At 53.6% G+C, this 51,458-nt stretch carries 56 protein-coding genes and 1 pseudogene; 14 read left to right on the forward strand and 43 right to left on the reverse strand.

The window, feature by feature from the left end; genetic code table 11:
* The 7 genes from HMPREF1141_RS00800 to pyrH form a co-directional block, all read right to left on the reverse strand.
* Positions 1-360 (reverse strand): flavodoxin-dependent (E)-4-hydroxy-3-methylbut-2-enyl-diphosphate synthase (locus tag HMPREF1141_RS00800; protein WP_009059999.1); only part of this gene is annotated, 360 nt, incomplete at its 3' end.
* Complete coding sequence (locus HMPREF1141_RS00805; RefSeq protein ID WP_009059972.1) at positions 357-1,430, reverse strand: site-2 protease family protein; 1,074 nt, start codon at positions 1,428-1,430, stop codon at positions 357-359. The genes HMPREF1141_RS00800 and HMPREF1141_RS00805, both read right to left, overlap by 4 nt.
* 124 nt (positions 1,431-1,554) lie before the next feature.
* Positions 1,555-2,703, reverse strand: a complete 1,149-nt coding sequence (locus HMPREF1141_RS00810; RefSeq protein WP_009059987.1) for a 1-deoxy-D-xylulose-5-phosphate reductoisomerase — start codon at positions 2,701-2,703, stop codon at positions 1,555-1,557.
* Positions 2,704-2,862: 159 nt separating this feature from the next.
* Positions 2,863-3,687: a phosphatidate cytidylyltransferase gene (locus HMPREF1141_RS00815; protein WP_155863434.1), complete on the reverse strand. Its 825-nt coding sequence runs from the start codon at positions 3,685-3,687 to the stop codon at positions 2,863-2,865.
* A gap of 2 nt (positions 3,688-3,689) precedes the next feature.
* Positions 3,690-4,415, reverse strand: a complete 726-nt coding sequence (locus HMPREF1141_RS00820) for an isoprenyl transferase (RefSeq protein WP_009059992.1) — start codon at positions 4,413-4,415, stop codon at positions 3,690-3,692.
* A gap of 9 nt (positions 4,416-4,424) precedes the next feature.
* Positions 4,425-4,979, reverse strand: coding sequence for a ribosome recycling factor (gene frr, locus HMPREF1141_RS00825; protein WP_009059989.1), 555 nt, complete (start codon positions 4,977-4,979; stop codon positions 4,425-4,427).
* A 39-nt stretch (positions 4,980-5,018) separates the two neighbouring features.
* Complete coding sequence (gene pyrH / locus HMPREF1141_RS00830; protein ID WP_187119620.1) at positions 5,019-5,738, reverse strand: UMP kinase; 720 nt, start codon at positions 5,736-5,738, stop codon at positions 5,019-5,021.
* Positions 5,739-6,094: 356 nt separating this feature from the next.
* Between pyrH and HMPREF1141_RS00835 the strand changes: the two genes are divergently transcribed.
* The gene (locus HMPREF1141_RS00835; protein ID WP_155863435.1) at positions 6,095-6,349 is read left to right on the forward strand and encodes a hypothetical protein; all 255 of its coding nucleotides are present in this window, start codon (positions 6,095-6,097) and stop codon (positions 6,347-6,349) included.
* A gap of 60 nt (positions 6,350-6,409) precedes the next feature.
* On the opposite strand, the gene tsf is transcribed toward HMPREF1141_RS00835, so the two are convergent.
* From tsf to sigG, 4 genes are all read right to left on the reverse strand, one after another.
* On the reverse strand, positions 6,410-7,324 hold the full coding sequence (tsf, locus tag HMPREF1141_RS00840) for a translation elongation factor Ts (RefSeq protein WP_009059975.1): 915 nt from the start codon (positions 7,322-7,324) through the stop codon (positions 6,410-6,412).
* A 259-nt stretch (positions 7,325-7,583) separates the two neighbouring features.
* On the reverse strand, positions 7,584-8,315 hold the full coding sequence (rpsB, locus tag HMPREF1141_RS00845) for a 30S ribosomal protein S2 (protein ID WP_009059985.1): 732 nt from the start codon (positions 8,313-8,315) through the stop codon (positions 7,584-7,586).
* A 162-nt stretch (positions 8,316-8,477) separates the two neighbouring features.
* Positions 8,478-8,765, reverse strand: coding sequence for a YlmC/YmxH family sporulation protein (locus tag HMPREF1141_RS00850; protein WP_009060029.1), 288 nt, complete (start codon positions 8,763-8,765; stop codon positions 8,478-8,480).
* Between the two features lie 206 nt (positions 8,766-8,971).
* Positions 8,972-9,754 (reverse strand): RNA polymerase sporulation sigma factor SigG, encoded by a 783-nt coding sequence (gene sigG, locus HMPREF1141_RS00855; protein WP_009060007.1) that lies wholly within the window; start codon positions 9,752-9,754, stop codon positions 8,972-8,974.
* 437 nt (positions 9,755-10,191) lie between these two features.
* Here sigG and sufC point away from each other — a divergent pair, with 437 nt between their 5' ends.
* The 5 genes from sufC to sufU are packed head-to-tail and all read left to right on the forward strand — an operon-like array spanning position 10,192 to position 15,141.
* The gene (sufC, locus tag HMPREF1141_RS00860) at positions 10,192-10,947 is read left to right on the forward strand and encodes a Fe-S cluster assembly ATPase SufC (RefSeq protein WP_009060017.1); all 756 of its coding nucleotides are present in this window, start codon (positions 10,192-10,194) and stop codon (positions 10,945-10,947) included.
* Positions 10,944-12,362: a Fe-S cluster assembly protein SufB gene (sufB, locus tag HMPREF1141_RS00865; protein WP_009059978.1), complete on the forward strand. Its 1,419-nt coding sequence runs from the start codon at positions 10,944-10,946 to the stop codon at positions 12,360-12,362. The genes sufC and sufB overlap by 4 nt, the downstream gene beginning before the upstream one ends.
* A gap of 16 nt (positions 12,363-12,378) precedes the next feature.
* Positions 12,379-13,455: a SufD family Fe-S cluster assembly protein gene (locus tag HMPREF1141_RS00870; protein ID WP_009059983.1), complete on the forward strand. Its 1,077-nt coding sequence runs from the start codon at positions 12,379-12,381 to the stop codon at positions 13,453-13,455.
* Entirely contained in the window at positions 13,452-14,678 is a 1,227-nt protein-coding gene (locus HMPREF1141_RS00875; protein WP_009059996.1) for a SufS family cysteine desulfurase, read from the forward strand. Before HMPREF1141_RS00870 ends, HMPREF1141_RS00875 begins: the two co-directional genes overlap by 4 nt.
* On the forward strand, positions 14,668-15,141 hold the full coding sequence (gene sufU / locus HMPREF1141_RS00880; protein WP_009059969.1) for a Fe-S cluster assembly sulfur transfer protein SufU: 474 nt from the start codon (positions 14,668-14,670) through the stop codon (positions 15,139-15,141). Before HMPREF1141_RS00875 ends, sufU begins: the two co-directional genes overlap by 11 nt.
* Positions 15,142-15,226: 85 nt before the next feature.
* On the opposite strand, the gene HMPREF1141_RS00885 is transcribed toward sufU, so the two are convergent.
* From HMPREF1141_RS00885 to eda, 6 genes are all read right to left on the reverse strand, one after another.
* Positions 15,227-15,973, reverse strand: coding sequence for a hypothetical protein (locus tag HMPREF1141_RS00885; protein ID WP_009060004.1), 747 nt, complete (start codon positions 15,971-15,973; stop codon positions 15,227-15,229).
* 197 nt (positions 15,974-16,170) lie between these two features.
* Positions 16,171-16,902 (reverse strand): AAA family ATPase, encoded by a 732-nt coding sequence (locus HMPREF1141_RS00890; protein ID WP_242824537.1) that lies wholly within the window; start codon positions 16,900-16,902, stop codon positions 16,171-16,173.
* 46 nt (positions 16,903-16,948) lie between these two features.
* Complete coding sequence (locus HMPREF1141_RS00895) at positions 16,949-17,725, reverse strand: AIM24 family protein (RefSeq protein WP_035316340.1); 777 nt, start codon at positions 17,723-17,725, stop codon at positions 16,949-16,951.
* Between the two features lie 261 nt (positions 17,726-17,986).
* Entirely contained in the window at positions 17,987-19,012 is a 1,026-nt protein-coding gene (locus HMPREF1141_RS00905) for a sugar kinase (RefSeq protein WP_035316342.1), read from the reverse strand.
* A gap of 240 nt (positions 19,013-19,252) precedes the next feature.
* Entirely contained in the window at positions 19,253-20,272 is a 1,020-nt protein-coding gene (locus HMPREF1141_RS00910; RefSeq protein ID WP_009060001.1) for a sugar kinase, read from the reverse strand.
* A gap of 114 nt (positions 20,273-20,386) precedes the next feature.
* A complete protein-coding gene (eda, locus tag HMPREF1141_RS00915; RefSeq protein ID WP_009060015.1) occupies positions 20,387-21,352 on the reverse strand; it encodes a bifunctional 4-hydroxy-2-oxoglutarate aldolase/2-dehydro-3-deoxy-phosphogluconate aldolase in 966 nt (321 codons plus the stop codon).
* A gap of 262 nt (positions 21,353-21,614) precedes the next feature.
* On the opposite strand from eda, the gene HMPREF1141_RS00920 reads away from it, so the two are divergent.
* The 6 genes from HMPREF1141_RS00920 to HMPREF1141_RS00945 all read left to right on the forward strand — a co-directional run bounded on the left by HMPREF1141_RS00920 (position 21,615) and on the right by HMPREF1141_RS00945 (position 28,089).
* Positions 21,615-22,385 (forward strand): IclR family transcriptional regulator, encoded by a 771-nt coding sequence (locus tag HMPREF1141_RS00920; RefSeq protein ID WP_009060056.1) that lies wholly within the window; start codon positions 21,615-21,617, stop codon positions 22,383-22,385.
* A gap of 322 nt (positions 22,386-22,707) precedes the next feature.
* Positions 22,708-24,456: an aspartate--tRNA ligase gene (gene aspS / locus HMPREF1141_RS00925; RefSeq protein WP_009060030.1), complete on the forward strand. Its 1,749-nt coding sequence runs from the start codon at positions 22,708-22,710 to the stop codon at positions 24,454-24,456.
* Between the two features lie 26 nt (positions 24,457-24,482).
* Positions 24,483-24,761, forward strand: coding sequence for an Asp-tRNA(Asn)/Glu-tRNA(Gln) amidotransferase subunit GatC (gene gatC / locus HMPREF1141_RS00930; protein ID WP_009060038.1), 279 nt, complete (start codon positions 24,483-24,485; stop codon positions 24,759-24,761).
* 14 nt (positions 24,762-24,775) lie between these two features.
* Entirely contained in the window at positions 24,776-26,239 is a 1,464-nt protein-coding gene (gatA, locus tag HMPREF1141_RS00935; protein ID WP_009059980.1) for an Asp-tRNA(Asn)/Glu-tRNA(Gln) amidotransferase subunit GatA, read from the forward strand.
* Positions 26,239-27,657: an Asp-tRNA(Asn)/Glu-tRNA(Gln) amidotransferase subunit GatB gene (gene gatB, locus HMPREF1141_RS00940; protein WP_009059965.1), complete on the forward strand. Its 1,419-nt coding sequence runs from the start codon at positions 26,239-26,241 to the stop codon at positions 27,655-27,657. The genes gatA and gatB overlap by 1 nt, the downstream gene beginning before the upstream one ends.
* A gap of 42 nt (positions 27,658-27,699) precedes the next feature.
* Positions 27,700-28,089, forward strand: a complete 390-nt coding sequence (locus HMPREF1141_RS00945) for a GNAT family N-acetyltransferase (protein ID WP_347475655.1) — start codon at positions 27,700-27,702, stop codon at positions 28,087-28,089.
* Positions 28,090-28,409: 320 nt separating this feature from the next.
* Here HMPREF1141_RS00945 and HMPREF1141_RS17640 read toward each other — a convergent pair whose 3' ends face one another.
* The 3 genes and pseudogenes from HMPREF1141_RS17640 to HMPREF1141_RS00955 all read right to left on the reverse strand — a co-directional run bounded on the left by HMPREF1141_RS17640 (position 28,410) and on the right by HMPREF1141_RS00955 (position 29,974).
* Positions 28,410-29,036 (reverse strand): hypothetical protein, encoded by a 627-nt coding sequence (locus HMPREF1141_RS17640; protein WP_242824539.1) that lies wholly within the window; start codon positions 29,034-29,036, stop codon positions 28,410-28,412.
* A 39-nt stretch (positions 29,037-29,075) separates the two neighbouring features.
* A pseudogene (locus HMPREF1141_RS17645) lies at positions 29,076-29,375 on the reverse strand (2-dehydropantoate 2-reductase N-terminal domain-containing protein); the annotation flags it as partial.
* Positions 29,372-29,974, reverse strand: coding sequence for a TetR/AcrR family transcriptional regulator (locus tag HMPREF1141_RS00955; RefSeq protein WP_009060023.1), 603 nt, complete (start codon positions 29,972-29,974; stop codon positions 29,372-29,374). The pseudogene HMPREF1141_RS17645 and the gene HMPREF1141_RS00955, both read right to left, overlap by 4 nt.
* 197 nt (positions 29,975-30,171) lie before the next feature.
* On the opposite strand from HMPREF1141_RS00955, the gene HMPREF1141_RS00960 reads away from it, so the two are divergent.
* Complete coding sequence (locus HMPREF1141_RS00960) at positions 30,172-30,492, forward strand: putative heavy metal-binding protein (protein ID WP_009060052.1); 321 nt, start codon at positions 30,172-30,174, stop codon at positions 30,490-30,492.
* Between the two features lie 98 nt (positions 30,493-30,590).
* On the opposite strand, the gene HMPREF1141_RS00965 is transcribed toward HMPREF1141_RS00960, so the two are convergent.
* From HMPREF1141_RS00965 to HMPREF1141_RS01070, 23 genes are all read right to left on the reverse strand, one after another.
* Positions 30,591-31,601, reverse strand: coding sequence for a LysR family transcriptional regulator (locus HMPREF1141_RS00965; protein ID WP_009060000.1), 1,011 nt, complete (start codon positions 31,599-31,601; stop codon positions 30,591-30,593).
* Positions 31,602-31,977: 376 nt separating this feature from the next.
* Positions 31,978-32,442 carry an ATPase gene (locus tag HMPREF1141_RS00970; RefSeq protein WP_009059961.1) on the reverse strand — a complete coding sequence of 155 codons (465 nt, stop codon included), beginning with the start codon at positions 32,440-32,442 and terminating at the stop codon, positions 31,978-31,980.
* On the reverse strand, positions 32,439-32,933 hold the full coding sequence (gene coaD, locus HMPREF1141_RS00975; protein ID WP_009060041.1) for a pantetheine-phosphate adenylyltransferase: 495 nt from the start codon (positions 32,931-32,933) through the stop codon (positions 32,439-32,441). Before coaD ends, HMPREF1141_RS00970 begins: the two co-directional genes overlap by 4 nt.
* Positions 32,930-33,481 carry a 16S rRNA (guanine(966)-N(2))-methyltransferase RsmD gene (gene rsmD, locus HMPREF1141_RS00980; protein WP_009060034.1) on the reverse strand — a complete coding sequence of 184 codons (552 nt, stop codon included), beginning with the start codon at positions 33,479-33,481 and terminating at the stop codon, positions 32,930-32,932. Before rsmD ends, coaD begins: the two co-directional genes overlap by 4 nt.
* 63 nt (positions 33,482-33,544) lie before the next feature.
* Positions 33,545-35,395, reverse strand: a complete 1,851-nt coding sequence (uvrC, locus tag HMPREF1141_RS00985) for an excinuclease ABC subunit UvrC (protein ID WP_009060037.1) — start codon at positions 35,393-35,395, stop codon at positions 33,545-33,547.
* A gap of 302 nt (positions 35,396-35,697) precedes the next feature.
* Positions 35,698-35,961, reverse strand: coding sequence for an HPr family phosphocarrier protein (locus HMPREF1141_RS00990; protein WP_009060040.1), 264 nt, complete (start codon positions 35,959-35,961; stop codon positions 35,698-35,700).
* Between the two features lie 261 nt (positions 35,962-36,222).
* Positions 36,223-36,984 (reverse strand): tRNA (guanosine(37)-N1)-methyltransferase TrmD, encoded by a 762-nt coding sequence (gene trmD / locus HMPREF1141_RS00995; protein WP_035316343.1) that lies wholly within the window; start codon positions 36,982-36,984, stop codon positions 36,223-36,225.
* On the reverse strand, positions 36,974-37,492 hold the full coding sequence (gene rimM, locus HMPREF1141_RS01000) for a ribosome maturation factor RimM (RefSeq protein WP_009060024.1): 519 nt from the start codon (positions 37,490-37,492) through the stop codon (positions 36,974-36,976). The genes trmD and rimM overlap by 11 nt, the downstream gene beginning before the upstream one ends.
* A gap of 197 nt (positions 37,493-37,689) precedes the next feature.
* A complete protein-coding gene (locus HMPREF1141_RS01005; RefSeq protein ID WP_009060039.1) occupies positions 37,690-37,923 on the reverse strand; it encodes a KH domain-containing protein in 234 nt (77 codons plus the stop codon).
* Positions 37,924-37,944: 21 nt separating this feature from the next.
* Complete coding sequence (gene rpsP, locus HMPREF1141_RS01010) at positions 37,945-38,187, reverse strand: 30S ribosomal protein S16 (protein WP_009060054.1); 243 nt, start codon at positions 38,185-38,187, stop codon at positions 37,945-37,947.
* A gap of 97 nt (positions 38,188-38,284) precedes the next feature.
* Positions 38,285-39,643, reverse strand: a complete 1,359-nt coding sequence (gene ffh, locus HMPREF1141_RS01015) for a signal recognition particle protein (protein ID WP_009060016.1) — start codon at positions 39,641-39,643, stop codon at positions 38,285-38,287.
* A gap of 20 nt (positions 39,644-39,663) precedes the next feature.
* Complete coding sequence (gene ylxM / locus HMPREF1141_RS01020; RefSeq protein WP_009060045.1) at positions 39,664-40,029, reverse strand: YlxM family DNA-binding protein; 366 nt, start codon at positions 40,027-40,029, stop codon at positions 39,664-39,666.
* Positions 40,030-40,081: 52 nt separating this feature from the next.
* Positions 40,082-40,882 carry a hypothetical protein gene (locus tag HMPREF1141_RS01025; protein WP_009060031.1) on the reverse strand — a complete coding sequence of 267 codons (801 nt, stop codon included), beginning with the start codon at positions 40,880-40,882 and terminating at the stop codon, positions 40,082-40,084.
* Between the two features lie 176 nt (positions 40,883-41,058).
* The gene (locus HMPREF1141_RS01030) at positions 41,059-43,467 is read right to left on the reverse strand and encodes an endonuclease MutS2 (protein WP_009060018.1); all 2,409 of its coding nucleotides are present in this window, start codon (positions 43,465-43,467) and stop codon (positions 41,059-41,061) included.
* Positions 43,464-44,000, reverse strand: coding sequence for a GNAT family N-acetyltransferase (locus HMPREF1141_RS01035; protein ID WP_009060020.1), 537 nt, complete (start codon positions 43,998-44,000; stop codon positions 43,464-43,466). Before HMPREF1141_RS01035 ends, HMPREF1141_RS01030 begins: the two co-directional genes overlap by 4 nt.
* 18 nt (positions 44,001-44,018) lie before the next feature.
* On the reverse strand, positions 44,019-44,777 hold the full coding sequence (gene recO / locus HMPREF1141_RS01040) for a DNA repair protein RecO (protein WP_009060028.1): 759 nt from the start codon (positions 44,775-44,777) through the stop codon (positions 44,019-44,021).
* Positions 44,728-44,904, reverse strand: coding sequence for a YqzL family protein (locus tag HMPREF1141_RS17250; RefSeq protein WP_009060006.1), 177 nt, complete (start codon positions 44,902-44,904; stop codon positions 44,728-44,730). Before HMPREF1141_RS17250 ends, recO begins: the two co-directional genes overlap by 50 nt.
* A gap of 116 nt (positions 44,905-45,020) precedes the next feature.
* A complete protein-coding gene (gene era, locus HMPREF1141_RS01045) occupies positions 45,021-45,956 on the reverse strand; it encodes a GTPase Era (protein ID WP_009060022.1) in 936 nt (311 codons plus the stop codon).
* Positions 45,957-46,069: 113 nt separating this feature from the next.
* Complete coding sequence (locus HMPREF1141_RS01050) at positions 46,070-46,591, reverse strand: diacylglycerol kinase family protein (protein WP_242824536.1); 522 nt, start codon at positions 46,589-46,591, stop codon at positions 46,070-46,072.
* A complete protein-coding gene (ybeY, locus tag HMPREF1141_RS01055) occupies positions 46,575-47,084 on the reverse strand; it encodes an rRNA maturation RNase YbeY (RefSeq protein ID WP_009059959.1) in 510 nt (169 codons plus the stop codon). Before ybeY ends, HMPREF1141_RS01050 begins: the two co-directional genes overlap by 17 nt.
* Positions 47,085-47,086: 2 nt before the next feature.
* Positions 47,087-48,046, reverse strand: a complete 960-nt coding sequence (locus tag HMPREF1141_RS01060) for a PhoH family protein (protein WP_009060002.1) — start codon at positions 48,044-48,046, stop codon at positions 47,087-47,089.
* 106 nt (positions 48,047-48,152) lie between these two features.
* Entirely contained in the window at positions 48,153-49,343 is a 1,191-nt protein-coding gene (gene yqfD / locus HMPREF1141_RS01065; RefSeq protein WP_009060048.1) for a sporulation protein YqfD, read from the reverse strand.
* Positions 49,344-49,352: 9 nt separating this feature from the next.
* Entirely contained in the window at positions 49,353-49,610 is a 258-nt protein-coding gene (locus tag HMPREF1141_RS01070) for a YabP/YqfC family sporulation protein (RefSeq protein ID WP_009059974.1), read from the reverse strand.
* A 194-nt stretch (positions 49,611-49,804) separates the two neighbouring features.
* On the opposite strand from HMPREF1141_RS01070, the gene HMPREF1141_RS01075 reads away from it, so the two are divergent.
* Positions 49,805-50,926 carry a nucleoside recognition domain-containing protein gene (locus HMPREF1141_RS01075; protein ID WP_009059991.1) on the forward strand — a complete coding sequence of 374 codons (1,122 nt, stop codon included), beginning with the start codon at positions 49,805-49,807 and terminating at the stop codon, positions 50,924-50,926.
* Positions 50,927-51,458 lie beyond the last annotated feature (532 nt).

Raw genomic sequence — 51,458 nt, forward strand, 5'->3', positions numbered from 1 at the left:
GCGGCAGGCGTCCGCCACCGCTTTGACGCGGTCGTCGGAACCGATATTGCCGGGGTTGATGCGGATTTTATCGATGCCTGCCTCGACGGATTCGAGCGCAAGCCGGTAATCAAAGTGAATATCAGCCACCAATGGGATCGTCGTGGCCGCCTTAATGGCAGGAATCAGCCGCACCGACTGCTGATTCGGAATCGCAACGCGAAGAATCTCGCAGCCGGCTGTTTCCAGCTCCCGCGCCTGACGGACGTTTCCGTCCACATCCGCCGCGGGAACGTTCAGCATCGATTGAATGGAAATGGGCGAATCGCCGCCAATCGCGACGCCGCCCACATTCAATTTTCTTGTTAATTTTCGGTTCATGCTCCCAATCCCTTCCCGGTAAAGAGCCGCAGAACATCGCTGTAGGTAACGATGATCATAAAGGTCATCAAAAGCGCAAAACCAGCCGCGTGTACCCAGCCCTCGTATTTGGGGTTGATCGGGCGGCGGCGTACCAGTTCAATCAAAAGGAAAATCAGGCGGCCGCCGTCAAGAGCCGGCAGGGGCAGCAGATTCACCACGCCAAGGTTGACGGTAATCATCATCATCATCATGATAATGTTATTGACCGCGGGCAGAATTCCTTCTTTCAGGCCCATAGAAGCGGCCTGTGAAATTGCGTCTGCCGCACCAATCGGCCCGGCCATATCATTCAGGCCGAACTGACCCGTCACCAGGCCAACCAGGCTGTACCAGACCATGCGAACGACGGAAACCGTATCCGCACCGGATTTCTGGATCAGCGTGACCGGATTTCTCTCTATGCCGGACACATAGAAGTCCAGCACCATTACCTGCTTATCGCCGTTCTGGCGGGTGTTCATTTTCACGTCGTGGAACGTAAGCTTCTCGCCCTTTCGCACCACAGAAATATCGATTGACTGCGGATTTGCCGTAGCCAGGGAAAAGCTCAGGTCGCGGTCGGTGCGCACACGGTAGCCGTCGATGGAATAAAACTGGTCGCCGGCCTGAATGCCCGCCTTCTGCAGAGCGGAGCCTTCCGCAAACTGCGCGATGGTAGTAGAGGTAAACATCGGCTGCTGCACCAGCAAAACCATCATCAGCACAATACCGAACAAAATGTTCATGATTGCACCGGCGCAGACAACGATAATCCGTCTCCATACCGGTTTATTGCCGAACGCCCGGTCATCCTCGCTGCTCTCGTCTTCCCCCTCCATGGCGCAATAACCGCCGATGGGCAGCAGGCGCAGCGAGTACTGAGTCTCTCCCTTTTGAAAATGAAACAGTGTTGGACCCATGCCGATCGCAAATTCATTGACACGGATCCCTGAAAGCTTTGCCGTGAAAAAATGGCCGAATTCATGAATGAAAATGATCAGGCCAAATAACAGCACCGCAAACAGAATAAGCAGGATATTGATAATCATATTCACCTCATCAGTCTACCGCAGTTCCGCTTTCAAAAGAACCGTTGATTTCTTTCCCCTTCTTTGGCAGGGAAGAAATTTTCATCTTTGCACAAGTGTATTTTGAAAGGGAACCGCATGGATTTTATTGTACGCTTTCCAAAACGAAATTCCGTGCATTTTGGTCCGCCGTCAGCACCTGCTGCGGCGTTTCAGGCTGCCCGGCAGCCTGCCTTTTCATTGCAGCTTCAACAAGCTGCGGAATCTGTAAAAACGGGATGCGGCCCGAAAGAAACAGCTTTACCGCTTCTTCGTTCGCCCCGTTCATCGCAGCCGGAGTCAGGCCGCCCTGCTGCGCGGCCTGCTTTGCAAGGCCGAGGCACGGGAACGCCTGTTCATCCGGCGGGTAAAACGACAGTGTGCCGAGCTCTGTAAGACTCAGGCGGTTTACAGGGGACGGCAGGCGCTCCGGCCAGGTGAGCGCATACTGAATCGGGATGCGCATATCCGGTACGCCAAGCTGTGCCAGAACCGAATAATCCTGGTACTCGATCATGGAGTGAACGATGCTTTCGCGGTGCACCACCACGTCGATTTGAGAAACCGGCATGTCAAACAGCCACGAGGCCTCGAGAATCTCCAAGCCCTTGTTCATCATGGTGGCGGAATCGATCGTCACCTTGGCGCCCATGCTCCAGTTGGGGTGGCGCAGCGCCTGCTCGGGCGTAACCTGCTCCAGCTCCTCGCGTGTTTTGCCGAAAAACGGCCCGCCGGACGCGGTGAGAATCAGCCGCGCTACCGTCGACGGACGCGGGCAGCCCTGCAGGCACTGAAAGATTGCGGAATGCTCGCTGTCTACCGGCAGAATCCGCACGCCGTTTTCGCGCGCGGCCTTCATCACCAGCGCACCGCCGGCCACCAGCGTTTCCTTGTTGGCCAGCGCAACATCCTTTTTGGCAGAAACGGCGGCCATGGTAGGAAGAAGCCCTACCATGCCCACCACCGCATTACAAACAATATCTGCTTCCTGTATGGAAGCCGCCTGACAAAGCCCATCCATTCCTGCGGCGACGCGCACCGGAAGATCGCGTACGCGCTCCTTTAAATCCCGGGCGGCGTTTTCGTCAAACACCGCCGCGAGGGCCGGGCGGAACTCACGAATCTGCTCTTCGAGCAGCTGTATATTACTGTGAGCCGCGAGCGCACATACCGAAAAGCCGTGCATTCTCGCCACTTCCAGGGTTTGCGTGCCGATTGAACCGGTGGAGCCAAGCAAAGAGATTTTCTTATCCATTCGTATTCACCATTCTGTTTCGATATCTCACTTAAAGGAATTCCATTTCAAAAAAACTTTGGAATGCTTCTTCCGCCTTTGATGAGAGGAGTATTATTTTCGCGCAAAGCCGCTTTTGAAAGTGACACTATTATTTTTTACCCGTTTTGCGGAAAAAAATCAGTGCACAACAACCGGCAGCACCTGCACCAGCAGATAAACAAACGGCGACACGAAAATTACGCTGTCAAACCGGTCCAGAATCCCGCCGTGCCCGGGGATCAGCTCCCCGAAATCCTTGATGTGGCAGCTTCGCTTGATGAGCGAGAAGATCAAGTCGCCCAGCACAGACATCACTGCGCCGCCAACGCCGATCAGCAGCAGCGAGAGATAAGACACATTGACCTGATAGGCATAAAAGAACACCTGAAAAATATACCCAAACACCAGCATGGCGGCTACGTTCAGCACAAGGCCGCCGATAACGCCCTCAACCGTTTTTTTCGGGCTGATCTTGGGACACAGCTTGTGCCGCCCCCACAGACTGCCCGCGGCAAACGCGCCGGTATCGGAAATCCAGGCGGAAAAAATCGCAATGATCACGTAGAACATGCCGTGTCTGTCGTCAAATTCACGCAGACCAAGAATGGTTCCCAGCATCGTGGGAATCATGAGGGTCATGCTGTACAGCACGATCAGATGATGGAACGATATCGTACTGCTGAAGGCGATGAGCATCGCGAACATGACCACGGTGTATACATAATAAGCGGTCTGTGTTCCCAGCCCGATCGGCACAAAAAACAATGCCGCCGCAAACAGCAGGCTCGGGACCACCAGGACATACTGCTTTGCGATCCCCAGCGCCTGAATCAGTTCATTGATCGCCAAAACCGAAATGAGGGCGACAGCCAGATTCAGCGCGGGAGGAAAACGAACGTTGAACACAACGATCGCCGCCAGAAACAGAATCAGAACGACTCCGGACATCACTCGATTTTTCAAAATCAAATCCCCCCAAAGCGCCTGTTCCGATTCGAAAACTCCCGCAGAGCGCTGTCAAGGTCTCGGGTCGTAAAATCCGGCCAGAGTTTATCCATGATAATATACTCCGTATAGGCCGACTGCCATAACAGGAAATTAGAAATGCGGTATTCCCCGCTGGGGCGCAGCACCAGATCCGGGTCCGGCTGGCCGGCCGTATAAAGATGCTGCGAAATCAGATCTTCCGTAATCTGCTCCGGCAGAAGGGTGCCTTTCTGCACCTGCTCCGCCAAAAGACGAACCGCGTGGGTCAACTCCGCGCGGCCGCCGTAATTCATCGCAATATTCAGAACCATCCCCGTTTTATCGGCGGATACCTCTTCTGTACGGGCAAACAAATTTTGCAGATGCTGCGGGAACACAGAAAGATCCCCAAGAAATTTTACACGGATATTTTCGCCCAGAAAATCCCGCAAAGCTTCTTCCAAGTACTGCTGAAAAATCTTCATCAGTGCTTCGATTTCATCGGACGGGCGCTTCCAGTTTTCTGTGGAGAAGGCGTACACCGTCAGATATTTGACCCCAATGGAAGCACAGTACCGGGTGATCTTTTTAAAATTAGCCGCCCCGGCCGTATGACCGGCCGAACGCGGAAGGCCCCGCTTTTTCGCCCAGCGGCCGTTGCCGTCCATAATGATGCCCAAATGCCGGGGAATGATGGGCTGCTCCTGGTCTGAAACATGATTCATAAGCCGGTTTTATATCTCCATTATTTCTTTCTGTTTCTTTTCAAATAGTATGTCAATTTCCTTGCAGTATTTATCGGTTAAATCCTGTGTTTTTTTCTCACCCTGCTTCAGATCATCCTCGGTGATTTCGGCAGTCTTCTTCTTCGCCTTGAGCTTTTCAATCGCATCGCGGCGAATGGAGCGCACAGCCACCTTGGCTTCTTCCGACATTTTGGCGATATCCTTCGTGATGTCGCGGCGGCGCTCCTCGGTCAACTGCGGGAACATCAGGCGGATCACCTTGCCGTCGCTCTGGGGATTGATGCCGAGCTCGGAGCTGAGAATCGCCTTTTCGATCGCGCGGACGGAAGAAGCGTCCCACGGCTGAATGGTCAAAAGCCGCGCCTCAGACACAGAAATCGCCGCCAATTGGTTCACAGCCGTAGGGGTGCCGTAATAATCCACCATGATTTTATCCAGAACTGCGGGGTTGGCCCGGCCTGCCCGGATCGTGGTGTACTCATTGGTCAGGACGGAAAGAGTTTTCTTCATTTTGGTTTCCGCTTGGGTCAGTACCTCTTGCATTACAATCTTCCTTTCTCACTTTTGCTTTTGTAAAATCAATTATTTTACCAGCGTTCCGATCGGCTCGCCGCACACGGCCCGCAGAATGTTTTCGGGGTCCGCAATGCTGAATACCAGAATCGGAATATCGTTGTCCTTGCACAAGGTAGCCGCCGTACTGTCCATAACATGCAGATCCTTATTCAGAACATCCATAAACGAAAGGGAGTCGAACTTTACCGCCGTTTCGTTCAGTTTGGGGTCGCTGTCGTACACGCCGTCCACGAGAGTGGCCTTCATGATAATATCGGCGTCAATTTCCGCAGCGCGCAGAGAAGCCGCTGTGTCGGTAGAGAAAAACGGATTGCCGGTGCCGCAGCCGAACACCACAACGCGTCCCTTTTCCAGGTGGCGCACCGCACGGTTGCGGATATAGGGCTCCGCGACCTGCTGCATGGTGATTGCCGTCTGCACCCGTACGGGCACACCCAGCTGCTCGAGGGCATCTGCCACGCCGAGCGCATTGATCACCGTCGCCAGCATTCCCATATGGTCGGCTCTGGTACGATCCATCTTTCCGCTGCTGCGGCCGCGCCAGAAGTTGCCGCCGCCCACAACGATACCGACTTGAACACCAAGATCCGCGCAGGCTTTAATCGGCGCACAAATCTTCAGCACCGTATCAAAATCAATACCATGCTCTTTTCCGCCGGCCAGCGACTCGCCGCTGAGCTTTAACAGAACTCTTTTATATTTAGGTTGCAATTCATAACACCCCATTATGATTTTACTATATTTTACAATAGGAGAAAAAGAAAGTAAAGCCTTAATCGCCCGTTTTCACAAGAGGATTGCCAATATTCTTATTACCGATACGCATTGTTCACAATAATTTTGCAATTTGCCGTGAAGAGCCTGAAAAGCCGCTTCCAGTTTTTGACTTTTTGTGTTCAATGTGTTATGAAATAAGTAACAAGATTATGTAAAGAAGGGAGAAGTATTATAAAAAAAACGAAAAAGAACATTTTGTTGGGAACACTCACCGTCACCTTATCGGCAGCGATCCTGCTGGCCGGTTCCAAAGCGCTGCATCCGAATCCATTATGAGCAGCCAGAGCATTGCAGACAAAGGGATCATGCTTGAATCGGTTACAACCGATTCGGCCGGAAACAGTTTGACAAACATCAGCCTCGGAAAAAACATCTATCAGGTTGCAATCGAGGATCATGCCATGATAGTCAAAAGCCCCAAGGACGGCAAGGTCATCAGCGTCAATGAGCAGCAGGACGACAACACCTATATTTTAACGCTGAATCAAAAGCAGCGGATTCAGGTTGCGGTCGACCCTCAGGCGAACATGCTCCGGCTTGCGGGAAAAAGCGCCCAGTAAACACAAAGAAAGAGCAGGGAAAATTCCTCCCTGCTCTTTTCCATACCAATGGGAAACGGATTATTTCACCATGCTGGCGACTTCGTCCGCAAAATTATCTTCTTTTTTCTCGAGGCCCTCGCCCTTCTCAAAACGGGCAAATGCTTCGATGGTGATCTCGCCGCCAAGCTCCTTGGCTACGGAATCGGTATACTGCTGAACGTTCTTGTCGCTGTCCTTGACATAAACCTGATCAACGAGGCAGATGTCCTTGAAGAACTTGGACAGACGGCCGACAACGATCTTCTCTGCGATCGCGGCGGGCTTGCCGTCGTTGATGACCTGCTCGGTCAGGATCTTCTTCTCATGCTCAACCACATCAGCCGGAACAGCCTGTTCGTTGAGGTAGGACGGATTTACCGCAGCAATCTGCATCGCGATATTCTTGGCATACTCCTGGAACTCAGGCTTCGCCGCAATTTCAGCAGAGGTGCCGAACTGTGCGATAACGCCGATTCGACCGTTCGCATGCACATAGCTTACAACGGGGCCCTCCATACGGGCAAAACGGCGGATCTTGATGTTCTCGCCGATTGTCTGAATCTTCTCTTTGAGAAGATCGTCGACCTTCTTATCGAAACCGGAAGCGGTGAGATTCAGCAGAGCATCCACATCCGCGGGGTTCTGCTCTTCCACCGTGTCGGCCACCGTCTTAACAAATGCCTGGAACTCGGCGTTCTTGGCAACGAAGTCGGTTTCCGCGTTTATTTCTACCACCACAGCAACATTGCCGAGAGCGTTTACCTGCGCATACGCTACGCCTTCCGCTGCGATACGGCCGGATTTCTTGTTTGCGGCAGCCAGGCCCTTTTCTCTGAGAATATCGACCGCGGCGTCCATGTCACCGTTTGATTCTGTCAAAGCTTTTTTACAATCCATCATTCCGCAGCCGGTTCTCTCGCGAAGCGTTGCTACATCTTTTGCTGTAAAAGCCATTTTCTTTTCCTCCGATTCTATTGTGTTGCGGTATCACAACCGAAAAGCGGCTTGTGATCCCTTTGAAAATCTATGATACCACAGGCGCAACGCGCCGTTGTGGTATACTTATCAATTGGCGGAGCCTGGTATCATAAGCCGCCCCGCGGCTTATGATACCACAAAGCACGCGCAGCGCCTGTGGTACAGTATCCTCAAAAAATACCCGTCTGAAATCAGGCGGGTATCTTTTCTCTCAACTTAGAGCTGTTAAAGCGGCTTATTCAGCCTGCGCCTCTTCTTTTTCTTCTGCAGCGGCAGCGCCCATACGGCCCTCTCTGCCCTCTGCAATCGCGTTGGCCATCGTTGCGGAAATCAGCTTGACCGCACGAATCGCATCGTCGTTGCCGGGGATGACATAGTCGATCTCATCGGGATCGCAGTTGGTATCGACGATCGCAACGATCGGGATGCCGAGCTTCTTCGCTTCTGCTACCGCGATGCGCTCCTTGCGGGGGTCTACGATAAACAGAGCGCCGGGGATCTGACGCATGTCTTTGATGCCGCCGAGGAATTTCTCGAGCTTTTCAATTTCCAAACGGAGCTTTACAACTTCCTTCTTGGGGAGCAGTTCAAAGGTTCCGTCTTCTTCCATTGTCTTGAGCTGGTTCAGGCGGTCAATTCTGCGGCGAATGGTGCGGAAGTTGGTGAGCATGCCGCCCAGCCAGCGGGCATTCACATAGTAAGCGCCTGCGCGCTCCGCCTCTTCACGAACAGAATCCTGAGCCTGCTTCTTTGTGCCGACAAACAGCACCGGTCTGCCCTCTTCAGAAAGGGTGCGGACAAAGCTGTAAGCTTCTTCGAGCTTCTTCACGGTCTTCTGCAGGTCAATGATGTAGATGCCGTTGCGCTCGGTGAAGATGTACTCCGCCATTTTGGGGTTCCATCTTCTGGTCTGGTGGCCAAAGTGTACACCGGCCTCCAAAAGCTGTTTCATAGATACTACTGCCATACGAAAAATCCTCCTTGGTTATTCCGCCGCCGCACCTTTATTTTGACGGGAGACCCGCGAAGGGCACCATAGCGTCAAAGCGCGGCGTGTGTGATTTACTGGAGTATTATAGCACGGCACAGAGGATTTGGCAAGTTTTTTCCTGATTTTCCGCGAATTTTATCACGTGTGGAACCAGCCGCTGCCAAACCGCTTTTTCGGGCGGAACGGCACCGAGAAATCCACCAGAACCGTTTCCTCCCCGATGATCTGAATATCCTCCCAGCGGATGACGATATCGTCCTCCCGGCCCAGAAGGCCCAGCCACTTCAGCCGGCCATAAATAATGATTGCACTGATTCTTGCTGTTTTCAGTTCAATCTCAATGTCGTTTACGGCGCCAAGTCTGGTGCCGTCTTTGATACTGATAACCTCTTTGTTCCTCATATCGGCCATTCTGCAATTCGTCATCAGGCACACCTCCCGCCTGATGCTATCTATATTCATCCATTGGTGCCTTTTAACACCCGCGGACAAATCGATGGGCCGGTCAAAAGCAAATTTTTCTTCCGGAACAAAGAAACGGAAAGAAAAAACGCCCTTTTTTCTATTTTAAAATCATTTTTTGAGATTTTTGCCAGATACTAAGGTACGGTTGTATGATTAAGGAAAAGAGATTAAATCTCTTTCTTGATCTTGTCCAACGCACCTTTCTCCAACCGCGAAACCTGTGCCTGACTGATACCGATTTCTCCCGCGACCTCCATCTGGGTTTTTCCCTGGAAGAAGCGCATGGAGAGAATCCGTTTTTCCCGGTCGCTCAGGTCGCTGATGGCTTCCTTCAGCGCGATTTCGTCCAGCCAGTTGCTGTCGTCGTTTTTGTCCCCTACCTGATCCATCACATAGATTGTATCGTTTCCGTCGGAAAAAACCGGTTCATACAGGGATACGGGCTCGACGATCGCCTCCAGTGCCAGAACGACTTCTTCGCGCTGCAGGCCAAGCGCCTTGGCAATTTCGTTTACCGTGGGTTCTTTTCCGTTTTCCGCTGTCATTCGCTCCTTCATCTGCATCGCCTTATAAGCGGTGTCGCGCATGGACCGGCTGACGCGGACGCTGTTGTTGTCCCGCAGATAGCGCCGGATTTCGCCGATGATCATGGGCACTCCGTAGGTGGAAAACCGGACATCCAGATCGGGATTGAAATTATCGATGGCCTTCATCAGCCCGATGCACCCCACCTGGAACAGGTCGTCCAGATTTTCTCCCCGGTTGGTAAAGCGCTGAATAACGCTCAAAACCAGCTTTAAATTGCCGCTGATCATTTCCTCGCGCGCTTTTTTCTTCTCCGCCGGTGTTCCGTGCTTGATTTTCTGCAGCAGCATCTGTTTTTCGGCCTCGGTCAGCACCTTTAGCTTGGCCGTGTTTACTCCGCAGATCTCTACCTTATTGTACTGCATGACTCCCCCGCCTTCCACTCTGAAACTGTCTGGCTGTTACACGTTCATTATTGCCAGATTCTGATAGCTTCATTCGCAGAGATTCCCAGAAACCGAAATCATGCTGTTTCTTCTGACTCTCCGTCCGCGAATCAAACGTAAAAAACACTTCTCTCGCCCCTGCCTTGGGCATGGAGAGAAAACACAAGCGGGATGCGTGTTTTTGGGAGATCAAATTGGGATTCCAAACGTGAAAATCCGTTTAAAACCATTGATCCTCGGGGGAAAAGCAGTATTCATGAAAAAAACTTGTGCAAATGGGGAATTTATTTTGTTTTTTCTCTTGCATCCTGTAAAAAAAGGGGTATAATGAAATATGCGAATTAAGTATACGAAATTAGTATACATTAACCTCCATTTCAATTCCTAATTTCAATCTAATAATGAGGTGAACATTCATGTCCCATGAATTGCTGAAAGTAGAAAACCTGCAGGTGGGTGTTGAAGATAAGGTGATACTGGACAAGCTGAACCTTACCATCCGCAACGGCGAAACGCATGTGCTGATGGGCCCCAACGGCGCGGGTAAATCCACCCTGGGGTATGCCATAATGGGCCATCCGCAATATAATATCTGTCAGGGTAACATCGTGTTCGACGGAGACGACATTACGAACGAGCCGACCGATGTGCGTGCGAAAAAGGGAGTTTTCCTCTCCTTTCAGAATCCCGAAGAGGTTCCCGGAATCGCGCTGGGCAACTTTCTGCGCGTGTCCCGCGAGGCGGTGACCGGTGAAGCCCCCCGCATCCTGAAGTTTCAGAAAGAAATGAGAAGCCTGATGGATTCGCTGGAAATCAGCCAAGATTACGCCGCGCGTTACCTGAACGTCGGTTTTTCCGGCGGTGAGAAGAAGAAATCCGAAATTCTGCAGATGCTGATGCTGAACCCCAAGCTGGCGATTCTGGATGAAACGGATTCCGGCCTGGACGTAGACGCCGTAAAGGTTGTTTCGAAGGGCATCCGTCAGTTCCGCAACGATAAAAATTCCCTGCTGATCATCACGCATAACGCAAAGATTCTGGACGGCCTGAAGGTGGACTACGTTCACATCCTGGTAAACGGCACGATCGTGCATACCGGCGACAGCAGCCTGATTCAGGAAATCAATGAAAAGGGCTTCCAGTTTTTTGAAGCGGGAGGTGTCCGCAATTGAGAGCCTTTGAAGAAGAAAAAACAAGGGTTGACGACATAGACAGAACCATCTACGACGTGAAGGACAAGGTTGACGCCGCCTTTACCGTCGATTCGGGCCTGACGCCGGAAATCGTAAACCAGATTTCCGTTGAGAAAAAGGACCCGGAATGGATGCGTCTGTTCCGCCAGAAGTCCCTGCGCACTTATAATGAAATGCCGCTGCCCGGCTGGGGCCCCTCTCTCGATGGCCTGGATATGGATCACATCGTGACCTATGTCCGCCCCAAAACCAGCATGAGCAGCAAATGGGAGCAGGTTCCCGAAGACATTAAAAATACCTTTGAACGCCTCGGCATTCCCCAGGCGGAGCGCCTTTCGCTCGCGGGCGTCGGCGCTCAGTACGATTCCGAGGTCGTGTACCACAACGTGCGCGCCGAGGTGGAAGCACAGGGCGTTGTTTATACCGATATAGAAAGCGCGCTGCACGGCCCGTACGCTGAAATGATCCGCAAGCACTTTATGAAGCTGGTTCCCCCCAGCGACCATAAATTTGCTGCACTGCACGGCGCGGTGTGGTCCGGCGGCTCGTTCGTTTACGTTCCCGAGGGCGTGAAGCTGACGATCCCGCTGCAGTCTTACTTCCGCTTGAACGCGCCGGGCGCCGGCCAGTTCGAGCACACCCTGATTATTGTGGAAAAGAATGCGTACCTGCATTTCATAGAGGGCTGTTCCGCCCCGAGATATAACGTAGCCAACCTGCACGCCGGCTGCGTGGAGCTGTTTATCGGCGAGAATGCCCGCCTGCGCTACTCCACCATTGAAAACTGGTCGAAGAACATGTATAACCTGAACACCAAGCGCGCGCTGGTCGAAAAGGGCGGCGCGATCGAATGGGTTTCGGGTTCGTTCGGTTCCAACACCTCTTGCCTCTACCCCATGAGCGTGTTAAAGGGCGAGGGCGCGCGCACGGAATTTACCGGCATCACCTTTGCCGGCAAGGGCCAGACCCTCGACAACGGCTCGAAGGTCATTCACGCCGCGCCGAACACCAGCTCGCGCATCAGCACCAAGTCGATCTCGAAGGACGGCGGAACCTGTATTTACCGCAGCAGCGTCGTCATCACCCCTGAAGCGGCACACAGCAAATCCTCTGTTTCGTGCGAATCTCTGATGCTGGATTCCGAATCCCGTTCCGATACGATTCCGGTAATGGACATTCAGAACGACGAGTCCGATGTGGGTCACGAGGCGAAAATCGGCCGGATCAGCGACACCGCGATCTTCTACCTGATGACCCGCGGCCTGAGCGAGGACGACGCGCGTTCCATTATCGTCAGCGGCTTTGCCGAGCCGATCGCGAAGGAGCTGCCGATGGAATACGCCGTGGAAATGAACAACCTGATCAAGCTCGAAATGAGCGGCAGCATCGGATGAGGAAAGGAGCCTTGCAATGAATATCACCTTGAATCAAGTAAACCTGCTGCCGGTCAGAACCTGGAAATGGCTCGGAGTCAACGGCACGGCGGTGGAAGAAGAAATCCCCGGCGAATTTGCCGCGTGGGAACCGCAGGCTCTGAACCTGCCGCAGGGAATCAAACAGAATGCCGCTGCCTTTAACGGAGCGGAGCAAATAGAGACCGGCATGGGCAAAGACGCGGAGCAATTTGTTTTGCAGAACCAAAACGCGGGAATCCACCTGACTGCCGAAGGCAGCGCCGAGGAACCGATCACCGCGGAATATGTGCTGGACGCCTCCTGTCCCGCGCTTGCCGATTACAACACCATTTATGCAAAAGAAAACAGCAGAGTCACGCTGGTGCTTTCTTACCGTTCACAGGGCAGCGCAGGCGTATTCCACACCAGCCTGACTAAGATTGTCGCGGAGCGCGGAGCGCATGTGCGCCTGGTGCAGGTACAGCTGCTCGACGACAACGCGTTCCATTTTGACGACGTCGGCGTGATCGAAAAAGAAAACGCCGTGGTGGAGGTCATTCACATCGAGCTGGGCGCGCACAAGATTTTTTCGGGCTGCAAGGCCCGGCTGGAAGAACGCCGCAGCCGCTTTGAGGCGGAAACGATTTATCTGGGCGACAAATCCAGAATCATTGATATGAACTACGTGGCGCAGCATATCGGCAAGGAAACGGAAAGTGAAATCCACGCGAACGGCGCCCTGCTGGATGAAAGCCAGAAGATTTATCGCGGCACCATCGATTTTCTGCGCGGAGCCGCTTATTCCGTCGGGCATGAAAGCGAGTACACTCTGCTGTTCAGCCCCAAGGTGCGCAACCGCACCGCGCCGCTGATTCTGTGCGGCGAAGAGAACGTAGAAGGCCAGCATGCCGCGAGCATCGGCAAGATCGACCCCGGCAAGCTGTTCTACCTGATGTCCCGCGGACTTTCAGAGCCGCAGGCCAAGCAGATCGTCATTGAGGCCCAATTCACACCAGCTCTGGAGAAAATCCCGGCAGAAGCACTGCGGGAATCTGTCCACGACTGGCTGAAGGAAAGGATGAGCAACGCATGAACCGGATTCAGGAACAATTCCCCTTACTGAAAGAAAAGGTACACGGCAAGCCGATCGTTTATCTGGATAACGCCGCCACCGCGCAGCGTCCGGTCAGCGTTTTAAAGGCCGTGGATGATTTTTACCGCCACGATAACGCCAATCCGCACCGCGGCGTTTACGAGCTGGCCGTGCGCGCCACCGATGCGTTTGAGGACGCCCGCAAAGTGGTTGCCGGCTTTATCGGCGTAAAGGACGCGGCGGAGCTGATCTTTACCCGCAATGCCACCGAGGCTCTGAACCTGATCGCGTACAGCTATGGCCTGAACTTTCTCTCTGAAGGCGACGGCATCACGATCTCCATCGCAGAGCATCACAGCAATCTGGTACCGTGGCAGCACGTTGCCGGGGTGGTCGGCGCTTCTCTCGATTACCTGTACCTGACCGACGGGGCACGGATTTCCGACGAGGAAATCGCCGCAAAAATTACAGAAAAGACAAAGCTGGTTTCTGTCGCCCATATCTCCAACGTGCTGGGCGTTCAGCTTCCGGTTGAAAAAATTGTAAAGCGCGCGCACGAGGTCGGCGCCATTGTGGTGCTGGACTGCGCGCAGAGCATCCCCCATTTTCCTGTGGATGTTGAAAAGCTCGGTGTGGATTTTGCGGTATTTTCTGGCCACAAAATGTACGCACCGCTCGGCATCGGCGCGCTGTGGGGCCGCAGAGAGCTGCTGGAGAAAATGCCCCCGTTCCTTTCCGGCGGCGATATGATCGATTCTGTGGAGGAACAGGTGACCACGTATGCCCCCATCCCCCAGAAATTTGAAGCCGGTACGCAGGACGCCGCCGGTGCGGTCGGCCTGGCCGCGGCGGTCAAATTCATGCAGGAGATCGGCTGGGAAAAAATCACCCGCATTGAGCACGAGCTGATGGCCTACGCGCTGGAAGGGATGCGTCAGATTCCCCACGTTGCCATACTGGGCGGCGATATTCCCGCAAACGAGCGCTACGGCGCGATTTCGTTTCTCGTAGAGGATGTTCATCCCCATGACGTAGCCAGCATTCTGGATGCGGACGGCGTTTGCATCCGCGCGGGACATCACTGCGCACAGCCTTTGCTGCACCATCTGGATGTATACGCGACCAGCCGCATCAGCTTTGCCGTGTACAACACCAAAGAGGACATCGACGCGTTTCTGGAAAGCCTGAAGAAAGTCAGAGGAGTGATGGGCTATGGAGCTTGATCAGATTTATACCGAGATCATTACGGAGAACAGCCGCTCCAAGCGCAATAAGCGTGAGCTGGAAAACCCCACCGCTGTGATCAAAGGCGTAAACCCGACCTGCGGCGACGAAATCTCTTTGCAGATTCGCGAGAAGGACGGCATCATCGAAGACGCTTCTTTTACCGGGATTGGGTGTGCGATTTCACAGGCTTCGGCCTCCATTATGATCGATCTGATCAAAGGGAAAACAAAAGAGGAAGCGATGCACCTGGCTGAGACATTTCTCTCCATGATCAAGGAAGGCAAGCTGGACGAAGAAGCCCAGGATGAACTGGAGGACGCCGCCGCGTTCCAGAACATTTCGAAGCTGCCCGCGCGCGTGAAATGCGCGGTACTTGCCTGGCACACGCTGGAAGAGGCCATTCAGTCGGACGGAAACTGTCCAGGCGATGATTCCGCCTCCTGTAAGACCAGAATTTAAAAGTAATATCATAAATTGAAAAAGGGCTTCGCCGGTTTTGAATCGGCAAAGCCCTTTTTGATGTTGGTCTCAGTCGTGCATCTATTTACAGATATTGCATCTCCAGCGTGAAGGTATGGTTTTCTGAAAAATGAAACGCAACCGCTTGGGGCGGCGGGAATTTCGCCTCGGAAAACGCCTTTGCGCTGTCAAACACAATCAGCGGGGATCGGATCGTCAAAACGCTCCCCTGCTTTTGGATACAATCAAAAGCATCGGAAACCTGATAAAATTCCAATATCCCCCGATAGAACTTTTCAAAGTCGTCGATGGTATACCCTGTTTCGTATTTCTGTCCGGCAGTAAAGCCCCACCCCTTATTGGACTCAAAAACAGTGATGGAATCCTTCACCAATGGATAAGGAAAAACGATATCTGCGGTTCTTTGTTCCGAAGAGATAATCCGCGCCGTCAGGTCGGAAAATACATACTGATTTTTCTGATCTGATCCGGAATTTGGAACCCTCCCGACGAGAAAGGAAAGCTTTGAATTCTCTGCAGACGCGCGAGCGTACAAATAGGAATCCTGATATGTCTCTGTTATTATCTTGCCATCCGGATATATTTTTTGCAGCTGTGCGTCAATACCGGCAAAATCTAGGTCGCTTTCCACTCTGGTAGAAAGCGGATTGTAAAGATAAAGGCCCGAATCAAATTTCATCGGGAGATTCATTTCTGAACCGTTCAGAGCGTTTTCTATTTTGACCTGCGGGATCGGGTCCATTCCCCCGCAGGAGGACATCGTAATCAAAAACAAAGCTGAGAACAGAATACCATTCAAAACTTTTTTCATGTCAAATCCTTTCCTCCGGGATGATCCTGTTGATCTTCTATAAAAACATGTGCTAAACCGATTCTCTCCCCCACAGCCATGGATGAGAACCGGTTTTCCCTTTTTCATCGATGATTCGTATCCCATCTGCTCGTGATCTGATGGGAAGCAATTCAAAATGAGCCCATGCTTTTCAACACGGGCTCGGTCTGCCGGTTCTAATCAGCGGCATCTTTTTCGTCCAGCAGATACCGCAGCATCTTTTCCGGATGGTTCAAAAACTCCCGGGTCACAACATAATGCTCGGTCTGCTCATAGGCGGTGCGGCGAATCCCGCCGTCCTTTGACAGCACATAGATGCATGCGCCGGGGTATGCCATCAAAATTGGTGAATGCGTCGCGATGACAAGCTGAGAATCCTGCTGCACCAGACGGTGAAGATACACCAGCAGCGACATCTGGCGCGACGGCGACAGCGCGGCCTCCGGTTCATCTAGAAGATACAGGCCGTCTCCCCCGAATCGGTTGAGCACCAAAGCCAGAAAGCTTTCCCCGTGCGATTGCTCGTGCAGCGATACGCCGCCGTAGCTGCTAAGTAAGCCGGGCACATTCTGATTCAAATCATCAATATTGCTCGCCACATTATAAAAGCTTTCGGCGCGCAGGAAAAAGCCGTCCCTTGGGCGGCGGTAGCCCCTGACAAGACGCAGATACTCATACAGCTCTGAATGCGTTTCTCTGGAGGAAAAGGAGAAATTCCGGGTGCCGCCCTCGGGATTAAACCCCGCGGCCACGGCTATCGCTTCGAGCAAAGTGGATTTCCCCGTCCCGTTTTCTCCCACCAGAAAGGTGACCGGCTGTTCCAGCAAAAGCGGACTTCCCCACAGGCTCTGAACTGCCGGAAGCTCTTTCCAGTAGCAGCGCTGCTCCGGCACCCCGGTCAGCTCCACCCGCCTGAGGTACTGCGTCTCCAAGCTCTCCCCTCCCGCTCCGATATCACGCAATTCCCTGTGCGACCGGGGCCAGCAAAACCTTACCGGTTCCGCGGAATACATTGACCAGACCCTCGCCGGAAACAGCGGAGCCCATCAGCGATTTTCCGGAGCGCTCCACCGTGAAATTCAGGCTGCCGCTCCAGGCGATCGCCATGTTTCCATCCACCTTCAAAATATCGTCCTGCAGCGTGATCTCGACCAGCTCCTCACGCGGGCAGACAGATTCCAGGCAGAGGATGCCGCTGCCGCTGACGCCCAAATTGAACAGCCCCTCGCCGCCGGCCACCGCCGACGAAAAATTCGAGCGCATAACGGCCTTATGCTTGAGGGTAGATTCGCAGGCCAGGAACAGGCCGTCATCCAGCACGATGGAGCCATTCCAATCCTGAAGATCAACCAGAAGGATATGGTGGTAGGTCGGTTCCAGCACCAAAGTGCCGTTTCCGGTATATTCCGGCTTGATTGCCGATTCCCCCGTCACCTTGCCGCGCATCGCCTTGCCCAGCAAATCGCCCACACCCTTGATGCCGGTGGTGGCGTTTACGTTCCCCACCGTCCACTGCATTGCGCCGGCCTGCAGGGTAATCCCGCCGTTCGCTTTGCTGAGATCGCACACAACCTGGCGTTTGCGCACATTCATCGCATTCGCAAAATAGGCGATCTGCGCATCCTGCGGCATAACACTCAGGTCGCGCTGATACTCCAGAACGGTGAAGGCCCCCAAAGAAGCCAGCGTGGTAATATCGTCGTTGTCGATAAAGTTTGAAATTTGATACATTTCCATTTCCCCCTTCGATTTCTGGTCGGAATTCATGGCGTGCCGAAAGGCCCTTGGCAGAAAACTGCTTTTGATATAGAAAGCAACAGACGCTATGTGCGTTCTGTTTTTTGCCACCAGAACCATATCCTGTGATTTTATCTTACAGAAACAGATTTACAAAGTCAAGGAACGCCCTCAAATCCCCCTCCCCCATACTGCAAATACAGCAAAAAAAGCACAGTGCAGAAAATTCATCTGCGCTGTGCTTTTTGAGTTTGATCAGCGGTTCATTTCGCTCTGAAGGCCCTTGTTCTGGTGCTCCTCTATCAGACGCTCAATATCGCGGAAATCGGAGGCCGGCATATCGCCCGGCACCGTATTTTTCACGGCGCTGCTCGCGTTGCCGAATTCCAGCGCCTTCTGATGATCGCCGTATTTCAGCAAACCGAACAAAACGCCCGCCACATACGCGTCGCCGCTGCCGATGCGGTCTACGACCTCTATGTTGGCATACGGCTCTTCCTCATAGAACCGATCCTCTTTGGCGCTGTACAGAATCGAGCCGAAGGTATGCTGCTTGGGGCTGATGATCTGCCGGTTGGTGGTCGCAACCACCTCTACCCCGTAGTCCTGGCAATAGCTCTTCATGATGTCGTGCAGCTCGCCGGTTTTCTGGAACATTCTGCGCGACGTTTCAGAGGACACGAACAGGATATTGATGTACGGGAGGATGCTCTCGATCGTGCGCCGGGCTTCGTCCTCCTCCCACAGATTGGCGCGGTAGTTCACGTCGAACGAAATCTTTGCCCCGCCCGCGCGAAAACGGCGGACCAGCTCCAGCGCCACCTCGCGGGTCTGCTGGCTCAGCGCCAGAGAGATGCCGCTTGTGTGGAACACGCGCGTGCTGGTGTAGGCGGATTCGGGGATTTCCTCAAGCGTGATGCTGTTGATGGAGGAATGCTTTCTGTCGTACACCACGCAGGGCTTTCTGGGGTGCGCGCCGTTTTCATAATAATAGACTCCCAGGCGGGCATCGCGGCTTTCGTCGTACAGCAGAAAGTCATCGCTGACGCCGCCGAAGCGGATGCGGTTTTTGATGAAGGTACCGATCTCGCTGCGCGGAAGCTTGGAAATAATGCCCGTGCGCAGTCCTAACAATGACAGACCCGAAGAAACATTCAGCTCAGAGCCGCCCGCGCGCTTTTCAAAGACCACCCCGTCAACGATCCGCTCGTTGATGGTGGGCGAAAGCCGCAGCATGATTTCCCCAAAGGTGATGGCGTCAAAAGGTCGTTTGGATTCCATGACATCTGCTCCTTTTTTACGAATAACTCTGCTCTGCCAATCAAAACAGTGGATCACGCCGGTTCTCTTCCCCCGCCTTTGGCAAGGGAAGAGAACCGTGTTTCCCTGTTTCATCGCAGATTTTGGTATCAGCCTCTATTTCCCAGAGCCGTCTCTGATGAAGGAAAGGGCTTCCGGATGAATGATTCTCCGGGAGCCCTTTCCGCACACCGCACAGCGCGGCGCTGATTCGCCCGAACGTTATCTCTGAACGCGGCCCGAGCCGTCGCCCTTGGCAAGCTTGTTGACTTCGTCCACAGAAACCTGGTTGAAGTCGCCCTCGATCGAGTGCTTCAGGCAGCTGGCCGCCACCGCAAACTCAATGGCATCCTGCGGAGCGTAGCTGTTGAGCAGAGAGTAAATCAGGCCGCCGCCAAAGCTGTCGCCGCCGCCGACGCGGTCTACAATGCGGATGAGATAGTTCTTGCTGAAATAGTAGTCGCTGCCGTCGTACAGCATGGCCGCCCAGTTGTTGTCGCTGGCGGAGATGGAGCCGCGCAGAGTAATGGCAACCTTATCAAAGTGGAAGGTATCGGCCAGCTTCTTCGCGACCTCTTTATAGCCCTCGTGGCTGATCTTGCCGCCGGTAATATCGGTATTCGCCGCCTTGATGCCGAACACATCGCTGGCGTCCTCTTCGTTGGAGATGCACACGTTGACATACTCCATCAGCCCGCCCATCACCTGGCCGGCCTTTTCGCGGGACCACAGGTTCTTGCGGTAATTGAGATCGCAGCTGACGGTGACATTGTGGCGCTTCGCGGCCTTGCAGGCCTCAAGGCAGATCGCCGCCGCGCTGTCGCTGATCGCGGGAGTAATGCCGGTGAAGTGGAACCAGTCCACGCCCTCGAAAATATCATCCCAATTGAAGTCGGAGGGCTGTGCGGTCGCAATTGCGGAACCGGCGCGGTCGTAAATGACCTTGGACGGACGCTGGCTGGCGCCCTTCTCTAAAAAGTAGATGCCCACTCTGTCGCCGCCGCGGGTGATTTTAGAAACATCCACGCCGTATCTTCTCAGGGAATTAACGGCGCTCTGGCCGATGTCATGCTTCGGTAGCTTCGTGACAAAGCTGGCGTCAATGCCGAAATTGGCAAGGGATACCGCCACGTTTGCCTCACCGCCGCCATAGGTGGCGCCAAAGCTCTCTGCCTGAACAAAACGATAATAGCCTTCCGGTGCAAGGCGCAGCATGATTTCTCCAAAGGTAACTACTTTCATCTGAAAATCCTCCAAATAACATAGTGATTGCTTCCAAAACGTTTTCCGCTCCCCGCCGAAGACGAGGGGAAAATTTCTGTTTTTCAGCAAATATGATTTTTGATTCGGTTCCTATTACTTTTTCTGGGCAAGATGAACTCTAAAGCCGCAGAAATCGCGCTTGAAATAAATGATGGTCATATTGCCTTTGTCATCGTATTTCGCGGAATCCGGATCGAACTCGATGCCGCGGCTCTCAAAATAGCTAATGGCTCTGGGCAGGGAATTGGTGTTGATGGAGAAATGGCCGTGATCGCCAAAGCCCTTATATTTCATGATCTCTATAATTGTGCCGGCAAAGAAGGAGCTGCTTCCCTCTTTCTTAGCAAAACCGAAAATGTCGCTGAACGCGTCGGTCAGCTCACCGGCCTCGGCCGCGTCCTTGGTGTTGATGCCGATATGACCGAGCTCAAAGCCCAGCATGGTCTGAACCGCCTCGCGGGTCATGTCACGGATCTTGTCGAACTCGCCGGCACTGATCAGCTCGGGCTTTACCATCCAGCTGCCGCCGCAGGCCAGAATCTTATTATAGGCCAGATATTCGTTGAGGTTCTTCGCGTTGATGCCGCCGGTGGGCATGAATTTCATCTTCACATAGGGGGCCGCCAGCGCTTTGATCATCGCAAGGCCGCCCGCCTGCTCGGCCGGGAAGAATTTGACCACGTCGAGGCCAAGCTCAATGGCCTGCTCGATGTCGCTCGCGTTCGATACGCCGGGGGTGACCGGAATGCCCTTCTCCACACAGTACTTTACCACCTTGGGGTTCAGGCCCGGGCTGACGATAAAGGTAGCGCCCGCCGCAACCGCCTTGTCTACCTGCTCGGTCGTCAGAACCGTGCCTGCGCCGACGAGCATTTCGGGGTATGCCTTTGCAATGGCACGAATGGCTTCCTCTGCCGCATCGGTACGGAAGGTTACCTCCGCACAGGGCAGGCCGCCTTCGCACAGCGCTTTTGCCAGCGGTACGGCATCCTTCGCGTCGTCGATTTTAACAACGGGAACAATTCCGATCGCACCGATCTTTTTCAATACATCATTCATGTTCAGCACCTCTTTACCAAAGTTTCGTAATGTGGAACCAAGTTTCATTTTCTTTGTACTTTTATTATACTGTTTCCACGCGTGAAGTCAATAGAATCTGACAGCTTTCCAATTGTTTTTCCCCAAACACTGTGATACTATAAAAACACGAATTCAAAAGGAACGATTTGTACCCATTTTCAGGCACAATGCTCATCGAATCCTGATGGTCAGTCACTGTCATCTAAAATCATTCATCCATTGGAAAGGAAGAAATCGCTGTATGCCCCAAACAAATCCCGTTCAGTCGGCAGAGCGTATTTTTGAAATACTGGAGGCTCTGGTGCAAAACGGCCCGGTCACGCTGACCGAGCTGAGCACCCGCCTTTCCCTTCATAAAAGCACGGTGCACCGCCTGCTGAAATCCCTCATTCTGATGGGTTATGCGCGGCAGGAGGAAGAATCGGGGAAATATCTGCCCACCTATAAGATTCTGGGGCTGGCAGGGATGCTTCTCTCGAAGCTCGATATTCTTGCGGTGGCCCACCCTTACCTGGAGCGCCTGATGAGGCAGACACACGAAACCGTGCACTTCGTTCAGCGCGAAAACACCCATATCGTCTATGTGGATAAGGTGGAATCCGACGCCAACAGCATCCGCATGGTATCGCGGATCGGCCTGCGACAGCCCATGTATTCCACGGGGGTCGGCAAGGCGATTCTGGCGCAGATGAAGGACAGCGAAATCCGGGAGGTATGGAAGCAGAGCAAGATCCGCCCCTTTACCCCGCACACGATCGTCACACTGGAGCAGCTGATGGAAGAGATCGAGCTCATCCGGCGCCAGGGCTACGCACTTGACAACGAAGAAAACGAGCTGGGCGTGCGCTGCATCGCGGCCTGCGTAACGGATTTTTACGGCCGCGCCTCAAACGCATTCAGCATATCCGCCCCGGTATCGCGCATGTCTGACGAACGCGTGCTGGAGCTTTCGGAATATGTGCTCGAAACCAAGCGCGGCCTTTCTCAGGAACTGGGCTTTTCCGGGAAGTAATTCCCGGCCTGAGAACGGGCGCGCGTTTTTGGGCCTGCATGGATTTTTGGGAAATATGCGGGAAAGACTTTTTCTCATCCTATCATCGCAAAAGCTGCTTTGCGGGAAAATGACGGTTGATTCCCTGCCTTCGGCGGCGAATAAACCAACAGCTTTTTAGGATAGTATTCTAATAAAATACCAAATACCAGCGAATTTTGCGGGAAATGGAAGGTTTTTATGCAAAATCTGTACGGCTTTTGTTGAAACCCCCTGCGTTTGATGGTATAATTATCTGTAATTGTTTTCAGAAATCTGAGCAGACGAAAGGATTAATTGAGATATGATTTGCGCTAACAAATATCACACCCGCCTGTGCGGCCGGGTGAGTGAAACCGATATTGACCAGACGATCCGCGTGGCAGGCTGGGTGGAGAATATCCGCGACCACGGCGGTGTGCAGTTTCTGGATTTGCGGGATCATTACGGCGTGGTGCAGGTTGTGGTACACGACGAAGCCATGCTGCAGGACGTGGTGCGTGAATGCACCATCAGCGTTGAGGGAAAGGTGACCCTGCGCGATGCGGACACCATCAACCCCAAGCTGGCGACCGGTACGGTGGAAATCAAGGCGGACACTCTGGCTGTGCTTGGCAAGGTGGCAAAGCCGCTCCCCTTCGAGGTTCCCAATTCCACAGATACCAAGGAAGACGTTCGATTGAAATACCGCTTTTTGGATCTGCGAAACCCGGAGGTTCACAATAATATCGTGCTTCGCTCGCAGGTGATTTCCTTTCTGCGCCAGAAAATGACCGAGATGGGCTTTCTGGAGATTCAGACACCCATTCTCTCTACCTCTTCCCCCGAGGGCGCGCGTGACTATCTGATCCCCAGCCGCAAGCATCACGGCAAATTTTACGCGCTGCCGCAGGCTCCGCAGATCTTCAAGCAGCTGCTGATGGTGTCGGGCTTTGACCGGTATTTTCAGATCGCTCCCTGCTTCCGCGACGAGGACGCGAGAGCCGACCGTTCCCCCGGCGAGTTCTATCAGCTTGATTTTGAGCTTGCTTTCGCCACGCAGGAGGATGTTTTCTCCGTCGCGGAAGAGGTGCTTTCCGAGGTATTTGCAAAGTTCTCGAACAAAGAGGTATCGAAGGCCCCTTATGTGCGCATTCCCTATCAGGAATCCATGCTGAGGTACGGCACGGATAAGCCTGATCTGAGAAACCCACTTGAGATCATCGATATTTCCGACATTTTTGACAACACAACCTTTGCGCCCTTCAAAAATAAGACGATCCGCGCCATCCGCGTGCCGGGCTGCACCGCGCAGCCGAAGAGCTTCTTTGAAAACATGCTGAAATTCGCTACCGAAATCGGCATGAAGGGCCTTGGCTATATCAGTGTGACGAGCGAGGGCGAATACAAGGGCCCGATCAATAAATTCCTGCCGGACGACAAGCGTGAGGAGCTGATCTCGCGCGCGGGTCTGATTCCCGGCGATGTGATCTTCTTCATCGCAGACGAGCGCGACGCTGCCGCAAAGTTGGCCGGACAAATCCGCACCGAGCTTGGCAGACGCCTCAATCTGATCGATGAATCCCGCTTTGAGATGTGCTTCATCGTCGACTTCCCCATGTATGAAATCGATGAGGAAACCGGAAAATATATCTTTACGCACAATCCCTTCTCCATGCCCCAGGGCGGTCTTGAGGCGCTGCAGACCAAGAATCCCGAAGAGATTCTCGCCTACCAGTACGACATTGTTTGCAACGGCGTAGAGCTCTCGTCCGGCGCGGTGAGAAACCACGACCCCGAGATCATGGTAAAGGCGTTTGAAATCGCCGGCTATACCGAAGAGGATATCCGCGAGAAATTCGGCTCGCTGTACAACGCGTTCCACTACGGCGCTCCGCCGCACGCCGGTATGGCTCCCGGAGTGGACCGTATGGTGATGCTGCTGACTGAGCAGCAAAATATCCGCGAGGTCATCCCGTTCCCCATGAACAGCAACGCGCAGGATCTGCTGCTCGGCGCGCCGACCGAAGTGACCGAACAGCAGCTTCGCGAGGTTCACATTAAAATCAGATAAGTTTCAGGCTAAGGAGGCGTTTCCGCATGGTCACACATGAGGATGTATTAAAAATTGCGCGGCTTTCCAAGCTCCAAATCCGCGAGGATGAGCTGGAGGCCTTTACGAAGGATATGGACGAAATCATCAATTTCGCCAATACGATCAATCAGGCCACGGTGGAATCCTCCGACTTTGATCATATCAATCATCTGGAAAATGTTTTCCGTGAGGATGTCGTTGAGCCGTCTCTTCCCTCTGAGGAAATTCTGCGCAACGCGGAAAGCCAGGAGGACGGTTACTTCCTGGTGAAAAAAAGAGGATAAGGCGGGTGTACTGAATGGAAGATTATGGAAAAATCAAAAAGCTGCATGACTCCCTGCAGAAGAAGGAATTCTCCTGCGAGGAGCTGACCAAAACCTATATCGGGGCAATTGAAGCGGACAATCCCGCCCTCAACGCCTATGTCCACTTTACGCCGGAGACCGCGCTTGCGGCCGCGCAGGAGGTTGACGCAAAAATCGCCCGCGGCGAAACGCTGGATATCCTCGAAGGAATCCCGATGACCCTGAAGGACAACATCTCCACCACGGGAATCGAAACCACCTGCGGCTCCAAGATTCTGGAGGGCTACCGCCCGGTATTCGACGCCACCGTATGGGAGCTGCTTCGCAGCAGGGGCGCCGTTCTTCTCGGCAAAACCAACATGGATGAATTCGCCATGGGCTCCTCGAACGAAACCTCGATTTACGGCGGTGCATGGAATCCCCACAACACCGCTCACGTAGCGGGCGGCAGCTCCGGCGGCGTGGCCAGCGCCGTTGCCGGGAATCTGGCGGTATACGGCCTTGGCACCGACACCGGCGGATCGATCCGCCAGCCGGCCAGCTTCTGCGGCATCGTCGGTTTAAAACCCACCTACGGCGCGGTTTCGCGTTACGGCGTGGTGGCCTATGCCTCAAGCTTTGACCAGGTCGGCCCCATCGCTACCAACGTGGAAGATACCGCTCTGGTTTACGACGCTCTGGCAAAGCAGGACCCGAGGGATTCCACCTCGCGCGGCGCGCGCGAATTGGCCTGCGACACCCTGAAAAAGGACATCAAGGGCATGCGGATCGGCTTTGCCAAGCAGTATTTTGACGGTGTTCGCGACGAAGTGCGCGAGGCCGTGGAGCGCTCCATGCAGGTTTACCGCGAGCTTGGCGCAGAACTGGTAGAGGTTGACCTGCCCCAGCTCTCTTACGCCCTGCCGGTGTATTACATTCTGAGCTGCGCGGAGGCTTCCTCGAACCTTGGCCGTTTTGACGGCATCCGCTACGGCTACAAAGCGAAAAACTACAGCGACGTCAACGAAATGATCGCCAAAACGCGCAGCGAGGGCTTCGGCAAAGAAGTCAAGCGCCGCATTCTGCTTGGCACGTATGTGCTCAGCGCCGGTTACTACGACGCCTATTACAAAAAGGCGCAGAGCTTGCGCGGGATGCTGGTGCAGGCGTTCCAGTCCGCGTTTGAGCGCTGCGATGTGATCGCGGCCCCCACCGTGCCGATGACCTCTTTCGAGCGCGGCAAGGCGGCCCAGAACACGGTGGAAACCTACCTGACAGATATCTGCACCGTGCCGATTAATATTGCGGGCATTCCGGCCCTCTCTCTCCCCTGCGGATTTGACCAGAAGGGTCTGCCCATCGGCCTGCAGCTGATCGGGAATTCCTTCTGCGAAGCCACGCTTCTCAACGCCGCTTATCAGTTTGAGCAGGCGACCAGAGAAACGGTGTTCCGTGCGGCGAAAATGGGGGTGCGATAATGAAATACGAATTGGTATCGGGTCTTGAAACCCACGTGGAGCTCTCCACAAAAACAAAAATTTTCTGCAGCTGCTCCACAGAATTCGGCGGCGAACCGAACACCCACTGCTGCCCGGTATGCGTTGGGTTCCCCGGAACACTGCCGAAGCTGAATCAAAAAGTGGTAGAATACGCCATTATGGCGGGCCTTGCCACCAACTGCGAAATTTCGAATATTTCGAAAATGGACCGCAAAAACTACTGCTATCCCGATCTGCCCAAAGCCTATCAGATTTCGCAGTTCGATATGCCGCTTTGCAAAAACGGACATATCGATCTTTCGAACGGGCGCAGAATCCGCATCAACCGTATCCATATTGAAGAAGACGCGGGCAAGCTGGTTCATCAGGGCGGCAACACCTATGTGGACTACAACCGCGGCGGCGTTCCGCTGATCGAGATCGTGACCGAGCCGGATTTCCGCAGCAGCGACGAGGTGCGCGAGTATGTGGAAAAACTACAGCTCGCGATGAAATTCATCGGCGTTTCCGACTGCAAAATGCAGGAGGGCTCCATGCGGTGTGACGTCAACATTTCCGTCCGCCCGGCTGGCAGCGAAGAATACGGCACCCGCACCGAAATCAAAAACATGAACTCGATCACCTTTATGACCAAGGCGATCGACTACGAATACACCCGCCAGATCGATGTACTGGAAAACGGCGGGAAAATCACGCAGGAAACCCTGCGCTACAACGAATCGGACGGCACAACCTCCAGCATGAGAAACAAGGAGGACGCCGACGACTACCGCTACTTCCGCGATCCCGATCTCGTGAACATCCACGTGACGGACGAAGAGGTGGACGCAATCCGCCGCGCTCTGCCGGAGCTGCCGGAGATCAAGCGCGAGCGCTATATCAGCCAGTTCGGACTGCCAGAGGCCGACGCGCTGCAGCTGACCAAATCCCGTGCGATTGCGGAATTTTTTGAAGCGGCCAGCGACGGTGTAGCCAATCCTAAAACGGTTGCGAACTGCATCATCGGCCAGATTTTCCGCCGGATGGAAAACGACGACGCCAAAGAGAAGTTTGAGGTTTCGATCCCCGCTTCTTACCTGAAAGATCTGGTTCTTCTGCTCGACAGCGGCAAAATCCGCATGAACCTGCTTAAATCCACGCTGGATAAGATGCTGGACAGCGGCAAGCCCGCTACGGAATTCCTGAGTGAAAGCGATTTGAGCGGCGTGGACACCGGCGACCTGAAAAAGTTCTGTGAGGACGCTGTGGCCGCGAATCCCAATGCGGTGGCGGATTACCGTGCCGGCAAGGAAAAGGCGCTGGGGGCCCTGCTTGGCTCTGTGATGAAGGCCAGCCGCGGGCGTGCGGACGCGCTGGAAGCGGAACGCATTCTGATCGAGCTGATTTCGCAAGGCTGATTTCGTAATTGATTGATTCACACTGCTCTTCCATTGAAACAGGTGAAAAACAGGTTTCTCCCCCGCTTACGGCGAGGGAGAAACCAAAATGTTATTTCTGCTGATGAATGGGAATTCATAGAAAAAGGAGGATGTTTTATGGAATTTACAAAAGAGGCCAATCGCATTTTTGCAAAGAATGCGGACGGAAAATTGATTGCCGAAGTCACGTTCCCCGATCGTTCCGCCACCACGGTCGATATTGATCACACGTTTGTGGACGATTCCCTGCGCGGCCAGGGCGTAGCCGGGCAGCTGATGCTGGCGGCCGTCGATGCGATTCGCGCGCAGGGCAAAAAAGCAATCGCCACCTGCCCTTATGCGGTGGGCTGGTTCCAGAAAAATCCGGAGTTCTCAGATCTTTTGGATTCAGAAATTTCCAGAAATAAATAGGCGTATCCTGCACATGCTATTGTCGAGGAAGTTCAAGCGAAGAACCGACTTTGCTGAAGCCTTGCCATAAAAACACTCCGTTTTTTTGGTGCCGGCGGAAGCGATACAATTGGTTCGAGATTCTTTTCTGAAATGGATTGAATTTGATCCGCTTGGCACCTCTTGTAGTCCGCCTTAAAAATAGGACGTAAAACAATCTCCATTCAAATGGGTAAACGGGGGGAAGAACCATTGGGTTCTTCCCCTTCCTTGTGTCAAAAGGCTCTGTATCACGGGTGAAGCCGAACGGATTCAGGCAGTCCGTTTTACTCAGATACGTTCTACATGCAGGATATTTTTTTATACATCGTTTCATCATTTTTATAAAAAATCGGAGCATCGATATGATTTTGCATTCCACAGTCGTAAACATTTTTGCACACATAGAGAAGATCATCTATATTGCTGTGAAGAAGCATGATTTTGCGCGTCAGCTCATTTGCCCGGAACATGTGACACATGACTCTTCCGGCGACAAAAGCGGGGATTTTATATGGCAGCAATTCGTTTTTATAATGTTCCAACTGTACCCCTTTCGACGAAATGATGTTTGCAGTCTCGCGAACAGCACGCACCACTTCTGACAAGATGCGGGGTGAATTCATTGCCGTTTCTGCTGAATGGGAGATTTCATCCATCTTCCCATATTTTGCGATTGTCGTTATAACGGCAGCATTGATCGCCATATGAAGCCAAATCCATTCGAGCATATCATAGGGACATTCCACTTCTATCTCTGAGCTTTTCAGGAGCTCCAACAATAAATCATAGTTTGAAATGTGCGCCTTTTCCCGGCGTTCCAGCATGATATGGTCGAAAATCACACATTCCAACCGATTATGATTCAGGGTTCCGCCTGCTACCGGGTAGGCTAAAATAGAGTCCCAGCCATTCAGAATTTTATCCAACTCATTGCGATCCTGCCATATCCCGCAAAATAAAACCAAAGTACCGGTGATCGCCTTTTCCTGAAGAGAGCTTATTACATTCCCGAGCTTCCCGGAGGACACACTGACAAAGATAAAATCATAAGAGCTGTCCGAAGGAGAAATCTCAACCGAATAGAAATCTTTTTTCGCGATTCCTTTTTTACTGTGCCTTCCATCCAATAGATCGATCTCTATCTTTTGGGGGCAGGCAGCCTGTTTATTGTCCCGAATGAAATGCTCCACAGTATGCCCCGCCTTCTGAAAACAGTATGCATATGTTGTACCGATCACGCCAAGACCTATCACCATAATTTTCATCTGTAATCTCCCCGATCTTTTGTAACGCCCAGCATCATTTTGATTTGGTCAAAAATCCCGTCGCACATTTGATCCGTAACAGGTAAAACCTCTTTCGTCATTTTCAATCCTTCGATCAGAATCAGGATCGTGTCTGTGGCAGCTTGCACATCGCTGACATCAAACTCTTTTGTGCTGAGTCCATATTCGATTTGTGAGCGCAGGATTTGCTGCCCTCTTTTATATTGCTCTGAAAAAAATTGTGTTCCGAAATCACTTTTCTTTTCCATGCAAAATTCATATACCGCAAAATCAATATTAGGAATTTTACGATTTATTTCAGATTTCACATGGTCAAAATAGCGATTTAAAATCGTTATTGCCGAAGCGTGCTCAGATATGAAACGTTCTGTTGCTTTTTCCTCGCTGTGCTGCAATGATTGCAATAAATCCATAAAAAGCTGTGATTTATTCTCATAGTGCCGATATAATCCGCCCTTGCTCAGTCCGCTTTTCATGCAAATATCCTGCATCGAAACCCTTGTATATCCCAATTCGGAAAATAAAGCAAACGCCGCAGCACGGATTTGTTGTTTCGTTTTTTCCCCTTTTTGACCCATTGCGCCCTCCCTGTTTTGCGACTGTATAGTCGCTTTTTATTTATTCTATATCGCTGCACTCACGATGTCAATAGCCTCTGATTTTTTACCATATCTAAAAAATCATTTGAAAAGATTTACAAAAAGAACATGGAAATTACAACAGTTCTATGGTATTCTGAAAGCATTCTTAACCAGTCAAAGGGAGGCGCAAGCAGATGATTCTTACCACAACCAACACGATCGAGGGGAAGCGAATTGTGGAGTATAAGCAGATTGTATTCGGAGAAGTCGTTTCCGGCGTGGATTTTATTAAAGATTTTGCGGCTGGTCTCACCAACTTTTTCGGCGGCAGATCGAACTCGTATGAAGGCGAGCTGATGGATGCACGCGAAAAGGCAATTCAGGAGCTGCAAGGCCGAGCGGCGGCTCTGGGAGCAAATGCCGTCATCGGCGTGGATATTGATTATGAAGTTCTTGGCACCGGCAACAATATGCTGATGGTGACTGCATCGGGAACAGCGGTCGTCGTGGAATAAAGCGCTTTCTCTTTTATTTGATTCAGACGGTTCCCCATCAAAAAGGGCTCAAAGCAGCACCAACAGCGCTGTTTTGAGCCCTTTTTGCAATTTTTAAATCATTCGCAGCCTTCCACTCTTGCCGGAATTTCGTCATAGTAAAACTCTGTGTCGCTTTCTTTTTGCAGGGGAAACTGCTTTTGTGAGAGCGCGATAAATTCGCGCATCCCCTTGCTGACATAGCGGTTCTTTTTATGGGCAAGGCTCACATACCGGCTGGCATTCGGTGCATCCACTAAATACAGATATACCCCGGGCTCCAGGCTCGTGCGCTTGATGACTGTATCGGAGACAAACGCCATACCGATTTGCTGCTGCACCATATGGTACGAGGTAATCAGCTGGTCTAAATACATGATGCGCCGAGGGGTAAAGCGGTACCGATCAAACAAGCCCGTCGCAAACGTGTTCATGTTGTGTCCCCTGTTCAGCAGCAGAAAGGTAAAATCCTGAAAGATTCTGGGGTCCACCGGCCGACAGCCCGGCTTTCTGTGTTTTCCCTCGCGCACATCCCGGGCGGTCATACGGTACTCTGAGAGCTGCTCGTTGACCTCGTACCCAGAGGGCACCGCAAGCAGAATATGTTCTTCCATCAGCGGGTAGCTGGTAAAGAGCTTATCGTCAAACTCGCTGCTGTCGATCACCAGATCAATTTCGGAATTCACCAGCTTTTGCAGCAGATCAGGCGTGCTGGATTCATTGACCTGAATTTGAATCCCCGGGTAAAGCTGATTGAAGCTGGAAATGAGCGGCGCGAGCAAATACGAGGAAAAAAACTGAGCCGCGGCAATCTTCAGAGTGCCGGTTTTCAGCTCTGTATAGTCCTGTAAATACAATTCCAAATTGCTTTGCAGCTCTAAAATCTGCCGCGTTGTTTCTATGTATACCTTCCCCGCATCCGTCAGCTGAACCGGTGTGGTGCTGCGGTCGAAGATGGTTACACCAATATCCTGTTCCAGTTTTTTGATGGTCGCGCTCAAAGATGGCTGAGAAATATACAGATTTTTCGCCGCCCGGGAAAAACTGCCTTCTTTATAAATTTCATAAACGTACTTTAAAGTCTGGAACATGGCATTCTCCCTATATTATAAATAAAACTATATACTTTCTATCATGTTATATGTATTTGATTATATGCTCTCTTTCTGGTATTGTCAATATAGAAGATATGAGTTCAACAAACCCGATTGCAGAATGATTTGGAACCATACAAACAACCGAAACTCGCAAGGCCAAAGCGGCAATCGCCGCAGAGGAAAAGGCCATAAAACAGCGCGAAGCTTCCGCAGTCATCTGTTTGAAAGTGTAATTTTTACACAATAATTTGCTTACAAGACCCTTTTACACAATAGAAATTTGGTTGAAAAATGCGCTTTGACCGGCAGTGAATACCCGGTCAGAGCGCATTTTTCGTAGAAAGCTTACTGCTGGAATGATTTCTTTGTGTTACTGCTGATTGTTTCTTTGGGACGCCTTGATGTTGTTGCGGGTTTTGCGCAGCTCGGCCAGATTCGCGGCCAAAGCGTCATCCGTGCGCTTCATCAAGTCGTCGATGTAATCGTTCGAGGCGCGGCGCATTTCGCGGAATTTCGCCTGACTCTGGCTGACCAGCTCGTTGGCCTTCTGCTGTGCCTGGCGCACGATCTCATCCTGATTCACAAGAGTTTTGGCGCGTTCCTCCGCAATGCGGACAATGCTTTCCGCCTCGCGCTTTGCGTCGCTGATGATCTGGTTTCGGTCGGCCACAATGGCCTTGGCCTGACGAAGCTCCTGCGGCAGATTATCGCGGATTTCATCGAGGATTCCTTTTACCGCTTCGCCGTCGAGCACAGCCTTGCCGCCGGTCAGCGGAAAATTCCACGCCTTATCTACCATTTCGTAGAGCTCGTCCAACAAATTCTCTACATTCATCGTTTTTTGCCTCCTGTATAAAGACGTTGCGTGATGTCATCCAAAATACACTCCGGCACAAAATTCGAAATATCACCGTCAAAACTGGCTACCTGCTTCACGATACTGGAGCTGAGATACATATTTTCCGCCCGAGTGGTTAAAAACAGAGTTTCCAGATTCGGGTTCAGCTTCTTATTGGTCAGAGCCATCTGAAATTCGTATTCAAAGTCCGACAGGGCCCGCAGTCCCTTTACAATCGCGGTGGCGTTGCGGATTTTGGCGTAATCCGCAAGAAGGCCCTCAAAACCGACAATCTCTATGTTGGGCATGTCCGCCGTGGCACGCTTGAGCATGTTGATGCGCTCCTCAACGGTAAAGCTGGTGTGCTTATTGGGGTTTACCAAAACAGCAACGATGAGGTGATCGAAAATTTTGCGGGCACGATTGATGATGTCCAGATGCCCGAAGGTAACCGGGTCAAAGCTGCCCGGACAAATTGCAATTTTCATAATGATGTCACGTCCTTATGCCGATACACGGTCAGCAGAATTTTTCCGTAACGGTAAGAACGTACCTTCACAAAATCACCGGCAGAAAGAGGGAGTTCTTCGTCACTCGGATGTTCACAGATGATGGTACCACCATGGTTCATCACCGCGGCTGTCTGCGGCAGAGCCTGCTGCAGCAGCCCCGTGCGGTAAGGCGGGTCTAAAAAAGCAATGTCGAACGGCTGCGGATTGCGGGACAGAAACGAAGCAAAGTCGGCATTCACCACTTTGGCCCGCTCCCCGAACCCGGTGGCGGCAATGTTGCGCTCCACCACGCCGGCGGAATCGCGCGAGCTGTCTACAAACACCGCCTCCTGTGCGCCGCGGCTGAGCGCCTCCAGCCCGAGCTGGCCGGAACCGGCGAACAGATCGAGCACCCGGCGGCCCTCCAAATCAAACTGAATAATATTAAAAAGGGCTTCCTTCACCCGGTCGGGCGTAGGACGAACGCGCTCCCCTTCCAGGGATTGCAGCTTTTTGCCGCGCGCTGCGCCTGTGATAATTCGCATATGCAAAACCGGACCTTTCCCAGAGTCTTGTTAAATTCATTATCCCATTATTTGTGCATACTGTCAACCGCTATCTTTTTCTCCCGAATCCGGGTGAAAATACTCGTAAATCGTCTGCGCTGCGGGGCGGGTCATTCCCTTTACCCCGCACAGCTGCTCCAAATCCGCTTCGCGAATCGCGGTAATGGTGCGGAAATGCCGCAGCAGCGCCCTTGCCCGGGCGTTGCCGACACCGGGTATGCCCGTCAGGGTGCTGGAGATGGTGTTCTTCTTTCGCATTTGGCGATGGTAGCCGATCGCGAAACGGTGAACCTCATCCTGAATGGTGGACACCAGCGTAAAGGCGCTGCGATTGGAGTGAATCGAAATCTCTCCGCCGTCCTTTGCGATGGCACGGGTGCGGTGCTTGTCGTCCTTTACCATGCCGAACAGGGGAATTTCCAGCCCATACTGCTGCAAAATCGGGCGAACCGCGGAAACGTGTCCCTTGCCGCCGTCGAGCAAAATCAGATCCGGCAGACGGCCAAAGCCTTCTCCGCTGTCCTTATGCTGGTAGTATTCCCCCAAACGGCGGCCAATTACTTCGCGCATGGCGCCGTAATCGTCCTGCCCCTCAAAACTTTTGATCTGAAAACGGCGGTATGCGGATTTGAGCGGGCGCCCGTTTTCAAACACGACCATACCGGCCACGTTATCGCCGCCTGCAAGGTTTGAAATATCGTAGGACTCGATATACTGCGGGGGATTTTCCAGTCCCAGAAGGCGAGCCAGCTCATCCAGAGCGGAGGCTTCGCGCCCGGTTCGGCCCGTCTGCTGCGCAAGCTGCTCCGCCGCGTTGCTGCGGCACATTTCAACCAGCTGCGCCTGTTCCCCCTTTTGCGGCACGGTGATATTCACCTTTCGCCCGGCCTTCTGCGTCAGCCACTCTTCGAGCAGAGCGGCATTTTCCACCGGCCCGTCCAGCGTCAGGCGCGGGGGAATCTGATCGCGCATGGAATAATACCGCTCCAGAAACTCGCTGCGGGCCTGCTTGGAATTGCCGACCTCTCCCAAAAGGAACGTTTCGCGGTCCACCAGACTGCCGCCGCGAAAACGAAAGACCTCCACACAGGCGCTGCCCGGGCCCTGCGCAAGGGCGATCACGTCCTGCTCCAGCACACGGATGGAAACCACCTTCTGCCGCTCGCGCATCTTCTGGATCGCGGTGATGCGGTCGCGGATTCTGGCGGCGTATTCAAACTCGAGATTCTCTGCAGCCTGCTCCATTTTTTCCGTCAGGCGCTTCATGGATTCGGCGCTGCCGCCGCGCAGGAAATCCACGGCTTCCGAAACAGCCTCGCGGTATTCCTCCGGCTTCATGCGGCCGCGGCAGGGAGCACAGCACTGCTTGATATAATAATTCAGACAGGGCCGCCCTTTGCCGATGTCCTGCGGAAAACGGCGGCTGCAGGAGGGCAGGCGGAAAATCTTGAGCGCCTCATCCACCGCCTGCTTGACCGACCACGAGCTGACATAAGGGCCAATGTATTCCGCGCCGTCGTCGGCAAGCTGCTTTGCCTCGGAGATTCTGGGCCACTCTCCCCCGCTGATGCGGATATAATGGTAGCCCTTGTCGTCCTTGAGCAGAATATTGTATTTGGGCGTATACTGCTTGATCAGGCTGCATTCGAGCACCAGCGCCTCAAACTCGCTGTCGGTGAGGATATATTCAAAATCCTGTACGTTGGACACCATGCGGCGCACCTTATCGTCGTGGTTCTTTTCCGAGCCGAAATACTGGCTGACCCGGTTTTTCAGCGCTTTGGCCTTGCCGACATAGATGATCGTGCCGCTTTTGTCGCGCATCAGGTAGACGCCCGGCGTCAGCGGCAGGCGCATCGCCTTTTGGCGCAGCTCTTTTTTATGATCCTCCAAGTGTTCTCCCCCTTTCCTTGTGTTTTTTTCGGAATGCCGCTTTGGCACCCGGCCGCCCTCAAAGCAAACTGATTTAATAGCGGCGATTTTCTTCTCCTGTACAGAGGAGAAAGTTATATTCTTTCAAATGGCGTCACCATTTTGTTTCCAAATCATTCAGAACGGGGATCAAGACCCGGCATAACAAAAAAGCACCGCCAAAGCGGTGCCTTGAATTGCCCAAAAATCGCCGGCCTCAGCCTTTTCCAATGAAAACCCGGATTCCCGCCGGCGCTTAGCAGTTCATACCAAAAAACAGGTTCTTACTCCGCAAAGCCGGATTTCACCAGTGCAACCAGGCTGTCGACAGCATCCTGCTCATCGGAACCGTCAGCAATAATGCGAATATCGGTACCGCCGACAATCCCCAGGGACAGTACGCCCAAAAGGCTTTTCGCATTCACACGGCGCTCTTCTTTTTCCACCCAAATCGAGGATTTAAATTCGTTGGCTTTCTGAATAAAAAAGGTTGCCGGACGAGCATGCAGCCCTACCTGATTCTGAACCAATACTTCTTTCACGCACATTCAAAATTCACTCCTAGCATCAAAATGTAGCTTCTAACCCGAAAAACATCTCACATCATAATAATATACAAACTGACATTATTTTTTAAGTCATAGTCATTATATCACAATAGAAAACGCCGTCAAGGAAGGAAGGCTAATTTTGGATTGATGCCCTATACGCTGTTTAGGACAGGCAATCCCTTTGTATAGTTTGCCCCGATTGTTGAAAACTTTTGTACCCTCTAACATCTCCGCTGCGAATATTCTATACTATGCGTTCTATTTTGATTCGTTCGCGGAAGAATCCCGCTCTTTTTCACAAAGTGCGGCGAGGTATCTTTTGTCCTTTTCGTCTAAATCGGCCGTTTCGAGCAGATCCGGACGATTCTTCCAGGTTCGCAGCAAAGACTGCTCTCTGCGCCATTTGTCAATGTTGGCATGATGCCCCGAAAGCAGCACCTCGGGCGCCTGCAGGCCGCGCCAATTCGCCGGGCGCGTATACTGCGGATACTCCAGCAGACCGCTGAAATGGCTTTCTTCCTCAAAGCAGGAATCATCGGAAAGCACGCCGGGAATCAGTCGGCTGATGCCGTCCGCGAGAATCAGGGCCGGCAGCTCGCCGCCGGTAAGAACATAATCCCCCGCGGAGATCTGCTCATCCACATAGCGGTCGATGATCCGCTCGTCGATCCCTTCATAATGGCCGCACAGAATCGCGAGATTCTCGTGTTCGGCCAGCTCCTTCATCTTTTTCTGCGTCAAAACGGTACCCTGCGGTGACATGTAGACAAGATGCGGCTTTTTGCCGAGGTGGCGCACCAGATCGTCGATGCACTCCGCGATCGGCTCCGCCATGAGCAGCATCCCCATTCCGCCGCCGAACGGACAGTCGTCGACGCGGGAGTGCTTGTCGTAGGCATAATTGCGAATCTGATGACAGCACACCTGCAGCGCGCCTTTTTTGCGGGCCCGGCCCACGATGCTTTCCGCCATCACCGTTTCGCACATGTCGGGAAACAGGGTCAACAGATCAATCCTCATCGTCAAAAATCCCCTTGATCGGTCTGATTTTCACAACCCCGCCCTCCGGATCACGCTCCAGAACCACCTGCGGGATGGAGGGAACGAGATACGTTTTTCCTTCCGGGGAGGTGACCTGGTACACGTCGTTCGCACCGGTTTTCAGAATATCCGTCAGTTTGCCGTATTCCTTGCCGGTGTCGACATCCAGAACGGTCAGGCCAAGCAGGTCCTGTACAAACCATGTGCCCTTCGGCAGGCGCACATCCGCACGGCTCAGGTACAATACCCGCCCGCGCAGCGTATCGCCCTGCGTGGCAGAGGTGACCCCCTCCAGAGTTGCAAGAAGCAGGCGCTTATGCACCCGGCCGGAAAGCACCTTCACAGCAGATGTTCCGTTCGGGTCCCAGTACAGCGTGCGGAACTGAGACAAAAACTCCGCGGAATCACACCAGGGCTCGATGCGAAGCTCACCCTTCACCCCATGTGTCCCCACGATTCTTCCCGCCTCCAAATATTGCTGCAGCATTGCCTTCCTCCTCATAGCCAATTGATTCCAGACCATACCGCTTCTTCCCTCACCGAAGGCGGAGGAAGAGGCTGCATAGTCTGTTTTTGCACGGCGGAATTTGCAACCAATCCGCCTGAATTTGCTCCATGCCTAAAACAAGACTGCAACAAAGCCGGCCTCCCATTCGGGACAGGGCATGTTACAGTCTTGGTTCATCAGTCGATCTCGACAGAAACCTTGTCATTGGTGCGGGTCGCTGCGGCACGCATTACCACGCGGATCGCTTTGGCAATACGCCCCTGCTTGCCGATCACCCGGCCCATGTCATCCTCTGCCACATGCAGATGATATACGACGTTGCCGTCCTCAGACGGCTCGTCCACCTGCACGGTAACGGCTTCGGGATGCTCGACGAGCCCCTGAGCGATCGTAACCAGTAATTTCTCCATCGGTAGATCTCCTCCGATCTTTTAAATCACTCCGTGCTTCTTGAACAGGTCTTTCACGGTATCGGTGGGCTGAGCGCCGTTAGAAATCCACTTCTTCGCCTTTTCCGCGTCTACCTTCACAACAGAGGGCTCCTCCATGGGATTGTAGTAGCCGATCTCTTCAATGAAGCGGCCGTCGCGGGGGAAGCGGGAATCCGCTACCACAATACGATAAAAGGGAGCTTTCTTAGCGCCCATTCTGCGCAATCTGATCTTTACTGCCATACGAAACAACCTCCAAAATATGATTCTAAATTGAATATATGTGATTCACTTGAAAGGATTTTGTCCTTTTTGAATGAAATCCCTGATTTTGCGGGGCTTAGAACGGCATGCCGCCCTGCCCGGGCATTCCCGGCATCCCCGGCATTCCGGGGAACCTTTTCTTTTTCTTGAGACCCTTGACCTGCTTCATCATCTTCTGCATCTGCTCAAACTGCTTGAGCAGACGGTTGACGTCCTCCACCTTCATGCCGCAGCCGGCGGCGATGCGCCGCTTGCGGGAGGGGTTGATCACAGATGGGTTCTCGCGCTCCTCCGACGTCATCGAAAGGATGATCGCGGCGGAACGGTCCATGATGCGCTCGTCGATGTCCACATCCTTGATCTGCTTATCGATGCCCGGAAGCTTCGACAGCACGGATTTGAGCGGGCCCATCTTCTTCATCTGATTGAACTGGTCGAGCAGATCGTTCAGGTCCATCTTGTTCTGCATCATCTTGCGGGCGGTTTGCTCCGCCGTTTTTTTATCGATGCTCTGCTGAACGTCCTCGATCAGTGTTAAAACGTCGCCCATCCCCAGAATTCGGGAGGCCATGCGGTCGGGGTGGAATACTTCCAGATCCGTCAGCTTTTCGCCGATGCCCGCGTATTTGATGGGCTTGCCGGTGACCGCGCGAACAGAAAGCGCCGCGCCGCCGCGGGTATCGCCGTCGAGCTTTGTGAGGATAACACCTGAAATATTAAGAAGATCGTCGAATGTTTTAGCGACGTTCACCGCTTCCTGACCGGTCATGGAGTCGACCACCAGAAGAATTTCCTGCGGCTCCAGCGCGCCTTTGAGCTCTTTGAGCTCGTTCATGAGCGCCTCGTCGATCTGCAAACGACCGGCGGTATCGAGAATCAGAATGTCGTTGCCGTAGTCTCTGGCATGGCGCACCGCGGCGCGGCAAACGTCCACCGGCTTTGTGCTGCCCTGCTCGAACACGGGAACCCCGGCCTGAGAACCGACCACCTGCAGCTGCTTGATCGCGGCGGGGCGGTAAATATCGCACGCCACCAGCATAGGGCGGCGCCCCTGCTTTTTCAGCATGGCGGCCAGCTTGCCCGCATGGGTCGTTTTACCGGCGCCCTGCAGGCCGCACAGCATCACGATCGTGGGCGGCTTTGAGGCTTCGTTCAGACGGGCCTGCTGCCCGCCCATCAGCTCGGTGAGCTCTTCGTCTACAATCTTAATGACCATCTGCGCCGGGGTCAGGCTTTCCATCACCTGCGTGCCGATGGCCCGTTCGGTCACCTTGTTGGTAAAATCCTTTGCAACCTTATAGTTAACGTCGGCTTCCAGCAATGCGAGGCGAACCTCGCGCATGGCGGATTTGACGTCGGCTTCGGTCAGCTTGCCCTTGGATTTCAAATTTTTAAAGGCGGTGCTGAGCTTTTCCGCCAATCCTTCAAACGCCACTGCTTTTCAAATCCTTTCGTCTACTCTTCACACAGCCGCCGGGCGGTGTCTTCGATCAAAGACACATCCTGCTGCACATCCTGTGAAAAGATGGATTGCGAATTGTAAATGCGGATTCGCTCGGCCGCGTCGCGGATTTGCTCGAGCCCCTCGCGCATTTCACGGAAACGCCGCGCAAGGCCGAGACGTTCCTCCATCTCCAGCAGCTGGGATTCCGCCCGCTTGATGGAGTCGCGCACACCCTGCCGGGTGATGCCCTCGTTATCGGCAATTTCCGCAAGGGACAAATCGTCGTTATAGTAATACTCGATTACACAGCGCTGCTTATCGGTGAGCATATCGCCGTAAAAATCCAGCAGAAGAGATATTTCCAGATTTTTTGCCATATCGCACCCTCATTCGCTGTAAAGTTGGTCCCTTTCTGTAAAGCCAATCACTTTACAGAACTGAATTATACAGGAATCGGGCGGAAAAGTCAAGCGTTTTTCCGCCGAATCCGCTCTTTTTCAAATAATCCTGCAGCTGACCCGCCAAATCGTCCAGATCGCCTGTAAAGGTTTCGCCCAGCCATTCTTTCAGCTGCTCCTTTAATTTGCTGCCTCTATCGGACAAAGTACTGCTCGCCTGGAACAAAACGCCGTTTTTCTGCACCTTGAACTGCCCCAGCGAAAAGCCGGACTGCACCGCTTTTTCAGATTCCAGGTATGGTTTTAAGTCCACAATAATCCTGTTGTCTTCTCTGGTGATGCCGCTCGGCAGCTCTTTTGTAAACAGATGGTTCAGCGCAAACTTTGGCGAAACGCTCAGCTTGCCCAGCCGCACCTGCCGCACCTCAATGTTTAGCTGTTCGTTCGCCGCGTCGTACACTACCTTGGACTGCGAGGTGACCCCAAGATTCTTCCCGTTCCAGGTGACGGGCGTATAGGCGGTCACTGTGTCCTCCTCCGGGAAGGTGAGATAAATCTGGTTCGGCTGAAATTCGGCCTTGCTCAGATAATTCTGGATATCCTCCAGATGATACGCGGTGTAGGCGTTGATCTCCTCCTCGGTGAAAACCACCGGCTCCCCGGTGAGTATCGACGCTGTGGCGGAGCGCAGCAGCTCCTGTGACGGTGCGGGATTGTATTTTCCGGCAAGATCGTCCGTCATCATCAATCGGTAAGGGATGAAGGCGGCAATCCCGAGAATGACGACAGCCCCTATGGTGATCAGCCCCCAGCGGGGAATTGGTGTACGCAAATCAGACAGCTCCTTTCCAGACGGCGGTTTCATAAAAACAGGCCAACCGAATCCTGCCGCGGACAAGCCGGCCCGCAGACCAGGCTCCCTACCGTTTTGATACGGAGCCTGATTTGCCGGTATGACCCAAGCCTATCGCGCAATGATCCGTTGGCCCAAAGCCGCCTTAGGGCGGCCTATTTCAGTTCTACAATCGTTACGCCGGATTCTCCTTCCCCGAAAACGCCCAAACGGTACGTTCTTACGGAGGGATGGCGGCGCAGATGCTGCTGTACGGCGGTGCGCAGCACACCGGTACCCTTACCGTGAATAATGGTGAGCTGGTGAATACCGGACAGCAGGGCCGAATCGATCGCGCGGTCTACACTCATAACGGCCTCGATCGAATCCTCGCCCCGCACATCCACCTCAGTCATCACCGGCGCGTCGGAGCGTTTCGGCACATTTCTCGTGCCGCTGCGGCGCGCTTTGCGGTTCTGGGTTTTCTGCTCGAGCAGGCGAAGATTCTCTACGGGAACCCTTGTCTTAATGATACCAGCCTGCACGAGTACTTTTTTGTCGTCTGGTGCCGGAGTTTCAACAACTGTGCCTTCTTTGTCGATGTCGAAAATCAGCACATCGTCACCCGCTTTCAGCGGACGGGGCAGCACATAGGTCTCCGGCTCTTTTCTGCTCACCGGGTCGGAAGCGCTCTCCATGTCGCGCATGCCGGCCTTCATTCTGGCCCGCTGCTCGGCTGTCATGCTCTTTGCGCCCTGGCGCTTCATTTCTTCCAGCTCTTCGAGCAGCGCGTCGGCCTGCGCGCGGGTGCGCGCCACGAGCTGCGCCGCGCGCTCGCGGGCCTGCTCGATCTCTTTCGCGGCCTCGCGTTCCAGCCGCTCGCGGTATTCTCTCGCCTCTTCGCTGATTCTGCGCGCTTCGGCGTTCTGCTCCTGTGCCTGCCGGCGCTCTGCCTCCAATTTCTGGCGGCTTTGCTCCAGATTCTGAACCACATCCTCAAAGCGGCGGTCCTCACCCGAAACCAGCTCGCGGGCGCGGTCGACAATCTCCTGATTCAGACCGAGCCGGCTTGAAATGGCAAACGCGTTCGAGCGCCCCGGCACGCCGATCAAAAGACGATACGTGGGCCGCAGGGTGGCAACATCAAACTCACAGCTGCCGTTTTCCACACCTGCTGTTTGCAGGGCGTAGGCCTTGAGCTCCGCATAGTGGGTGGTGGCGGCGACCCGCGCGTGCCGTTCGCGCAGCGCCTCCAGAATCGCCATAGCCAGCGCCGCGCCCTCAACGGGGTCGGTGCCGGCGCCGAGCTCGTCAAGCAGGATGAGGCTGCGCTCGTCCGCCTGCTCAATGATCTGTATGATATTCGTCATGTGCGCGGAAAATGTACTGAGCGACTGCTCGATGCTCTGCTCGTCGCCGATGTCGGCCAGCACCTGATGGAACACCGAAATTTCGCTGTTGTCGCCCACAGGCAGCATCAGGCCGCACATAGCCATCAGCGTCAAAAGGCCCAGCGTTTTCAGAGTGACCGTCTTGCCGCCGGTGTTCGGGCCGGTGATCACCAGCGTGTCGAACGTGGTGCCCAGCTCTATGTTCATCGGCACGACCTGCTTGGGGTCGATCAGCGGGTGCCGTGCCTGATTGAGCAGAATTCTGCCCGTATCGTTCACCTTCGGCATGCTGGCCTTCATTTTGTAGGCGAGCTGCCCCTTGGCGAATATCAGGTCAAGCCCCACGGCCGCATGGTAGCTTTCGATGATCAGATCGGCAAAGCCGCCCGCTTCTGCGGATAGCTCCGCCAAAATCCGCTCGATCTCGGCGCTTTCGCGCGACTGAAGCACACGGATTTCGTTGTTGGCTTCCACCACGCCCATCGGCTCCACGAACACGGTCGCGCCGCTGGAGGAGGTGTCGTGCACCAGGCCGGGGATTTCGCCGCGGCATTCCGCCTTGACGGGCACAACGTAGCGCCCGCCGCGCATCGTCACGATCGGGTCCTGCAGGTATTTCTGGTACGCGGCTGAGCGGATCATTTTATCGAGCTGTTCGCGCACGCGGGAGGACGCCGCACGGATACGGCGGCGGATGGAGGCAAGCTCCGGCGAAGCGTTGTCGGCTACCTCTTCCTCCGAAATCACGACCGCGTTGATCTTTTCTTCGAGATACTTGTTGGGGACGACGGATTCAAACCGCCAATCGAGCGTCGTTTTCATGCCCTCGCTCTTGCGGCGCCAGTCCGAAATCGCGCGCATGGTGCGCAGCACTCCCGCGATCCGCAGGAAATCCACCAGGTTCAGCACGCCGCCTGCCTGCGCGCGGCGCAGGGGATTCGCGACATTTTTCAGCCCGCTGAACGAGGGCGAACCGAATTTCGCCATCAGGACGAACGCATCGTCCGTCTCTTGCAGTCGGCGGCGCACCTCGTCGGTAGAAACGGCAGGCTCGAGCGCCAGCGCCTGCTCCGAGGCATCCTCACTGGCGGTCTGTTCCGCCAGAAGCTTTAAAATTTTATCCAGTTCCACAGCGGCGCTGTGCCGCTGAACGTTATATTTTTGCATGGAAGTTCCTTTCTTACTGTTGTTCAAAGCAGCTGTTCTTCCTGCAGCTCCACCGCCAAAGACTTCTCAAAGCAGTGAAACACCCCCTTACGGAGCAGGATTCTGCCGCAAAACTCATAGCCCAGCGACCGGTACAGCCGGATCGCAGGCTCATTCTTGGGGAACGCGTCCAGCCGGATGGCCGCGTAATCCTTTTCGCGAAAATACTCTTCCGCCATTCGGGCAATCTTTTTCCCGCAGCCCTTGCCCTGATGCCCGGCATCGACACAAAGGCGGTGAATGACTCCGACGGGGCCGGTGTGATACTGCCAGTCCACATAGCGGTACTGCGGCTCCTGGTCCTCATTCAGAACGATGGAGGCCGCGAGCCCATCGTCATCCTCCAGTACATATAATTCCCGATTCGCGATATCCTGCATTAAAACATCTTCACTTGGGTAAACATCATCCCACTGGTCAATCCCCTGAAAGCGCATCAGCTCAATGGAACCGAGATACAAATCCAGAAGGCAGGGCAAATCTTCCGGCTCTGCCCTGCGAAAAATCAGCTTGTGATCCATAGTGTTCCTCCCGCCCGGCTAAGGCCGGGTCATCTGATGATAAAAATCAAGTGTGGCAAAACGCCGCTGCACCGTGGAAAGCAGATACTGCTCCGAGGCATCCGCCAGCAGGCGAAGACCGTCGTCCGACAATCGGAACGAAAACAGCTTGTCGAAATCCGCGTAAATCGTGTGGCGAAGCGCAGTCATCACGCCGCGCGGCAGCGGAATGGCCGGTTCCTCCTGCTGGGGCACGGGAGAAAAGCAGTCTCCGCACACGATCCCCCCGCTGCGGGGCAGAAAAAACATGGTATCCGCCTCATAGCAGCCGCAGTCACGGCAGCAGACAAGATCCGGCATGTACCCGGCCAACGCCAGCATGCGCATTTCCACCACAGCCTTCAGCTGCAGGCCTGGCCGCAGCCCCTTTGCCAGAAAATGCAGCGAATTGAGCATCAGACGCAAAAAATCCCCCGCCTCCGCTTCTTCGGGAGCCAGTACGACGGCCAGCTCGCAAAAATATTGGGCAAGGGACAGCCTTTCCATATCCAAGCGCAGATCAAAAAAGGATTCGATCGGCCAGGCGTCGTTAATTATGTACTTATCCCGCCCCTTGTAAACAGAAAGGCGGGAATAGCTAAGCAATTGTGTGGAGGACAATTTTCGGTTCTGCAGGCGTTTCGCCTGCTGTGCAAACGCGCGGATGACTCCCTCGTCGCGGGTCAAAACCGTAACGAGCCGGTCGCTTTCACCCACGCTCTTCTCCATAAGGACTAAGCCCTCGGTATTGATTTGCATACTCTTCCTCCTCGGGCTGCCGACCGGTAGTCTGCTGGTTCATGGCCTGCGTCAGCCTTGCGTAATGCAAATAGGCCTCTACGCTGCCGGTCTGCTGAAAAACATTCCAAGCCTGTTCTCTGTCCACAAAAAACGCCTCCCAAAAAAGAATCCCAAGAAGAGTATTTGCAGTTCGGAGAACAGTATGAAAGGAAAATAAAAGAACGTTCGCCAGCTTTTGACAAATTTTTCGCGTTTTTTGTGTTACTGGAACGAGTTTGAATCGTACCCCAGCGAGCACAGCAGGTTTTCGCGGTTGCGCCAATCCTCTTTCACCTTCACCCAAAGCTGAAGGTTGATCTTGCAGTCGAAGAAGCGTTCCATGTCTTCTCTGGCATACATGCCGATCTTTTTGAGCATGGAACCGTTCTTGCCGATCAGGATTCCCTTGTGCGTATCGCGCTCGCAGAAGATGATCGCCTGAATATCGGTGATTCCGCTGCCATCCTCGCGCTCCTTCATGCTCTCTACCGCCACGGCGATGCCGTGAGGGATCTCTTTGTCCGTCAGGCGCAGGATTTTCTCGCGCACCATCTCGGCCGCCAGTACGCGCTCCGGCTGATCGGTGAGGGTGTCGTCCGCAAAGAAATGCCCGCCGGGCTGCGCCAGCTTCATCAGCTCCTGCTTGAGCAGTGTCATGCCGTTGCCGTCTTTCGCCGACACCGGAACCACCGCCTCGAAGCCAAACTTCTGCGCGAAAGCGCCGATCTGCGCCATCAGCGGGGATTTATCCCCCAGCATATCGATTTTATTGATCGCGAGAATCGCAGGCAGACCCATCGAACTGAATTTTTCCATCAGCTCGTGATCGGCGGGGCTGATGCGGGTACCCGCTTCCGCAACGAGCAGGCAGGCGTCCACACCCGCAACGGATTCCGTAACGGATTTGACCATATAGTCCCCCAGACGCGTGCGCGGCTTGTGCAGGCCGGGCGTGTCCAAAAACACCAGCTGGGTGTCGCCCTCAGTCAGCACCCCCATAATGCGGGTGCGGGTCGTCTGAGGCTTGCTGCTGACGATCGCGACCTTCTGGCCAAGCAGGCGGTTCAGGATAGACGATTTCCCCACATTGGGGCGCCCTACGATTGCGATAAACGCGGTTTTTCCGGCAGTTTCCTGCATTTGATTCAATTCCGACAAACGAATGCTCCTTTTTCTATAGCAATGCCGCTTTCAGAAAGCAGCCGTTTTGTTCCCCGCCTTTTGGTAGAGTGGAAACATCCAGCTTTCAAAGCGCATCGACTATGATCCTATTATTTCTGATTTGATTTTTTATTTTTATTGCGGTGCAGGGTATCGCGAATACCGACCGGCCCCAGCAAAATATACACCATACCGGCTGCCGTAACGAGTACCAGCGCACACAGATACAGCGGATTGTATAAAAACAGCCGCACAATCGAAAGCAGTACGACCGGCCGCCAGAACAGGCACAGGCCGACCCCCACTGCAAAACCGGCAAACACCAGCACCGCGCCCGCCGCTAGGTCTTTGATGATCCGCACGACCGGGTGAAAGCTGGAAGCCAGCATGTCTGAAATTTCTTCCGCAACGGTGTTGAACAGCTCCGCTCCCATCACCATGGCAAAGGTAATAAACAGCAGCGCATACTGCGTGCGGGTCAATTCAAAAAAGAACGAAAAAGCGAACACATACAACGCCGCCACTGTATGGATCCGCATGTTCCGTTCGTTATTGATACAGTATATCACGCCCCGAAAAGCATATTTCAGGCTTTTCAGAAAGCGCTTTTTTCGTTTACTCTTCATCCTCATCCAGAACGTAGCTGCTGGTGCTTGGCAGTCCCAGCTGCGTCATTACCTGCTCCTCTTTTTCGCGCATGCGTACGCGGTCCATTCCGCCCTGCTCGTGGTCGTACCCCAGCAGATGCAGCATGGAATGAGCGCAAAGATACCCCACCTCGCGCTCGAGGCTGTGGCCGTAACGGTCGGCCTGCTCCACCGCCTTTTCCATCGAAAGAACGATGTCGCCCAGAATTTTTGCCCCGGTATCATGATTTTCATCGTACTGCCCGTTTTCGCCCATCGGGAAGCTCAGCACATCCGTGGGAACATCCTTTTCGCGGTACTGATGATTCAGCTCGCGAATCTGCTCGTTATTGACAAAGGTCACGCTGATCTCTGCCGGATAGGGGAATTTTTCCAGCCGCAGAACTGCATTGCAGCAGCGGCGAATCAGCATCCGAAGCCCGGTAGGGATTTTCACTTCCTTTTGTTTATTATCAATGATGACTCTGATCTTTTCCATCTCTATCTCCTGCTCTCTTCATTCTTTTCATAAGCCTTGATGATGTCTTGCACCAGACGGTGGCGCACAACATCCTTGTCGCTGAATCTGACCTGCGCAATGTCGTCAATGTTCCTCAAAATACGCATCACGTCCTTCAGACCGGAACGCTTTCCGTCCGGCAGGTCGATCTGGGTCACATCGCCGGTGATGACCATTTTTGAGTTAAAGCCCAGTCGGGTCAGAAACATTTTCATCTGTTCGGGGGAAGTATTCTGCGCCTCATCCAGAATGATGAAGCTGTCGTCGAGCGTTCTGCCGCGCATATACGCCAGCGGCGCCACTTCAATATTGCCGCGCTCAAGATATTTCTGGTACGTTTCCGCTCCCAGCATATCGAACAGCGCGTCGTACAAAGGGCGCAGATAAGGGTCTACCTTCTGCTGCAGATCGCCGGGCAGAAATCCCAGCTTCTCACCGGCCTCCACCGCGGGCCGGGTCAGGATAATCCGGTTGACCTCCTGAGCGCGGAACGCCGTGACCGCCATGGCCACAGCGAGGTATGTTTTACCAGTACCGGCAGGCCCCACCCCAATGGTGATGGTGTTTTGCCGGATCTGATTGCAGTAATTCTTCTGCCCAAGGGTTTTGGGTTTTACGGGCTTGCCTTTCGACGTAATGCAGATGCAGTCGCCCGCCAGAGTTTCGATTTTTTCTTCGCTGCCGTCGTTGATCAGCGAGATACAGTAGCGCACATTCTGTTCGCTGAGCGCTTCCCCTCTGTTGATCAGTGAAAGAAGGCTTTCGATGACGCGAACCGCCTTTCCTACATTTTCAGGTTCGCCGGAAACCTTAATTTCCGCCCCGCGCCCGATGACGCTGACCTGATATTCCTTTTCCACCAGCTTAATATTTTCATCGAAGCTGCCGAAAAGTGCGACGGCCTGCTCCATGCGATCTATATTGATGCGTTGTTCAAACATTCTTTCACCTTTCGCCATCTCTGCATTTCTTGTATATTATAACATGATTCGCACCATCCGTCATCAGAAATACAATAAAAATTCAATAAAATTATTCACAAAATTTTTATGGTTTAAACAGAATTTCTGATTCAAGCGCAATATTTTCCTCGCATTGGCAGTACAATGTCATGCGATAAACATCCCCTTCGATTTTCCCGGAAAGGTTGGAGGAAAGGATCTTTACATCCTTCCATTCCTGCTGCTTTAATTCCTCTATCTTTGCTCTGGCCTGCTCCTCGGCCTGTGCCTCGGTCAGGGTAATTTCCTCGTTCGTCTGCTCCGACCAGGTTTCGGTATAAAGAGAAATCGGCAGGTCGCCCGTTTTGCCTTTGAGCGTAACGCGCTGCGATTCCTTTTGGTATTCCCCCTGCGGGCGGCCCGTGAGGGACAGTGGCAGCTCCAGACCGAAAATCCGCACGCTGCGGCGAACGATCTGTTTGCCGGTCGGGCGTTGAACAGTCTGCTTCATGGGAATTTCGGCCACAAGGCTTTTCTCGGTTTCTGCAATGACTTTACCGGAAGAGCGCATCATCCGCGTTCCGCCGGTGGCATCCTCCGCAATGCCGCTGACGAGCAGCTGACCCTTGACGACCGCATCCCCCACCTTCACCTGCAAAGCGCCGCCGGTTACCTCCAGCTTGATGATCTGCCCGGAAGCGGAGGCCTTGAGGTTGCTGATCTTCTCCTGATTCTCCGCTTCGGGATGCTTGATCCGCTCCTCCAGCGCGATTTCAATCATGCAGCCCTGCGTATTGACCGAAAGCCACGAAACATCGGGGAAAGCGATCATCAGCCGGCGCTGCAGCTCCTGATATTCCAGCCGGCTTTTCAGCGCGCCGGGAGAAAGCCCCAGATTTTTCGCCTCCGTGAGGATTTGATCGCTTGGAATGCTGGTATTCCCCGTCACCTGAACGCTCCACACATACATCGAGAATATGTGCAGCGTCACGGCAAATACGACCATCCCCGCCAGAATCCCTTTTCTGGAAGAAACCCTTTTCCACAGGAAGGGCAGTCCATGACGCTTGCCCGATTTCAGACGTACCCCGGCCTTGCGCGCAATCGGGCGCAGCTCTTCGTACCGCCCGACCGCGATGGCCGCGGTGAAAAACTCCTCCGAGCGCCCAATGCGCCAAAGGGCCACGCCCTGCCGGGCACACAGATTCAGAAAGCGCTCACAAGCACCCTTTCTGCGCGGGCGGATTTGAAAATCCACCCATCCCAGAATCCAGCGCACAAAAGCAATCGACCCCATTGTTACACCTCACGTTATAAATTCCAGGCCAGTCAGGTATCCCTCCACCACAAGGGAATCCGCCGTCAGGCATTTGATCTTCAGGTTCCGCCCCGTAAACCGGACGCTCATTTTCCCCGCGCGCACCCGTATCGCTTCTTCGCTGTATTCCAAAACGCCGCCGCAGCCTTCTAGAACCGCCTCGCGGTTCCCGCTGATTTCCATGCGGAATCCGCTGAGCAGCGACGGCGGAGGAAGGCTTGGCACGTTCACTTGCTTTTTCTTCACCGCGACACCTCATCCCATGATTTTCTTTCTGTATCATACCAAAACTCCGCGAATCAAAATGGAAGCCCAGGCGTTTCTTTCCTGCCGACGGCCGGGAGAAACACCTGCCCCAATTCCATATTTTTACTATAAACTTATGCGATTCGTGATATAAAAATCACCCGGATTCATATACATGATCTGAGGTGAAGTATATGTATTCCGGTAAAATATTTTCCGCGCTGTTCGCCGCCGCCTTTGGAGCGGGGCTTTTGTTTTTGCCTGCCGCGGCTGCGTCGGGCGCCATACGGGGGCTGGAGTACTGCCTGATTATTCTGGTGCCCTCTCTGTTCCCGTTTATGGCGCTTTCTACCTACCTGGTAAAATCGGGAATTTCTGACGCGATGGGCAAGTTTCTTGGCCCTGTAACAAGGGTTTTGTTCCGCCTGCCCGGCTGCACCGCCGCCACCATCCTGATGAGCATGGTTGGCGGATTCCCGGTCGGAGCGCGGGGAATTGCCGCTCTGCACCAGCAGGGCAGCATCACCGACCGACAGGCGGCCCGCATGGCTTCGTTCTGCGTCAATGCGGGGCCGGCGTTTGTCATCAGTGTGGTAGGGGTCGGCCTGCTGGGCAATCCCACCGCCGGGGCCCTTCTGCTCTGCGCCCAGCTGGGAGCCTCCATTTTGCTGGGATTTCTGTTAAAGTTTTCAGAGCCAAGGGAATCGCTTTCCACAGCGCCCGCACAGAAAGGCAAGTACAGCTCTTCGCCGCTGATTGATTCCACAGTGGATGCCGCGAGAGGAACCATGAATCTGTGCGCCTTTGTGATTTTGTTCTCCGTACTGATCGCGCTGCTGCGCGAGATTGGGGCCGCGGCCTTCTTGGCACAATTTCTGCTTCGCCTTGGGATGCCCTCCGCCGTGTGCGGCGCCGCTCTCTCGGTGATTATGGAGGTAACCGGCGGCTGCTTCGACATTGCCGCTCTGGGCGGCAGTGCGATGTTATTTGCCTTCGCCATGGGCTGGGGCGGACTTTGCGTTCATTTTCAGGTGTTGTCGTCCCTGACGAAAATTCCGTTTTCGCGCTCGATGTTTTTTGCTCACCAACTGATCAAAGGAATTTTCTCGGCTATTTTTGCCGTTGTTTTGTTCCAGATTTTCCCTCAGGCCGCTCCTGCTTTCGAAAACACCTCCCGCGCCCTGAACGGGGAGCTCTCCGGCACCCCCGCTGCTGCGGCCGCGCTGGTGGTACTGTGCATCGTTCTGCTTTGCTCCGTTGGGGCGGAAAGGCTGGAATTCCGGAAGAAATCATGCTATAATAACTTAAAAGCTTAGCTTTGCCTTCATTTCAGATTTGCCTTTATTTATCTATAAGATATGAAAAAGTATTTTTTGTGGGTTGCCCCATATGAAAATTCTGCTAGCGCAGACTTGCCCCTCGTGCCGGGGCGGGCACTTACTTTCGCTACGAGGCGAAAGTAAGCAAAGGCTCGCCAAAGGGCACCTTTGGAATCCGTTTGGGGAACGGCTCCTGTAAGTGCAAACGAAAGCTACTGAAAAGGCGCTCCAATGAAAATGCCCACTCTCCGAGTTTCATCTAAAAACAAGCTTAGCAATCCCGTCTGTCGGCGGGCATTTTCAGAGCGCTCTCGTCAGCTTGGTGTTTTCTTAGTGCGGCTCTGCTGCATTCTTTGTAGGTGAGAGTTTGCCCTCAGAGTACTCTTTCTCTTACTTTTTGTGGATATTAAAGCTTCCCTTATGTACTCGCTTTACGCGCAGGCCGTGCCTGTGCGTGAAAACAGAACCAGAGCGGGAGCCTCTCTCGGTTTCCAAAGGCAGCGCCTTTGGTCGCCCTGAGGGAGTTCCA

The organism is Clostridium sp. MSTE9 (assembly GCF_000277625.1).
GTDB classification, from domain to species: domain Bacteria; phylum Bacillota; class Clostridia; order Oscillospirales; family Acutalibacteraceae; genus Faecalispora; species Faecalispora jeddahensis.

Bases quoted from the DNA above. Each gene is read 5' to 3' on its own strand.
- HMPREF1141_RS00805 (WP_009059972.1), bottom strand. From the start codon at position 1,430: ATGATTATCAATATCCTGCTTATTCTGTTTGCGGTGCTGTTATTTGGC.
- HMPREF1141_RS00810 (WP_009059987.1), bottom strand. From the start codon at position 2,703: ATGGATAAGAAAATCTCTTTGCTTGGCTCCACCGGTTCAATCGGCACG.
- HMPREF1141_RS00820 (WP_009059992.1), bottom strand. From the start codon at position 4,415: ATGAATCATGTTTCAGACCAGGAGCAGCCCATCATTCCCCGGCATTTG.
- frr (WP_009059989.1), bottom strand. From the start codon at position 4,979: ATGCAAGAGGTACTGACCCAAGCGGAAACCAAAATGAAGAAAACTCTT.
- pyrH (WP_187119620.1), bottom strand. From the start codon at position 5,738: ATGGGGTGTTATGAATTGCAACCTAAATATAAAAGAGTTCTGTTAAAG.
- HMPREF1141_RS00835 (WP_155863435.1), top strand. From the start codon at position 6,095: ATGCTTGAATCGGTTACAACCGATTCGGCCGGAAACAGTTTGACAAAC.
- tsf (WP_009059975.1), bottom strand. From the start codon at position 7,324: ATGGCTTTTACAGCAAAAGATGTAGCAACGCTTCGCGAGAGAACCGGC.
- rpsB (WP_009059985.1), bottom strand. From the start codon at position 8,315: ATGGCAGTAGTATCTATGAAACAGCTTTTGGAGGCCGGTGTACACTTT.
- HMPREF1141_RS00850 (WP_009060029.1), bottom strand. From the start codon at position 8,765: ATGACGAATTGCAGAATGGCCGATATGAGGAACAAAGAGGTTATCAGT.
- sigG (WP_009060007.1), bottom strand. From the start codon at position 9,754: ATGCAGTACAATAAGGTAGAGATCTGCGGAGTAAACACGGCCAAGCTA.
- sufC (WP_009060017.1), top strand. From the start codon at position 10,192: ATGTCCCATGAATTGCTGAAAGTAGAAAACCTGCAGGTGGGTGTTGAA.
- HMPREF1141_RS00870 (WP_009059983.1), top strand. From the start codon at position 12,379: ATGAATATCACCTTGAATCAAGTAAACCTGCTGCCGGTCAGAACCTGG.
- HMPREF1141_RS00875 (WP_009059996.1), top strand. From the start codon at position 13,452: ATGAACCGGATTCAGGAACAATTCCCCTTACTGAAAGAAAAGGTACAC.
- sufU (WP_009059969.1), top strand. From the start codon at position 14,668: ATGGAGCTTGATCAGATTTATACCGAGATCATTACGGAGAACAGCCGC.
- HMPREF1141_RS00885 (WP_009060004.1), bottom strand. From the start codon at position 15,973: ATGAAAAAAGTTTTGAATGGTATTCTGTTCTCAGCTTTGTTTTTGATT.
- HMPREF1141_RS00895 (WP_035316340.1), bottom strand. From the start codon at position 17,725: ATGTATCAAATTTCAAACTTTATCGACAACGACGATATTACCACGCTG.
- HMPREF1141_RS00905 (WP_035316342.1), bottom strand. From the start codon at position 19,012: ATGGAATCCAAACGACCTTTTGACGCCATCACCTTTGGGGAAATCATG.
- HMPREF1141_RS00910 (WP_009060001.1), bottom strand. From the start codon at position 20,272: ATGAAAGTAGTTACCTTTGGAGAAATCATGCTGCGCCTTGCACCGGAA.
- eda (WP_009060015.1), bottom strand. From the start codon at position 21,352: ATGAATGATGTATTGAAAAAGATCGGTGCGATCGGAATTGTTCCCGTT.
- HMPREF1141_RS00920 (WP_009060056.1), top strand. From the start codon at position 21,615: ATGCCCCAAACAAATCCCGTTCAGTCGGCAGAGCGTATTTTTGAAATA.
- aspS (WP_009060030.1), top strand. From the start codon at position 22,708: ATGATTTGCGCTAACAAATATCACACCCGCCTGTGCGGCCGGGTGAGT.
- gatC (WP_009060038.1), top strand. From the start codon at position 24,483: ATGGTCACACATGAGGATGTATTAAAAATTGCGCGGCTTTCCAAGCTC.
- gatA (WP_009059980.1), top strand. From the start codon at position 24,776: ATGGAAGATTATGGAAAAATCAAAAAGCTGCATGACTCCCTGCAGAAG.
- gatB (WP_009059965.1), top strand. From the start codon at position 26,239: ATGAAATACGAATTGGTATCGGGTCTTGAAACCCACGTGGAGCTCTCC.
- HMPREF1141_RS00955 (WP_009060023.1), bottom strand. From the start codon at position 29,974: ATGGGTCAAAAAGGGGAAAAAACGAAACAACAAATCCGTGCTGCGGCG.
- HMPREF1141_RS00960 (WP_009060052.1), top strand. From the start codon at position 30,172: ATGATTCTTACCACAACCAACACGATCGAGGGGAAGCGAATTGTGGAG.
- HMPREF1141_RS00965 (WP_009060000.1), bottom strand. From the start codon at position 31,601: ATGTTCCAGACTTTAAAGTACGTTTATGAAATTTATAAAGAAGGCAGT.
- HMPREF1141_RS00970 (WP_009059961.1), bottom strand. From the start codon at position 32,442: ATGAATGTAGAGAATTTGTTGGACGAGCTCTACGAAATGGTAGATAAG.
- coaD (WP_009060041.1), bottom strand. From the start codon at position 32,933: ATGAAAATTGCAATTTGTCCGGGCAGCTTTGACCCGGTTACCTTCGGG.
- rsmD (WP_009060034.1), bottom strand. From the start codon at position 33,481: ATGCGAATTATCACAGGCGCAGCGCGCGGCAAAAAGCTGCAATCCCTG.
- HMPREF1141_RS00990 (WP_009060040.1), bottom strand. From the start codon at position 35,961: ATGTGCGTGAAAGAAGTATTGGTTCAGAATCAGGTAGGGCTGCATGCT.
- trmD (WP_035316343.1), bottom strand. From the start codon at position 36,984: ATGAGGATTGATCTGTTGACCCTGTTTCCCGACATGTGCGAAACGGTG.
- rimM (WP_009060024.1), bottom strand. From the start codon at position 37,492: ATGCTGCAGCAATATTTGGAGGCGGGAAGAATCGTGGGGACACATGGG.
- HMPREF1141_RS01005 (WP_009060039.1), bottom strand. From the start codon at position 37,923: ATGGAGAAATTACTGGTTACGATCGCTCAGGGGCTCGTCGAGCATCCC.
- rpsP (WP_009060054.1), bottom strand. From the start codon at position 38,187: ATGGCAGTAAAGATCAGATTGCGCAGAATGGGCGCTAAGAAAGCTCCC.
- ylxM (WP_009060045.1), bottom strand. From the start codon at position 40,029: ATGGCAAAAAATCTGGAAATATCTCTTCTGCTGGATTTTTACGGCGAT.
- HMPREF1141_RS01035 (WP_009060020.1), bottom strand. From the start codon at position 44,000: ATGGATCACAAGCTGATTTTTCGCAGGGCAGAGCCGGAAGATTTGCCC.
- recO (WP_009060028.1), bottom strand. From the start codon at position 44,777: ATGCAAATCAATACCGAGGGCTTAGTCCTTATGGAGAAGAGCGTGGGT.
- HMPREF1141_RS01050 (WP_242824536.1), bottom strand. From the start codon at position 46,591: ATGAGGATGAAGAGTAAACGAAAAAAGCGCTTTCTGAAAAGCCTGAAA.
- ybeY (WP_009059959.1), bottom strand. From the start codon at position 47,084: ATGGAAAAGATCAGAGTCATCATTGATAATAAACAAAAGGAAGTGAAA.
- HMPREF1141_RS01060 (WP_009060002.1), bottom strand. From the start codon at position 48,046: ATGTTTGAACAACGCATCAATATAGATCGCATGGAGCAGGCCGTCGCA.
- yqfD (WP_009060048.1), bottom strand. From the start codon at position 49,343: ATGGGGTCGATTGCTTTTGTGCGCTGGATTCTGGGATGGGTGGATTTT.
- HMPREF1141_RS01075 (WP_009059991.1), top strand. From the start codon at position 49,805: ATGTATTCCGGTAAAATATTTTCCGCGCTGTTCGCCGCCGCCTTTGGA.